At 53.5% G+C, this 57,671-nt stretch carries 44 protein-coding genes and 1 tRNA gene (2 of these 45 only partly in view); 23 read left to right on the forward strand and 22 right to left on the reverse strand.

Translation table 11 applies throughout. The annotated features are described in order from the left end of the window. The 6 genes from ACFFJP_RS12045 to ACFFJP_RS12070 form a co-directional block, all read left to right on the forward strand. A protein-coding gene (locus ACFFJP_RS12045; protein WP_377244107.1) for a helix-turn-helix domain-containing protein crosses the window boundary here: on the forward strand, positions 1-252 show its 3' portion. Its footprint begins 210 nt before the window's first position; only the last 252 of its 462 coding nucleotides appear in the window; its start codon lies beyond the left edge, outside the window; it ends in the stop codon at positions 250-252. Between the two features lie 589 nt (positions 253-841). Next, positions 842-3,250, forward strand: a complete 2,409-nt coding sequence (locus tag ACFFJP_RS12050) for a zinc-dependent metalloprotease (RefSeq protein ID WP_377244110.1) — start codon at positions 842-844, stop codon at positions 3,248-3,250. Between the two features lie 174 nt (positions 3,251-3,424). Beyond that, a complete protein-coding gene (locus tag ACFFJP_RS12055; RefSeq protein ID WP_377244113.1) occupies positions 3,425-4,129 on the forward strand; it encodes an alpha/beta fold hydrolase in 705 nt (234 codons plus the stop codon). Positions 4,130-4,269: 140 nt separating this feature from the next. Next, positions 4,270-5,790 carry an acetaldehyde dehydrogenase ExaC gene (exaC, locus tag ACFFJP_RS12060; protein WP_377245710.1) on the forward strand — a complete coding sequence of 507 codons (1,521 nt, stop codon included), beginning with the start codon at positions 4,270-4,272 and terminating at the stop codon, positions 5,788-5,790. Positions 5,791-5,914: 124 nt separating this feature from the next. Beyond that, positions 5,915-7,063 (forward strand): nitric oxide-sensing protein NosP, encoded by a 1,149-nt coding sequence (nosP, locus tag ACFFJP_RS12065; protein ID WP_377244116.1) that lies wholly within the window; start codon positions 5,915-5,917, stop codon positions 7,061-7,063. 2 nt (positions 7,064-7,065) lie between these two features. Then, positions 7,066-8,895 (forward strand): ATP-binding response regulator, encoded by a 1,830-nt coding sequence (locus ACFFJP_RS12070; protein WP_377244119.1) that lies wholly within the window; start codon positions 7,066-7,068, stop codon positions 8,893-8,895. Here ACFFJP_RS12070 and ACFFJP_RS12075 read toward each other — a convergent pair. Together ACFFJP_RS12075 and ACFFJP_RS12080 are read right to left on the reverse strand one after the other, a co-directional pair. Beyond that, a complete protein-coding gene (locus ACFFJP_RS12075) occupies positions 8,892-9,545 on the reverse strand; it encodes a response regulator (protein ID WP_377244122.1) in 654 nt (217 codons plus the stop codon). The two genes, ACFFJP_RS12070 and ACFFJP_RS12075, sit on opposite strands and share 4 nt — an antisense overlap. 138 nt (positions 9,546-9,683) lie before the next feature. Then, complete coding sequence (locus ACFFJP_RS12080; RefSeq protein ID WP_377244125.1) at positions 9,684-10,136, reverse strand: DUF4826 family protein; 453 nt, start codon at positions 10,134-10,136, stop codon at positions 9,684-9,686. 248 nt (positions 10,137-10,384) lie between these two features. Between ACFFJP_RS12080 and ACFFJP_RS12085 the strand changes: the two genes are divergently transcribed. From ACFFJP_RS12085 to ACFFJP_RS12105, 5 genes are all read left to right on the forward strand, one after another. Next, the gene (locus ACFFJP_RS12085; protein ID WP_377244128.1) at positions 10,385-11,461 is read left to right on the forward strand and encodes an HlyD family secretion protein; all 1,077 of its coding nucleotides are present in this window, start codon (positions 10,385-10,387) and stop codon (positions 11,459-11,461) included. A 3-nt stretch (positions 11,462-11,464) separates the two neighbouring features. Then, positions 11,465-14,221 carry a ribosome-associated ATPase/putative transporter RbbA gene (gene rbbA / locus ACFFJP_RS12090; RefSeq protein WP_377244131.1) on the forward strand — a complete coding sequence of 919 codons (2,757 nt, stop codon included), beginning with the start codon at positions 11,465-11,467 and terminating at the stop codon, positions 14,219-14,221. Further along, entirely contained in the window at positions 14,218-15,345 is a 1,128-nt protein-coding gene (locus ACFFJP_RS12095) for an ABC transporter permease (protein WP_377244134.1), read from the forward strand. Before rbbA ends, ACFFJP_RS12095 begins: the two co-directional genes overlap by 4 nt. Positions 15,346-15,426: 81 nt before the next feature. After that, a complete protein-coding gene (locus ACFFJP_RS12100) occupies positions 15,427-18,276 on the forward strand; it encodes a ligand-binding sensor domain-containing diguanylate cyclase (protein ID WP_377244137.1) in 2,850 nt (949 codons plus the stop codon). A gap of 47 nt (positions 18,277-18,323) precedes the next feature. Continuing rightward, complete coding sequence (locus ACFFJP_RS12105) at positions 18,324-18,536, forward strand: Rossmann-fold NAD(P)-binding domain-containing protein (protein ID WP_377244140.1); 213 nt, start codon at positions 18,324-18,326, stop codon at positions 18,534-18,536. Between the two features lie 36 nt (positions 18,537-18,572). Here ACFFJP_RS12105 and ACFFJP_RS12110 read toward each other — a convergent pair whose 3' ends face one another. The 4 genes from ACFFJP_RS12110 to ACFFJP_RS12125 all read right to left on the reverse strand — a co-directional run bounded on the left by ACFFJP_RS12110 (position 18,573) and on the right by ACFFJP_RS12125 (position 23,921). Continuing rightward, positions 18,573-19,271, reverse strand: coding sequence for a hypothetical protein (locus ACFFJP_RS12110; protein WP_377244143.1), 699 nt, complete (start codon positions 19,269-19,271; stop codon positions 18,573-18,575). A gap of 194 nt (positions 19,272-19,465) precedes the next feature. Further along, positions 19,466-20,344, reverse strand: a complete 879-nt coding sequence (locus ACFFJP_RS12115; RefSeq protein ID WP_377244146.1) for a PhnD/SsuA/transferrin family substrate-binding protein — start codon at positions 20,342-20,344, stop codon at positions 19,466-19,468. Positions 20,345-20,501: 157 nt separating this feature from the next. Next, the gene (modF, locus tag ACFFJP_RS12120; RefSeq protein WP_377244149.1) at positions 20,502-21,962 is read right to left on the reverse strand and encodes a molybdate ABC transporter ATP-binding protein ModF; all 1,461 of its coding nucleotides are present in this window, start codon (positions 21,960-21,962) and stop codon (positions 20,502-20,504) included. Between the two features lie 114 nt (positions 21,963-22,076). Beyond that, entirely contained in the window at positions 22,077-23,921 is a 1,845-nt protein-coding gene (locus tag ACFFJP_RS12125; protein ID WP_377244152.1) for a PhoX family protein, read from the reverse strand. Between the two features lie 249 nt (positions 23,922-24,170). Here ACFFJP_RS12125 and ACFFJP_RS12130 point away from each other — a divergent pair, with 249 nt between their 5' ends. Then, positions 24,171-24,800, forward strand: a complete 630-nt coding sequence (locus tag ACFFJP_RS12130) for an SOUL family heme-binding protein (RefSeq protein ID WP_377244155.1) — start codon at positions 24,171-24,173, stop codon at positions 24,798-24,800. A 57-nt stretch (positions 24,801-24,857) separates the two neighbouring features. Here ACFFJP_RS12130 and ACFFJP_RS12135 read toward each other — a convergent pair whose 3' ends face one another. The 6 genes from ACFFJP_RS12135 to hutH form a co-directional block, all read right to left on the reverse strand. Then, positions 24,858-28,211, reverse strand: coding sequence for a 7TM diverse intracellular signaling domain-containing protein (locus ACFFJP_RS12135; RefSeq protein ID WP_377244158.1), 3,354 nt, complete (start codon positions 28,209-28,211; stop codon positions 24,858-24,860). Continuing rightward, complete coding sequence (locus ACFFJP_RS12140) at positions 28,208-28,711, reverse strand: chemotaxis protein CheX (protein WP_377244161.1); 504 nt, start codon at positions 28,709-28,711, stop codon at positions 28,208-28,210. Before ACFFJP_RS12140 ends, ACFFJP_RS12135 begins: the two co-directional genes overlap by 4 nt. Before the next feature lies 1 nt (position 28,712). Continuing rightward, complete coding sequence (locus tag ACFFJP_RS12145) at positions 28,713-29,087, reverse strand: response regulator (protein ID WP_377244164.1); 375 nt, start codon at positions 29,085-29,087, stop codon at positions 28,713-28,715. Positions 29,088-29,426: 339 nt separating this feature from the next. Further along, the gene (hemH, locus tag ACFFJP_RS12150) at positions 29,427-30,512 is read right to left on the reverse strand and encodes a ferrochelatase (protein WP_377244167.1); all 1,086 of its coding nucleotides are present in this window, start codon (positions 30,510-30,512) and stop codon (positions 29,427-29,429) included. 244 nt (positions 30,513-30,756) lie between these two features. Further along, entirely contained in the window at positions 30,757-32,757 is a 2,001-nt protein-coding gene (gene hutU, locus ACFFJP_RS12155; protein ID WP_377244170.1) for a urocanate hydratase, read from the reverse strand. Positions 32,758-32,772: 15 nt separating this feature from the next. Beyond that, on the reverse strand, positions 32,773-34,293 hold the full coding sequence (hutH, locus tag ACFFJP_RS12160; RefSeq protein ID WP_377244173.1) for a histidine ammonia-lyase: 1,521 nt from the start codon (positions 34,291-34,293) through the stop codon (positions 32,773-32,775). 173 nt (positions 34,294-34,466) lie between these two features. Between hutH and ACFFJP_RS12165 the strand changes: the two genes are divergently transcribed. The 5 genes from ACFFJP_RS12165 to ACFFJP_RS12185 all read left to right on the forward strand — a co-directional run bounded on the left by ACFFJP_RS12165 (position 34,467) and on the right by ACFFJP_RS12185 (position 40,682). Further along, positions 34,467-35,363: a LysR family transcriptional regulator gene (locus ACFFJP_RS12165; RefSeq protein ID WP_377244175.1), complete on the forward strand. Its 897-nt coding sequence runs from the start codon at positions 34,467-34,469 to the stop codon at positions 35,361-35,363. Between the two features lie 128 nt (positions 35,364-35,491). Then, positions 35,492-36,574 carry a M35 family metalloendopeptidase gene (locus ACFFJP_RS12170; protein ID WP_377244178.1) on the forward strand — a complete coding sequence of 361 codons (1,083 nt, stop codon included), beginning with the start codon at positions 35,492-35,494 and terminating at the stop codon, positions 36,572-36,574. A 138-nt stretch (positions 36,575-36,712) separates the two neighbouring features. Beyond that, positions 36,713-37,162: a hypothetical protein gene (locus ACFFJP_RS12175; RefSeq protein WP_377244181.1), complete on the forward strand. Its 450-nt coding sequence runs from the start codon at positions 36,713-36,715 to the stop codon at positions 37,160-37,162. A gap of 231 nt (positions 37,163-37,393) precedes the next feature. After that, the gene (locus ACFFJP_RS12180; protein ID WP_377244184.1) at positions 37,394-38,884 is read left to right on the forward strand and encodes a DUF1996 domain-containing protein; all 1,491 of its coding nucleotides are present in this window, start codon (positions 37,394-37,396) and stop codon (positions 38,882-38,884) included. 658 nt (positions 38,885-39,542) lie between these two features. Further along, positions 39,543-40,682, forward strand: coding sequence for a GGDEF domain-containing protein (locus tag ACFFJP_RS12185; RefSeq protein ID WP_377244187.1), 1,140 nt, complete (start codon positions 39,543-39,545; stop codon positions 40,680-40,682). A 209-nt stretch (positions 40,683-40,891) separates the two neighbouring features. Here the strand turns inward: ACFFJP_RS12185 and ACFFJP_RS12190 are convergent. Beyond that, a tRNA-Leu gene (locus tag ACFFJP_RS12190) sits at positions 40,892-40,976 on the reverse strand. Positions 40,977-41,133: 157 nt separating this feature from the next. After that, positions 41,134-41,595 (reverse strand): DUF4488 domain-containing protein, encoded by a 462-nt coding sequence (locus ACFFJP_RS12195; protein WP_377244190.1) that lies wholly within the window; start codon positions 41,593-41,595, stop codon positions 41,134-41,136. Positions 41,596-41,731: 136 nt separating this feature from the next. On the opposite strand from ACFFJP_RS12195, the gene ACFFJP_RS12200 reads away from it, so the two are divergent. Then, positions 41,732-42,229, forward strand: coding sequence for an RDD family protein (locus ACFFJP_RS12200; RefSeq protein WP_377244193.1), 498 nt, complete (start codon positions 41,732-41,734; stop codon positions 42,227-42,229). Positions 42,230-42,533: 304 nt separating this feature from the next. On the opposite strand, the gene lptG is transcribed toward ACFFJP_RS12200, so the two are convergent. Next, positions 42,534-43,601 (reverse strand): LPS export ABC transporter permease LptG, encoded by a 1,068-nt coding sequence (gene lptG, locus ACFFJP_RS12205; RefSeq protein WP_377244196.1) that lies wholly within the window; start codon positions 43,599-43,601, stop codon positions 42,534-42,536. Further along, complete coding sequence (lptF, locus tag ACFFJP_RS12210) at positions 43,594-44,709, reverse strand: LPS export ABC transporter permease LptF (protein ID WP_377244199.1); 1,116 nt, start codon at positions 44,707-44,709, stop codon at positions 43,594-43,596. Before lptF ends, lptG begins: the two co-directional genes overlap by 8 nt. Positions 44,710-44,902: 193 nt before the next feature. Here lptF and pepA point away from each other — a divergent pair, with 193 nt between their 5' ends. The 5 genes from pepA to ACFFJP_RS12235 all read left to right on the forward strand — a co-directional run bounded on the left by pepA (position 44,903) and on the right by ACFFJP_RS12235 (position 51,243). Beyond that, on the forward strand, positions 44,903-46,411 hold the full coding sequence (gene pepA / locus ACFFJP_RS12215; RefSeq protein ID WP_377244202.1) for a leucyl aminopeptidase: 1,509 nt from the start codon (positions 44,903-44,905) through the stop codon (positions 46,409-46,411). A gap of 73 nt (positions 46,412-46,484) precedes the next feature. Beyond that, complete coding sequence (locus tag ACFFJP_RS12220; protein ID WP_208931885.1) at positions 46,485-46,916, forward strand: DNA polymerase III subunit chi; 432 nt, start codon at positions 46,485-46,487, stop codon at positions 46,914-46,916. A gap of 55 nt (positions 46,917-46,971) precedes the next feature. Further along, entirely contained in the window at positions 46,972-49,836 is a 2,865-nt protein-coding gene (locus ACFFJP_RS12225; RefSeq protein WP_377244204.1) for a valine--tRNA ligase, read from the forward strand. Positions 49,837-49,954: 118 nt separating this feature from the next. Continuing rightward, positions 49,955-50,164, forward strand: a complete 210-nt coding sequence (locus ACFFJP_RS12230) for a hypothetical protein (RefSeq protein ID WP_377244207.1) — start codon at positions 49,955-49,957, stop codon at positions 50,162-50,164. A gap of 269 nt (positions 50,165-50,433) precedes the next feature. Beyond that, on the forward strand, positions 50,434-51,243 hold the full coding sequence (locus ACFFJP_RS12235; protein ID WP_377244210.1) for a THxN family PEP-CTERM protein: 810 nt from the start codon (positions 50,434-50,436) through the stop codon (positions 51,241-51,243). A gap of 168 nt (positions 51,244-51,411) precedes the next feature. On the opposite strand, the gene ACFFJP_RS12240 is transcribed toward ACFFJP_RS12235, so the two are convergent. From ACFFJP_RS12240 to parE, 6 genes are all read right to left on the reverse strand, one after another. Then, positions 51,412-52,206 carry a THxN family PEP-CTERM protein gene (locus tag ACFFJP_RS12240; protein ID WP_377244213.1) on the reverse strand — a complete coding sequence of 265 codons (795 nt, stop codon included), beginning with the start codon at positions 52,204-52,206 and terminating at the stop codon, positions 51,412-51,414. A 244-nt stretch (positions 52,207-52,450) separates the two neighbouring features. Beyond that, positions 52,451-52,819, reverse strand: a complete 369-nt coding sequence (rraB, locus tag ACFFJP_RS12245; RefSeq protein WP_377244216.1) for a ribonuclease E inhibitor RraB — start codon at positions 52,817-52,819, stop codon at positions 52,451-52,453. Between the two features lie 5 nt (positions 52,820-52,824). Next, positions 52,825-53,571, reverse strand: coding sequence for a 1-acylglycerol-3-phosphate O-acyltransferase (locus tag ACFFJP_RS12250; RefSeq protein ID WP_377244219.1), 747 nt, complete (start codon positions 53,569-53,571; stop codon positions 52,825-52,827). A gap of 230 nt (positions 53,572-53,801) precedes the next feature. Continuing rightward, positions 53,802-56,069: a DNA topoisomerase IV subunit A gene (parC, locus tag ACFFJP_RS12255; protein WP_377244222.1), complete on the reverse strand. Its 2,268-nt coding sequence runs from the start codon at positions 56,067-56,069 to the stop codon at positions 53,802-53,804. A 27-nt stretch (positions 56,070-56,096) separates the two neighbouring features. Next, positions 56,097-57,491 (reverse strand): tetratricopeptide repeat protein, encoded by a 1,395-nt coding sequence (locus tag ACFFJP_RS12260; RefSeq protein ID WP_377244225.1) that lies wholly within the window; start codon positions 57,489-57,491, stop codon positions 56,097-56,099. Between the two features lie 135 nt (positions 57,492-57,626). Continuing rightward, positions 57,627-57,671, reverse strand: partial view of a DNA topoisomerase IV subunit B gene (gene parE, locus ACFFJP_RS12265; protein WP_377244228.1) — the 3' end only. The gene runs 1,848 nt beyond the window's last position; only the last 45 of its 1,893 coding nucleotides appear in the window; its start codon lies beyond the right edge, outside the window; its stop codon occupies positions 57,627-57,629.

A 57,671-nucleotide genomic window follows, 5' to 3' on the forward strand; every position in this document is an offset into this window, starting at 1 on the left:
CAGCAGTTACCGACCGGCCTGAAATGGCTGTTTGCGCTGAATTTCTTCAGCTTCAGACCCAGTCGCAGCGCAGCCTGCCGGGTCGAAATCATCTCGCACGGTTTTGGCTTTGTGTTTTGTTTACTCGGGATTTGGAGTGAACCGGCATTGGCCGGTGGACTGCTATTGCTGGCGAACGCTTATCTGTTTCGCCTGCATTTATGGCTCGGCGATAAATACGGCGTCTGGTACGACGCGGATGGCCTAGGCTGAGTTTTGTCGATGAACTGGTTGGTGGCAGTTGCAGACTTTGGCGGCACCCGTTGTGCGACACCCGTTGTGCGACAACCGGTGTGCGACACCCGGTAGGTTTCGCTTCGCTCTACCCACCCTACGAGCCAGCGGCCCGATCGTAGGGTGCAATGAGCAAAGCGAATTGCACCTTGTAGATCGCGCGACGAATACCTTTATTTGCGAAGTTGCCGATTGCGGCTGAATCGTCTCTTTGTGCCAGTTGCAGACGCTTGAAAAATATATGCTGATTTCCTGTACGGCGGCGCTCACGCTTGCACGTACCTACTCACAGAATGAGATATTAGGTATCGGCAAGAGAACTCCGCTGGACGTCACACACCGTACGATGATTGTCGCGGTCAGTAGACTGTCCCACTTTCGCCACTCGCCCAAAGCCACGCCCCCCAAACGCCGATAAAGCCAGCCCCACTGACCGCCACTGAACCACCATTCACCGAAGCCATTCATTTAGCGGTTGTTTTTTCTGCAACTGAGCTTGTATGTTAACTGCACTCTCAGGCGACGTGATTTGCGGCGCCGCCCTGCCATACAACTACAAGGACGCCCGATGAAGCCGTTGAAACTCACCCACTTACTGTGGCTGATGCCTGCCTTTTGCCCTGTTGTGACGCTGGCCAATACCGCGGTAAGCCAGCCCGCAGCAGTGACGCAAGCCGCCAGCAAAAAATCTGCGATTGCCGCTTTTACCAAAGGCATGGTGCAGCAACAGGGTTATTTTGATTTCTATTACGATGCCAAAACCGACAAAGTCTATTTGCAGGTCGATAAATTAGAGCAGCCGTTTATCTTCCAAAGCTCGTTACCTCGTGGCGTCGGTTCTAATGATATTGGCCTGGACCGCGGCCAGCTGGGGGAAACCCGGCTGGTGCAGTTTGAACAATTCGGCAATAAAGTGATGCTAAAACAGCTGAACACCTATTACCGCGCCAATTCCGCCAATCCGGCCGAACGCCAGAGTATCAACGAGGCTTTTGCCAGTTCGGTGCTGGCCGGCTTGCCGGTGGTGGCTAGCGACGGCAACAAGCTACTGGTCGATTACACCGCATTTTTGCACAGCGATATGCATCAAATCAGCGCGAAGTTAGAGGCGCAGCAACAAGGCAATTTCAGCCCGGATGCCAGCCGCAGCGGGGTCTATCTCAAACGCAGCAAGGCGTTCCCGCGCAATACCGAACTGGAAGCCATGGTGACTTACATCGGCACTAAAGCCGGTGAATTTGTCAAACAAGTCACGCCGGCACCGGAGGCGATCACAGTGCATCTGCACCATTCGCTGGTGGCGTTGCCGGAAGATGGTTATCAAGTTCGCGCCTTTCATCCCTATTCCGGTTTCTGGAAAGTGGAATACATGGATTACGCCACCGCCTTTGATGCGCCGATCGTTCAGCGTTTATTACCCCGCCACCGCTTACAGAAAAAAGACCCGGCCGCCGCGATTAGCGAAGCGGTTGAACCAATTGTCTATTACCTCGACCCTGGCGTACCGGAGCCGGTGCGTACTGCACTGAAACAAGGCGCCGGTTGGTGGGATCAGGCCTACCAAAAACTTGGGTATAAAGATGCATTTCAGGTCAAAGACTTACCTGCAGATGCCGACCCGATGGATGTGCGCTACAACGTGATCCAGTGGGTGCACCGGGCGACGCGTGGCTGGTCCTATGGCTATGGCGTGACCGACCCGCGCAGCGGCGAAATTATCAAAGGCCATGTCACTTTAGGCTCACTGCGGGTGCGGCAGGATTTCCTGATCGCAACCGGCCTGACCGCGCCATATCAGCCAAACGGCAGCACTGAAGCGGCGAAAACCATGGCATTGGCGCGTATTCGTCAGCTTGCTGCGCATGAAGTGGGCCATACGCTGGGGCTTATTCATAACTTTGCCGGCAGCGCCAATGGCCGCTCGACGGTGATGGATTATCCGCATCCACAAGTAGACCTGCGCAATGGCAAATTAGCGCTGGACCAGGCCTATCGTGAAGGTCTTGGTGAATGGGACTTGTATGCAATTGCCTATGGTTATGGCGACCACAGTGACAGCGCGCGCGCAGCGCTGGTGCAACAAGCCAGACAACAAGGCCTGCAATTTATCGCCGATGAAGATGCGCGGCCGGAAGGTGGTGTCAGTGCCATTGGCCATTTGTGGGACAGCGGTGCCGATCCGGTGGCGGAGCTGAACCGGCTGAGCCAAGTCCGCGCCGCTGCACTCAAACAGTTTGGCCTCGATAACATCGCAACAAACCGGCCTTTGTCGGCGCTGCATGAAGCCTTAGTACCGATTTATGCGCTGCATCGTTATCAGGTCGAAGCGGTCAGTAAACTGGTGGGCGGCGCCCATTATGAATATGAATTAAAAGGCGATTACGACCAACCGAAAGGCTTTCAGTGGGTAGAAGCAAAACAACAACAGGCAGCGTTGGCGGCGTTACTCGATACGCTGACACCCCAATTTCTGGCGCTGCCGAATGAGCTGCTGGCGCTGATCCCGCCCAAAGCCTATGGCGATGCTGACGGCCGCGAGAGTTTTCAGGGCCGCGTTGGTTTAGCCTTTGATCCGCTGTCGGCGGCCGAAGCCTCGGCCAACCATACGCTGAGCCTGTTATTGCATCCACAGCGGCTGAACCGCTTAAGCAGTCAGCAGCAACTGGATGCGTTGCTACGCACTGTGCTTGACCAGACGATTTTGGCCGACAGCAGTAACGATGCCACAGGTCTGCTGCAGCAACGCGTCAGTCACGTGGTCTTCTACCAGCTGATGCAAAATCTGCTCAATGCCGAGTTAGCACCGGAAGCGCGCGCCACGCTACGTGAGCGCATGACCGACCTTGGCAAACAACTGCAAAAACGCGACGACGGCACCGCACAATTGCTTTCCTGCCAATGGCAACAGTATCTGCAACACGGCACCTGGCAACCGGTGTTTGTGCCTAAACAACTGCCGCCGGGCGCACCGATTTAACCGGCATCCGAGCACAGCATCAGAGAACAGGGCGGCTAAAACCGCCCTGTTGCTTTCGCAGCGCCGCACAAAATCCTATCCCGCCCTCGATACAGCACCAAAGTGTTATGTCGATTTTTTGCACAGACTCCTATGGTAGATGTCTCCCCCCCTGCAACTGAGTGAGCACCTGCTATGCCTTTATACCAACGTTTAATGTCCCGTGTTTTTACCGTCGTACTCCTGCTTGGCACTGCGACAGCCCAGGCCGCCTGTCTGGATAATGTCGTGTTGGTGCATGGCAATACCGCCACGCCTGCCAGCTGGAACAACACCTACAATCTGTTGCTGAGCAAAGGCTACAGCGCCGCGCAGATTTTCCGCCCGGCCTGGGGCAGCACCAGCTGCGCCGCTTGTAACGACCATAACGGCAGCGAAGAAACACCGGTTCGCAGCGCGATCCAAAATGCGCTGGCCAGCTCCTGTACCGGAAAAATCGATGTGATTGGTCATTCGATGGGCGCGACGCTGGCCGCGCAGCAAATCAACAAACTGGCGGTGGCGAGCCAGATCGATGCCTTTGTTGGCGTCGCCGGAGCCTTTCGCGGCTTGCTCAGTTGCGGCGTCTATCCGTTTAACGTCGTGACCTCAACCTGCGGCAGCGCTGGTCTGTCCGTCGGCAACCCGTTTCTCGACAGCCTGTACGGCGTGCGGTTTGGCGCCCGGGTCTATTCGATTAAAAGCAATATAGATCAGGTGGTGTGCAGCACTGGCTCTTGTCTGATTTATGGTGTGCACAGCAGCAGTATCTGGAGTCAGGACGCCACTTATACCTATGCGCTGGGCCATTTTGGCCTGCAGACTGATACCGCCGCCAAGCAGTATGAGCTGATCCGCTGACAGGCAAAATTACGACTTTAGTACTGGTTTTTCTGTCCGTCCGGCGAATGTTCAGTACCGGACGGCAGGCATAACATCAGAGTGGACAAGGCAGATGGCAACGACCAGCTGACCATAACAACAAATCCACGGGGTAGATGATGATTTATGCAAATCCTGGGCAAGACGGCGCCCTTGTTACCGTCAAAGCACAATATGGCAATTACATTGGCGGCGAGTGGCTGGCGCCGGTTAAAGGCCAGTACTTCGATAATATTTCGCCGGTAACAGGACTGCCGTTTTGTCAGATCCCACGTTCAACTGCAGAAGATATTGAACTGGCGCTGGACGCCGCCCATGCCGCTAAAGCGAGCTGGGGCAGCACATCTGTGACCTTCCGTTCGAACCTATTACTGAAAATTGCCGACCGTCTGGAGCAACATCTGGAACAAATCGCCGTGGCCGAGACCTGGGACAATGGCAAGGCCGTGCGGGAAACCCTGAACGCCGACGTACCGCTGGCCGTTGACCATTTCCGCTATTTCGCTGCGGCGATCCGAGCGCAGGAAGGCAGTATTGGTGAAATCGACCAGCACACTATCGCTTATCATTTTCACGAGCCACTGGGTGTGGTGGGTCAGATCATCCCATGGAATTTCCCGCTGTTAATGGCGGCGTGGAAGCTGGCACCGGCGCTGGCCGCCGGCAACTGTGTGGTGTTAAAACCCGCCGAACAAACGCCGTGGTCCATACTGAAATTTATTGAGATTATTGAAGATTTGCTGCCTGCCGGTGTGCTCAACGTCGTCAATGGCTATGGCCGTGAAGCGGGCGAAGCGCTGGCCACCAGTAAACGCATCGCTAAAATTGCCTTTACCGGCTCCACGCCAACCGGTTCACACATCCTCAAATGCGCCGCTGAAAACATCATTCCATCGACGGTCGAACTGGGTGGAAAATCGCCGAACATCTTCTTTGCCGATGTGATGAATTTTGAAGACAGCTACTTAAGCAAATGTATTGAAGGCGTGGTGCTGGCGTTTTTTAATCAGGGCGAAGTCTGTACCTGTCCGTCCCGCTTGTTAGTGGAAGAGAGCATCTACGATGCCTTTATTGCCAAAGTCATCGAACGGACCAAAGCGATCAAACGCGGCAATCCGCTGGATACCGACGTGATGGTTGGCGCGCAGGCCTCCGCGCAGCAATTCGACAAAATCATGAGCTACTTAACCATTGGCCGTGAAGAAGGTGCGCAGGTTTTAATTGGCGGCGATAAAGAAGCGCTGACCAACGATTTAGCCGGCGGCTTTTATATTCAGCCGACGCTGCTCAAAGGCCATAACAAAATGCGTATCTTCCAGGAGGAGATTTTTGGCCCGGTTGTCGCCGTCACGACCTTTAAAACCGAAGCGGAAGCCTTGGCGATAGCGAACGACTCCGAATTTGGCTTAGGCGCCGGCTTGTGGACTCGTGACATGAATCGCGCCTATCGGATGGGCCGCGGCATTGAGGCGGGCCGTGTCTGGACCAACTGCTATCACCATTATCCGGCCCATGCCGCTTTTGGTGGTTACAAAAAATCTGGTGTTGGCCGCGAGAATCACAAAATGATGCTCAATCACTATCAGCAAACCAAAAATATGCTGGTCAGTTACGACGTCAACCCGCTGGGCTTTTTCTAAGCCCAGCTTTGAATGGACCTTCTGCCTGTCACGGCGCCGGACTTGTGTCCGGCTTGCCTGTGACAGGAAAATCCTCCTACAATCCGGTCCATCTCTGCCGCCCAACCTGCACCGAGGCGAAGCAATGTCCTGCCGTTCCGATCTGATTGTCGCTGCCATGTCCGCAGCCGCTGATGCCCGCGTGGCCGTTGCCGAACTTGCCGCGCAGTTATTGCCGGCCAAACCCGGTTTTGTGCTGTTTTTTTGTTCGGCCGAATATGACCGTTCTGCGCTCGAACACGCCTTTGCTCACTTTTTTGCCGGTGTGACGCTGGCCGGCTGTACCACGGCCGGTGAAATCACCCCACGCGGTTACGATCAGGGCACTATCTGTGCACTGGGCTTTAGTGCCAGTCATTTTCAGGTCGCAAAGGCTTGCATTCAGGACTTGGCTGCCTTTGATTTGTTGCAGGCACAACAGCTGGTCGATGGCCTGTTACAACACAACCAGCCGCAAGCCCTGCCCCCAACAGCCCGGCCTTTTGTGCTGACCTTACTCGATGGATTATCCGCGCAGGAAGAAATGGTCTTGCTGGCATTGGAAGCCGCGCTTGGCAACATCGCCCATTTTGGCGGTTCGGCCGGTGATGACAACCTGCTGAGCGCCACGCATATCTTTGTCGACGGCCGGTTTTATCAGGGGGCGGCCGCGGTCATTATGCTACACACCACGTTGCCTTTTGAGGTGTTCAGCACCCATCATGTCAGTGCATTGAGCGATAAACTGGTCGTCACCGCTGCGTCTGCGGATATGCGTACAGTGCATGAACTCAATGCCGAGCCGGCGGCGCTGGCCTATGCCGCCGCCATCGGTTGTCAGGTGACCGACCTCAATGCCACCGTATTCGCCCTGCACCCGCTGGCGGTCAGAATTGGCAAAGATTATTATGTCCGCTCCATTCAGCGGGTTCATGCCGATAACAGCCTGACTTTTTATTGTGCCGTGGGTCAGGGCGCGGTCCTCACGACGATGCAGCCCCAGCCTATTCTGCCTGACTTGCAGCAGCGCTTTGCCGAGATTGAACAGCGGATTGGCGAGCCGCTGATCACCATTGGCTGTGATTGTGTGCTGCGCCGGCTGGAAAGCACCGAGCGTCAGACATTGCAGCAAGCATCAGAGTTTTTCCGCGCGCACCGCGTCTTTGGCTTTAACACTTATGGCGAGCATTTTCAGGGCGTACATCTGAACCAAACGTTCACCGGCGTCGTCATCGCGCAACCGGCGGAGGGCTGACGTTGAGCCATCACGACTCGCCGGCAGATGAAAGTTTGCCGCAACAGCTGCTGGCGCTACAGGCCGAAAACCTGAAGCTGCGCAAAATCAATCAGGCCCTGATTGAACGGGTGGAAGCAGGTCATGTGGCACTTCATACCGGCCCCGCGGCGCCTTATGCCGCCTTTCAACATGCGGCCGTGCTGGCAGAACAGGTGCGCGAACGCACCGCCGAGTTATCCCGCGCCTATGACGAGCTGCGACGCTCTGTGCGTTACTCGGAAACCCTGGCTGAAAGCGAACGCTGGATCCGCACTATTACCGACCATGTCCCGGCGATGATTGCATACCTGTCGGCTGCGGGGATCTATCTGTTTACCAACCGGGGTTATGACGAATTTTATGGCGTGCCGGCCGGCAGTTTACTGAACCAGACGCTGGACGCTGCGCATGGCCCGCAGGGTGCAGCGCGGCTGGCGCCTTATGTGCAGCAGGCACTGTCCGGCGACAGTGCCATTTTTGAAATCGACGAACAAAATGCTGCCGGTGAATGGCGGCATTTGCTCAAAACCTATGTACCGCATCGCGACGAGCTACAGCAAATCAGCGGTTTTTTTGTGTTAACCCGTGACATCACCGAACGAAAACGCACCTCAGAAGCGCTGCGGCAGGCGAATTTGCATCTGGAACAGCGGGTCGCTGAACGTACCGCGGCCCTGACGGCACTGAACCAGCAATTGCGGGACGCCACGGCAGCGGCAGAACAGGCCAATCAATCGAAAAGCCAGTTCCTGGCGGCAGTGAGCCATGATGTGTTGCAGCCGCTCAATGCTGCCCGGCTGTTTAACGGGGCTTTGCTGGAACAACCGCTGGATCAGAACCAGCAACAGCTGGCGCAATCCGCCGGACGAGCGCTCGATGACGTCGGTGATTTGCTGCGCACCCTGGTCGATTTATCCAAACTGGACGCCGGCCAGCTACAACCGGATTGCAGCAGTATCGCACTCGGGCCTTTGCTGGCGGCGCTCGCGAGTGAATTTAACGCGATGGCAAGCAGCAAGGGGCTACGTTTTCGCGCAGTAGCAACCACCGTCACGGTGCGGACAGATCCGGCCTGGCTGGCGCGGATCCTGCGAAATCTGCTGACGAACGCGCTGCGTTATACCCCGCCCGGTGGCGCCGTATTGCTGGGTTGCCGGCGGCGCGCAGCCGGTCTGGAGATCCAGGTGCTCGATAGCGGTGTGGGCATCGCAGCCGAGCATCTCAGCCTGATTTTTCAGGAGTTTCAGCGTTTACCACAAAGCCGGGCGACTGACGCCGGGCTCGGCTTAGGTCTGGCGATTGTCGAACGCTTAAGCCGGTTATTGGCGCATCCGCTGCGGGTGCAGTCAGCGCCTGGCCGTGGCTCCGTTTTTGCGCTGCAACTGCCGATCACCACACCGCTACAACAGACGCCACCAGCGTTTCTATCGGTAGCGGAATCGACGGGCGGCACCATCTGGGTGATCGATAATGACCATACGATTTGTCAGGCGATGACCACTTTGCTGGCAAGCTGGGGTTATCAGGTGTACAGCGGCGCCGATGCCACAGCCTTTACCGGTCAGGAAAAACCCGATCTGTTGATTGTCGATTATCATCTGGCTGATGGCCTGACAGGCACAGTGCTAGCGCAACAATTCACAGCGCAACCTGGCTGGTCACAGCTGCCGGTGTTGATGATCACCGCCAACAGCCAGCAGCAACTGGCTGTTGAATTAAAACAACAGGGGTATCAGGTGTTATACAAACCGGTACGGCCGCTGCAGTTAAAAACGCTGCTGCGGCATCTGCTGGAACGAAAAGTGATTTAGAGATACAAACTGAAATCGAGGTCACGCGCTAACAAAATGGCCTGCACCCGGCTCGGTACGCCCAGTTTGGCCAGTACGGCGGAGACATGCGCCTTCACTGTGGTCTCGGCGATACACAGGGCTTCGGCGATTTGTTTGTTCGACTCGCCACTGACCATGCGCTGCAATACTTTGATCTGCTTTTTGGTCAGCCCGCGCAGCAACGCTTGCTCGGCTTTGTGTTCAAAGGCGTTGTTGCTCAGTACAGGACTCTGACGGAAGGTATCAGCCGGCAAATAAATATCACCGTTGAGTAATTGCCGCAGTGCACTGACAAGTTGCTGTCGTCCGGCCGCTTTGGAAATAAAACCTGCTGCACCAAACGCCATCGCTTGCAACACGGTCTGCTTGTCGTCTTCAGCGGACAACATCGCCACCGCAATCTGCGGGAATTGTTGCCGTAACTGCACCAGACCATTTAATCCGGCCATGCCCGGCATATTCAGGTCCAGCAAAATAAAGTCCAGAGCGCTGTAGCGCGTGGCCATTGCCTGCACTTCAGCCAAAGAGCCGGCTTCAAGCACGGTCAGGTCGCTGAAGTGCTGGGTCAGCACGTCTTTGAGCGCATCCCGGTATAACGGATGGTCATCGGCTACGCAGATATATTGCATCGGATCCAGCTTTGAACGGGTGTTGCAGCAGAGTAAAGACTGGCGCCATTTTGTGCAAGCGCTCGCACAGCAGCCGGTGCCGACAGGCCTTTTTGCTGTCAGGCAAACGCACTGGGCCCGTGAAACCCGCTGAAAAAACTAGTCCTCTGCCCACAGATCTTCGTCCTGCGCCCACATCGCCAGTAATTGCGCTTGCCGAGCCAGTTGTTTCGCCTGAGCCGCCACATCGCCAGCCAGAACTGGGCTGCCTTGCCAGGCCTCGCCTTTGCTGGCTTTTGCTGCTAATGCCGCCCAGCGTTTGGCAAATGCAGCCATGGCGTCACGGGGTTCAGTCAGGTCTTCGGCCGGCAAATGATCAAAAGGCACTGGCTGTGGCTGCGCACCTGTGCTGTCGCCTGCCAAAATCCAGTGGCCGGCATACCCCGGATCTTGCGGATCTTCGACCACCCATAAGCCAACATAAGGTGCGGTATACCACTCAGGCCAGTCACAGATCAGGCCATGCGGAATTTGTTGCGCCGCCACATAACTTTGGATCGCCGTAAACTGCTGCTCACACCAGTCAAAATCAGCACTGTCATCCCACTCCATTGCATCCGCCCTGTTTTTTCATGTTGCGCAAAGAACGCTATTGTCGGAACTCGTACCGGTGATAGCAAGCAGCATTTGCACTCTGTACGCAGCTCTCCAACGGATAGCAACCCCGGTGCGCCCCGGCACAATTTTATTTTCCTTTGCGCTACATCAAACGACGGTGAATTAACACAACTTACCGGCGAAAACAGGCGTAAAGTACCGATTATCGCAGCAACTCGCCGGGACTCAGACAGGACTTTTACATGCTCAACACTCTGACAGGGAAGCAAAGGCTGCAAGCGGCCGTGATCGCCGTGGTGGTATTGGCCGGCGCCGGGCTATTCTATCAAAACTACCTGCAGCGACCGGCTTTGGACGGTTTGTTGCAAAGTAATGGCCGGATTGAAGCCACAGAAATAGCCATCGCCGCCAAAACTGCTGGCCGGATCAAAAATATTCTGGTGAACGAAGGCGACTTCGTCAGTGCCGGCCAGTTGCTGGCCGAAATTGAATCCGACGCTTTGACCGCACAGTTGACGCAGGCACAGGCGCAGTTGCGTCAGGCACAAAGCGCTGCTGTGACAGCACAAAGCCAGTTACAACAAAGGATCAGCGAAAAAGCCGCGCAATCCGCCCTGTTGGTCCAGCGCCAGGCTGAACTGGCCGCAGCCAAAAACCGGGCTAAACGCACCGGCACTCTGGCCAAGACCGGCTCAGTATCGAAACAACTGGCCGACGATAACGATACGCTGGTGGCAAGCGCCAATGCCGCTGTCAGTGCCGCCCGGGCACAAATCAACGCTGCAGATGCAGCCATCGCCTCCGGCGAGGCACAAATTTTGGCGGCACAATCTGCCGTCGATGCGGTCGCCGCGACAGTGGCCAGAGTTCAGGTGGAGCTGGCTGACAATCAATTGACTGCGCCACGGGCTGGCCGGATCCAGTATCGGATCGCCCAAAGCGGTGAGATTGTCGCTGCCGGTGGCAAAGTACTGAGCCTGATCGACCTGACCGATGTGTATATGACATTTTTCCTGCCTTCCGGCCAGGCCGGGCAGGTCGCGCTGGGTACTGAAGTCCGGCTGGTGCTGGATGCGCTGCCACAATATGCCATTCCGGCCCAGCTGTCTTATGTCGCCGATGTCGCGCAGTTCACGCCTAAAACCGTCGAAACGGCCAGTGAACGGGAAAAACTGATGTTCCGGGTTAAAGCACGCATCGATAGCGCGTTACTGGAAAAACACATTACAAAAGTGAAAACAGGTTTACCCGGCATGGCGTATCTGCGGCTTGACCCAACGACACCCTGGCCGGCCAGCCTGCCTCCGCTGGTGCAATAAGTCATGGCAGTGACCCCGCAGGCCGCTCCTGTTGCCCGAGTGCGGCAGCTGTCGCAGCACTATGGCGACACTCTGGCGCTCGACCAGCTGGATTTGGATATTCCGGCCGGTCAGATGGTCGGATTGCTCGGCCCGGACGGCGTCGGCAAATCCAGCCTGCTGGCGATCCTGGCCGGGGCGCGGCAGATCCAGCAAGCCGCCAACGGTAAGACCGAAGTAACAGTGCTTGGGGCCAATCTGGCAAAGGCAGGCGAGCGTAACCGCGTCTGTCCGCAAATTGCCTATATGCCGCAGGGTTTGGGCAAAAACCTCTACCTGAGCTTGTCGGTGGAGGAAAACCTGCAGTTTTTCGCCCGGTTGTTTGGGCATGACGCGTCAGAGCGGCGCCGCCGCATCGATGAACTAACCGCTGCTACCGGCCTGTCGGCCTTTCTGGCGCGTCCGGCGGGTCAATTGTCCGGCGGCATGAAACAAAAACTCGGCTTGTGCTGCGCGCTCATTCACGACCCACAATTGCTGATCCTGGACGAACCGACCACAGGCGTCGACCCACTGGCGCGCAGTCAGTTCTGGCAGCTGATCCAGCGGATCCGCGCACAAAAGCCCGACCTCAGCGTGATTGTCGCCACCGCTTATATGGATGAAGCCGGGCGTTTTGATCACCTGCTGATCATGCATGGCGGCCGGGTGCTGGCCAGCGGCTCGCCGGCGCAGCTGCACCAGCAAACCGGCACCACCGACCTCGAAGCAGCTTTTATTGCTTTGTTGCCAGCGAAGTTACGCAAGCAGCACCATCAGGTCCTTGTGCCGCCACTGCTGACCGATGCGAACACGGCTGTAGCCATTGCTGCGGAACAGCTCAGTATGCAGTTTGGCGATTTTACTGCGGTGGACCGGGTCAGTTTCCAAATCCGTCAGGGCGAGATCTTTGGCTTTTTAGGCTCCAACGGTTGTGGCAAATCCACCACGATGAAAATGCTGACCGGTTTGTTGCCGGCCAGCCATGGTCAGGCCTGGTTGTTTGGTCAGCCACTGCGGCCAGACGATATTTCGACCCGAACCAGGGTCGGTTATATGTCACAGGCCTTTTCGTTGTATAGCGAGCTGACCGTGCGGCAAAACCTGGTGCTGCATGCCCGGCTGTTCCATGTGCCGGCAGCCAGCATCGATGCCAGGGTCGCGCTGATGCTGCAACGCTTTGGCCTGACGGCACAACAGGATGCACTGCCGGAGCAATTACCACTGGGAATGCGGCAGCGTTTGTCACTGGCTGTCGCGATGGTGCATCAGCCGGAATTACTGATTTTGGATGAACCCACTTCAGGTGTTGACCCGGTCGCCCGGGATCAGTTCTGGCAACTGCTGGTTGATTTGGCGCGGCAGGACAAAGTCACCATTTTTATCTCGACCCATTTTATGAACGAAGCGCTGCGCTGTGACCGGATCTCGCTGATGCATGCCGGCAAAGTGCTGGTCAGCGACACCCCGGCCGCCATTATTGCCAGTCAGCAGGCCACCGACTTAGAACAAGCCTTTATCCGTTATCTGCAACAAGCCGGCGCCGGCGAACAAACCCAAAACGCAGCTGTCAGCACGGCAGCACCCGCAGTGACAGCCGCGCCGGCATCGCGTCACTTTAGCTGGCGCCGGCTGTGGAGCTATGCCAGTCGCGAAGCACTCGAACTTAGGCGCGACCCGATCCGCGGCGCTCTGGCGCTATTGGGCAGTCTGGTGCTGATGCTGTTTATCGGCTATGGCATCACGATGGATGTGGCCAATCTGAACTTCGCCGTACTGGACCGCGACCAGTCACTGCTGAGCCGCCATTATGTGCAAAACCTGGCCGGCTCACGTTATTTTATCGAACGGCCGGCGTTGCAGAGCGGTGCAGAAATCGACCAAAGGATGCGCAGCGGCGAACTGGCACTGGCGCTGGAGATCCCGCCCAATTTTGGCCGCGACATCAGCCGCGGCGACTCGGTACAAATCGGCGCCTGGATCGACGGCGCTATGCCCAATCGCGCCGAGACGATTAAAGGGTATGTGCAGGGCATGCATCTGCACTGGTTGACGCAACAAGCTCGCGAAGCGCTGGGAACCAACGTCAGTTTCAGCGCCGGCGTAGAAACACGGTTTCGCTATAACCCGGATGTGAAAAGTCTGGTAGCTATGGTGCCGGCCATGATCCCGCTGTTACTGCTGATGATCCCGGCCCTGCTGACCGCCCTGTCCGTTGTACGGGAAAAAGAACTGGGTTCTATCATCAACCTGTATGTCACGCCGGTGACCAAGCTGGAATTCCTGCTTGGCAAACAACTGCCCTACATCCTGCTCGCGCTGCTGAACTACCTGCTGATGTTAGTGGCGGCGGTCACTATATTTGCTGTGCCGCTGACTGGTAGTTTTGTCGCCCTGACGCTGAGTGCGCTGGTCTATGTGGTGTTCGCCACCGGTTTTGGCCTGCTGGCATCCACCTTCACTAAATCGCAGATCGCCGCCATCCTGGTGTCTGTGCTGGGTACCATTATTCCGGCAGTGCAGTTTGCCGGCATGATCACTCCGGTGTCGGCCCTAGAAGGCAGTGGCCGCTTGATCGGCATACTGCATCCGGCCAGTTATTTCCTGTCGATCAGCCGCGGTCTCTTTAATAAAGCGCTGAATCTGCAGGATATTTATCCGGCGCTGCTGGCGATGAGCCTGGCGGTACCTGCGGTATTGCTGCTGGCGCTGTGGTTATTACCAAAACAGGAGCGCGGATGACCTCTCATCGCAGCAATATCTGGCGGCTCGGCCAAAAAGAACTGTGGAGCCTGTGGCGCGATCCAGTGATGCTATTGCTGATCTTCTACTCGTTTTCGCTGAATATTTACGTGGCGGCGACGTCGATGCCGGAAACATTGCACAAAGCGCCGATTGCCATTGTTGATGAAGACCAGTCGCCGTTGTCGGGCCGGATCCGTAGTGCCTTTTACCTGCCGTATTTTTTACCACCGGTGCAGATCAGCCTTAATGACGTTGACCCGGCTCTGGACGCCGGCACATACAGCTTTGTGCTGAACATACCGCCTGATTATCAGCGCGACGTATTGGCAGGCCGGACACCGCAAATTCAGCTGAGTGTCGACGCCACGCGGATCAGTCAAGCCTTCAGCGGTGCCGGTTATATCAGCCAGATCGTCGCCAGTGAATTAAATGAATTTAAGCAACACCACCGCATCAATACGGTGCTGCCGGTCGATTTAGTGCTGCGTGCGCGCTTTAATCCGAATCTGACTTCGAGCTGGTTTGGCTCTGTGATGGAGGTCATCAACAGTGTCACGATGATTTCGATTGTGCTGACCGGTGCAGCGCTGATCCGCGAGCGTGAACACGGCACTATCGAACATTTGCTGGTGATGCCGGTGACACCCAGCGAAATTATGCTGTCTAAAGTGCTGGCGATGGGGTTGGTGGTGCTGGTAGCCACCGGACTATCGCTGACGCTGGTGATCCGCGGCGCTTTGCACATCCCGGTGGAAGGTTCAGTTCTGCTGTTTCTGACCTGTGCTGCGCTACAGCTGTTTGCCACCACGTCGATGGGGATCTTTATGGCGACCGTTGCGCGTTCCATGCCGCAATTTGGCCTGATGCTGATCCTGGTCCTGTTGCCTCTGCAGTTGTTATCCGGCGGCATCACCCCGCGCGAGAGCATGCCAGAACTGGTACAACAACTGATGCTGGTGGCGCCGAATACCCATTTTGTCATGGCGTCTCAGGCCATTTTGTACCGTGGGGCCGGGCTGGATGTCGTCTGGCCGCAACTGCTGGCGCTGGTCACTATTGGCACTGTGCTCTATATCCTGTCGCTGCGCCGCTTCCGTGCAACTTTAAGTCAGCTGGCTTGAAACCGTCACTGTACCTCTGACTGGTAAACCGGTGGCAATTTCGATACATTAAGCCGGATGTTGAGATCACGGAGTTGCATTTTGCCCAGGATTTGGTTGCTGTGTTGTTATGCCTGCGTCTTGCTGCTTCAGTCCGCTCCGGCGCTGGAACTACACGCCACGCCGGTGGAAAAACTGCAAAATGTTCCCGGTATCGTTTATGACGTGGCGCAGGACCAGCAAGACTTTCTGTGGCTGGCGGCAGAATATGACGGCTTATTACGCTTTGACGGCACCGAGTACCTGCGTTTTAGTCCAGCCAATGCAGGCCCGCCGTTCAGTTACAGTCAGGTCGTCAACGACAGTCAGAATAATCTTTGGGTGGCCACCTGGGGCCATGGCCTGTGGCAACTCGACCCGCAGCGCAGACACTGGCACCAGGTCAGCGCGCCTGTACCGGCCGATGCCCGCATTCAGTTTATGCAGCACGACAAAGCGCAAAACCTGTGGATTGGCACGACCACAGGCTTGTATCTGTTGCGCGCCAATGCCACCACCGCTGAAATTGTGCAGCCACTGCTCGGCCAGCGCATCTGGCAACTGACCGAACAATCCGATGGCACCCTCTGGGTCGCAACGAGTCAAGGCCTCTATCAATTTAACCCCGTAAGCAAGGCATCGGGCAGTTGGCTGCAAATCGGTGATTTAGCAGGTACAGAGATCCGCGCGGTCACAGTCCATGGCGACTATCTGCTCATTGGCCGGCGCGCCGGGATTGAACTGCTTGATTTACGCGATGGCGTGATCCGCCACCGCTCCGATTTAGGCAATACCAACGTATTTATGAGCGAAAGCGCCGACCAATGGCTGGTCGGTTCTATTGATGGTTTGTACCGCCAGCGTCTGACGCCAACGGGTTTGGAATCTGAACTGCTGTTGCCAGCGGTTGATGCAAGGAGTCTGTACCGCGACCGGCAGAACAATATCTGGCTCAGCACCCGCTACAGCGGCTTGATGCGTGTGCCGGAACCACCACTGAAAAGCCGGCAGCCGTCCGTCAGCGCCTTTATCAGTCCGACGCAGAAACACCGGCTGGGCCCGCACAGTGTCACCACCAGTGCCCGCTGGCAACCGCTGGAGAAATCATTACTGCAGCTAAAAGATGGCCGTTGGCAGGAACTGATTTTTGCACCGGAGTATCAGGTAGCCTATGTGCGTGACGTCGTTGAGTTTGCCGGTCAGACGCTGGTTGGCACCGATCAGGGCCTGTACCGCTACCAGCCGGACTCAGGACTGACGCCAGTCCATTTACAGACCAACACCCCCCGTCTGAATATTGAACGGATGGCACGGGCCGCCGATGGCGCTTTGTGGCTGGGTCTGTGGGAACATGGTGTCTACCGCATCGCTGCGCCTTCGGATACCGCTGCTGCATTGCCACCGCCGGTGCAGCTGCAAACGAAACTGCAGGCACAGGAAGGCGTCATCGACATCCAGCAAGATGCGCAGCAGCAGCTGTGGCTGTTAAGCCGCCAGGGCAAACTATATCAGGGCCTGCCGACCGAACTGAAACTGCGCTGGCAGCCGCCGCAAGATCTGGCAACCGGTTATTTTAATTGCCTGCTGGCAGAAGCTGACCAATTCTGGCTCTGCACTGATCGCGGTTTACTGCGGGTTAGCAAAGACTTCAGTCAGGTTGATATGCTCAGTCTGGCGCAAGGTTTGCCGGATATCCGGGTCATTGGCATCACCCGTACTGAACAGTTTATCTGGGTACTGACCCGCAACGGCGTGATGTTAATGCGGCCGGATGGCACTGATATCCGCCTGCTGACGCCACGTCAAGAATTAAATCTGGCAGCGGCACAGTTACACGGTATTGTGCCGCTGCCATCCGACCAGGTCCAGTTGGCAACCAGCGATGGCTTATGGCAGATCGCGCACACTGATTTGACGCCGGTGCCGACCAATATGCAGCTGCATCTGACCGAGTTCAGGCTGAACCAGCAACTGTTCAGCCTGAACGAATCCAACACTGTCTTACAGTTGCCGGCGCGGGTGCAGGAACTGCAGCTGAAGTTCCGCTTGCTCAGTTTTCAGCGCCATTTACAGGTCAATTATTTTTTCCGCTGGAACGCGCAGCAGCACTGGACGGCTTTTGGTCCAGAAGCAGTCTTAACACTGAGCCAGCTTGCACCGGGGCGGCATCAGCTTGAAGTGATGGCACAGGCCGGTGGTCAGTTTATTCATACCCACCCATTGCAGCTGGATGTACCGGTGCCCTGGTGGCAACAACCAGCCGGGATTGGCCTGCTGACGCTGGCCGGCAGTCTGTTGTTGTACCTGAGCTACCGGTATCGGGTAAACCGGCTGCAACAACGGGCGGAGAAGCTCGATGCATTGGTCGCCGAACGCACGCAAGCACTGGAGGCCGCCAACCAGCAACTGCAACACTTGTCCAATACCGACAGCCTGACCGGTCTAATGAACCGGCGTGCCCTGCAATATGCCGCCGGACTGCTGCAGGCGCAGCGTAGCCGTCACGCCGCCCCGCTGACTTTAGCCCTGCTGGACATTGATCACTTTAAACAAATCAACGATATGCACGGTCACGATGCCGGCGATGACGTGTTGCGTCAGGTCGCGGCTTATCTGCGTCAGCGCCTGCGCAGTCAGGACTTGCTGGCTCGCTGGGGTGGCGAAGAATTTTTGTTGTTGATGCCAAATACCACGCTGCCGCAGGCGCAACAACTGGTCGATGCGTTACGGCTGGGGATCCGTACGCTCGACACCAGCCCGCTTGATATCGCACTGAGTGCTACCTTCGGCATCAGCCCGGTTGAAACTTCGGCCCTCGCGCTGGAGCAGGCAATTAAAGCCGCCGACATGGCGTTATATCAGGGCAAAACGCAGGGCCGCGATCAAGTGGTGTTGGCCGCAACTGCCAGCTGATTTTTATCCTGCCTCCGGTTTCTTTTCACCTTGCTGGAAAGACACAAGTGCTTGGTCTGCATGTCGGTTTTATCGATACCGATTTAACCAAAGATCTGGACGTGCCGAAAGTAACACCGGCTGCTGTGGACGAAACCACTTGCGCCAACCTGGAACAAGATGCGCATCAGGTGCTGGCCGATGATGTGACCCGGCAGGTGGATTTACTGGTGCAGGAACTGCCGAAGATGCTGCAGATCCGAGCGAGCTGGGCCGAATAATCCGGCCCAGTGGCCTGAACGTCCGGAAAACATCTTTCAGGAAACCGGCTCATCCCACTGCAGATTGTCAAAATCGGTTGCTAACAACACCAAACTGACCGCCGCCAGCAGGTCTTGTTCCGCCACAGGACTTTGCTGCCAGACCAGCACCCGGCCAGCATTGATTTTCTCAATGGACCACCACAGTTGCTGTTGTTTTTTCAGGTGAAAGCCGACAGGCACAGCGCTGCTGAATAAGCCACCTTCCAGCTGATGCTCCGATGTGATGTCGTACACAGCATTGGCAGTGACCAACTGGCCCGACAGACGATTCAGCTTATCCTGGCGCAGCGACAATTCGCCCTGATGCTGGCCGGAAAACACACAGGACAACAGCGGCATATTGCCAAAGCTTGGATCCAGCGACAGGCTGCCTTTACTGACACGCAACAACCAGCCATCACAAGTGGCGGTAGTACCGGTATTTGTTGTCAGGCTTTTTGCATGATAAGTGCCGCTAAACCCCAGCTTGCCGACTTTAACACCGGTATCCAGCCGGCCTTTATCACTGAGTTGACCGGTAGACCAGGTCCCGAATTGCAGTGGTTTATCCCAGGCAAAGGGATTTGCCCCCTGCACCTGATGCTGCGCAACAGCGCCAGCGGACGCGGGCAGCGCCATCCGGGCCGTCGAGACACAAGCACTCAGCAACACTGCTGAAGTTAAACTCAGACAAAAAGCTACCGCATTTTTCATTGCAGATCCTCACAGGCTTTGGTGGTCACCCGCTCGCGCCACGCTTCGCCATTGTAAAAATACTCAGGGGGCCGTCTGTAATTCTTTGTCAGGACAACTGCTACCGGCGACCCGACACTATGTACAAAATGTATACCGCTGATGATTATTGTTACCACCCGGCGGCTTTCCCCGGCCTTAACCACGCCGCAACCTTATTTTTGCTCAGCCAGCAGTGCACGCATCGCCTGATACTGCGTGGCATCGACCGGCGCCAGGGCGCGGCTGTGCTTAAATTCAACCCAACCTTGCTGCAACCCCTGCAATACAGCCGCAGCCGCTGCTGGCTCTGCCAGCAGTGTTGACCTCAGAGTTTCGCAGGGCAGCGTCTGGCTGTTACATAATAAAGGTCCAAACGGCAGTTCGGCGGATCGCCAAATCTCCGTGATCCCGGCAGGTAAGTTGGCAGGCAAAGCCGCAGTCGCCATTATGGCCAGACCTTCTGATGCTGCGCTCAACGCCGGTAATACAGCCTGATGGCTGCCAACGTAATCAAAGCGCAGCTGACTAAACCGGTCAGCCAGCCGAGTTTTCAGCTCGGCACGGCCAATCAGGCCCCCGGAGGCCGAATCCGGCCAGACCGCATAGACAGTCAATGGTTGCTCTTGCTGTAATCTCGCCGGCAGCTGCGCCAGGTCTGGCAGTTGTTTTGCCAGCAGACTGGAGCTGTACACTGCTTGGCAGACCGGTTGGGACGAGCTCATCGGCACGACAAAATCCAGCATCTGTTGCTGTTGTTGCAAAATTTGCAGATAAGCCACCAGGTTAGGCACCACCAAATCAACACTGCCCTGCCGGGCCCACTGCACCAGCTCATTCGGATTACTGGCGACCTGGACTGTGACAGCACTTTGTTGGGTAGCCGCCAGCCAGGTGGCAAGCGGCGTGACGGCAGCCTTACGGTCTATATCCGGGTAGGCATAAGTGGCTACGACCAGCGGCCGCGCCACACTTTGTGTGCAGCAGCACAGCAGGAACAACAGGTAAGGCCCACGCAACAGACCAAACCACTGACGCAGATTAAATTCTGACATGAACACTCCCTCAATCAGTGCGGCAGCCACGGCACAGCCGCCTTGCTAAAGCTGGCAGCTTAACGGCCTTATCGCCGGCAGGTCCATTTCACTTTGTAACTAATTTGCAGGCATGTCACAAAACCGGGGGCCGCATGGGCAGAGCAACCCGGTCAGTTCAGATCGCGTCGCTCTGGTAGGTGGGCGCCTGATAATCCGTCATCCGCAGCACCTGATGAATACCGTCGATTTTGTCTTCTGCATGATGATTGACATACAACAGTGTTGACTCACCGCTGCGGGCCAATACACTCAGAAGCGCCAGCACTTTGAGCCGGTTCAGCTCGTCCAGGCCGTTGCAGGGTTCGTCTAAAATCAGCAGCGTCGGGTGTTTCACCATGGCGCGGACAATCAGCACCAGCCGCTGGTCGCCAAAAGACAACGACTGGAACGAGTCTTTTCCTTTCGCCTCCAGCCCAATCAGCGCCAACCACTCCAGCGCCAGCTTGATTTGTAACGCCGATGGCTGGTCATACAGACCAATGCTGTCATAAAAACCCGACAACACCACATGCAGCACCGGGCAGCCGACGCGATATTGCAGCTGCAGGCTGTTCGACACTAGCCCCAGATGTTGCTTGATATCCCAGATACTTTCACCGCTGCCACGCTGATAACCAAACACCTGTAAATCGTTGGTGTAACAATGCGGATTGTCGCCGCTCAGCATCTGCAGCAAACAGGTTTTGCCTGAGCCGTTCGGCCCGGTAATTTGCCAGTGCTCACCCCGATTGATTTGCCAGTCGAGCCCGTAAAAAATCACCCGCTCGCCATACTGCACTTTGCCCTGACGCAGCTTCACTAACGTCTGCTCTGCCAGCGCTGGCGTGAAGCGGTCCCGATCTTTCGCCGGTAAAGGGCCGGGCTCTTGTTGCAGTTGATTCAGCTGTGCCAGTTCCGCCAGCTCCACCGCGCTGATGCCGCTGTCGGCCGATTGCCACTGGATCTCGCCGTGCGCCAGATACAGAATTTTTTGCATAAACGCCGGCAGTTCACTGAGCCGGTTTAGCACCAGCACCAACGTCATGCGCTGCTGCAATTCCGCCAGCAGCAAGTGCAGCGCCGCGCAAGCGTCTACATCGAGGCCATTAAAGGGCTCGTCCAGCACCAACAGTTCTGGGTTTTGTAAGATAGCTTTGATTAACAATAACTTGCGGGTCTCGCCAGTCGACAGCGCCAAAAAGGCCGTGTCGAGCCGCTGCTGCAACCGCAAAACGCCGGCCAGCTGCTGTAACTGCTGTTCCTGTGCGGCTGACCACTCGACGTGGTCGCGGCAAATGATGTCGCGGGCGCTGCTGGGGTCAACCTCCACATCGAGAATATCGGCGTCGCCTTTGCGCCTCTCGGCTTCAATCAAGGCCTGCTGCTGGGCCGTACTGACCCAGCCGATGCGGGCCGGTAGCACTGCTGTGCCTTCCAGCAGCTCGGCCTGATCGGCAATCACAGCAGCAAGTGCCGACTTCCCGCTGCCATTAGCGCCAAAAATCGCACAGTGCTGACCGGCAGCGATCTGCAGCTGTGTTATCCGCACCTGATGTGTCAGGCCCAATAAAAACCGGCATTGCTCAAAGGTCACCATCGAAACTGCTTACCTGCGCCATGAAAATCAGAAAGCACCAGCTTACTGTGAAATGGCAGCAGACAACACTGCGAATTCATCCTGCCCTGCAGCAAAGCCGCCCATAGAGATAAGTTAAGTACCCACTGATTGCCCATCAGTCCGGCTGATCACAATAACAGCAGGCCTCGGCGGCAGTTTCGCATCAAAATCCGGCCAGCGGGTTGACGGCTGTTCAAAGCTACTGCCGTCTGCCGGATGCTGTACCGAGCAAAACAAATACTGATCGTCGGGCGTGAAAAATGGCCCGCAAATCTCCGAACCCAACGGCGCACGTAAAAAGCGCTTCATCAGCGCGCGTGATGCGCCACTGACATCGGCAGCCCAAATGCCTTCGGCGATGCCAAAATCTTCTGCGCCGTCCGACGTGATCCAAATGCGGCCCTTGCGATCAAAAGCACAGTTATCCGGACAGGCCAGCCAGCTATTTTTGCCGGTTGCCGGGTGGTAGCTGGTACTCGGATCATCGCGCCGCCCAGCCAGTAAAAACATATCCCAGGCAAACACCGGCGCGCTGTGGTCGCCTTTGGGCGCTGTCATCTCGACAATCTGCCCGGCTTTATTCTGCGCACGCGGATTGGCAGGCGAACGCTGCGCCGCAGTCCGATCCGCGTTTTTCGTCAACATCACATAGACAGCGCCATTGACCGGATTCACTTCCACATCTTCCGGTCTGTCCATCGGGGTTGCCCCCAGTAAATCCGCCGCTTTACGCACATCAATGACCACATCGGCCTGACTGCGAAAGCCGTTGGCCACTGTTAAAGGCCCGCAGCCGAACACCAGCGGCAACCAGGCCACAGTGCCATCTGCAGCAAAACGCGCGCAATACAAAGTGCCTTCGTCCAGCAATTGCAAATTGGCAGCGCGGTTATCCGCTTGATAGGTTTTGGCGGAGACAAATTTGTATAAGTATTCAAACTTCTGGTCATCGCCCATGTAGGCCACAACCCGGCCATCGCTATTGATATACACATTGGCGCCTTCGTGTTTGAAGCGGCCTAAAGCGGTGCGCTTTTTTGGCACTGAGCGCGGGTCGTACGGGTCAATCTCGACAATCCAGCCCATGTGGAAACTTTCATTTGGCTGGGCGCTCATATCCCAGCGCGGATAATGCGCCGACCAGCTTTTTTGCGGGGTTGCCGACATGCCAAACCGTTTCAGGCTGGCAGCCTCAGGGCTTTGACTAAAATCGCCGCCGAACATCATGTCGATGTTTTCTTCACCGGTCAGCACTGTGCCCCAGGGCGTCACCCCACCGGCACAGTTGCCATAGGTGCCGAGCGTATGCACGCCATCCTGCGAGATGGCGGTTTTCAGCCGGGAACTGCCGGCGGCAGGCCCACTGATCTGCATTGGCGTCAGTGGCGTGATCCGACGGGTATAAGCGGAATCTTTGCGCTGATGCCATTGGCCATCACGCCATTCAATCTCCACCACAGACAAACCATGGGCCACGATATCGGTATCGGTTTGCGCTTTGTTCAGACTGACATCATCGGGCGAGCCCGGCCACATCAGTTGTGGCACTGTGTATTCATGGTTGACCACCAGCAAGCCGTGCTTGGCGTTAGAAGAGCCTAAAGGCAGCGGTAAAAAACCAATAAAATCATTGTTATAGCCAAATTGCTGCTGTTGCTTTTCGGCGGATTGCTGAAGCGGGTCAAACGCCGGCCCAGCCGCTGCAAGCGGCTCGCCCCACTTCAATAAGACCTGCGCTTTGTAACCGGCCGGAACTTCCAGCGTCGGCGTCATCTCATGGCCGGTTTCGCGAAATGTCAGGCTGGATTGCACGCTGCCAGGTTTGGTTTCAACGGCAAACACCGGTAAACCTGCAGCGACAGCGAGCAGACTGCTGCTTTGCAGAAATCTTCTTCTGGATAAACGTTTATCTAATACTTGCCGGAAGTTTTCACTCATGCTGTTGTCCTGTGCTGACCTGCAATAAAGTCTTGTCTCAACCCGATGGAATCTTCACCTTTGGCGCGACGCTATCGCGTCGCGATTTCCAGCAGAAACAATGTGACAATATCACACTTTCATGACAATTCTACGGCGACGTTTCCACTGATGGACTAGGCTGCCCCGCCCACAAGCCTGATAAAAATTTGCTCTATTTGCTGTGATCTAACGTAAGGCCTATTACAGAAATTAATCATGAGATGACCAATGAAAGTGCTGCTGTTGCTGGCTGGGTGCGTCGCTCTGACGGGGTGTTCAGTGTTTGGCCAAAATAATGTCGAAAGTGCCCCTTATACGCTGGTAAAAGCGGACCAAGCCTTAAAGATTGAGGTGCGCAACTATGCATCGATGGTGCTGGTCTCGGCCGAGATGCCGGAAGGAAGCCGCAATACTGCGTTCAGAAAATTGTTTCGTTATATCAGTGGCGAAAACTATGGCGCAACGGAGATCTCGATGACGGCCCCGGTGCTGATGGCCGGCAACGCCGAAGTAAAGCCCGGTACTGAAATTTCGATGACGGCTCCGGTGTTCATGGGTATGCAGGGGGGTAAATCGCAGATGTCATTTGTGATGCCAAAAGAATTCACGCTGCAAAACACGCCGAAACCGAAAGATCCGACGCTGCAAATCAGCGAACTGCGCAATTATCAGGTGGCCGCGATCCAATTCAGCGGGACGCTGAGCGCAGGCAACGTCGCAGAGCATACGCAAATCTTGCAGGATTGGTTAAAAACACAAGGTTATGTTGCGATCGGGGCGCCGCTGGAAGCCGGTTATAACGGCCCGATGACACTACCGATGTTGCGCCGCAATGAGATCCTGATTGAAATTCAATAACACCAGATGCAGTACTGCCCGTCGCAGCGCGTTCAGCCGCACGGGCTTGTCGCTTGTTTAGCCGGCTGCCGCAACGAAATGCATGACCTCGGGGCGAATGGGCAACCAGATCCGAAAGGTACAGCCCTCACCTGCTACAGAATCGACTTCAATCCGGGCGCCAAACTGCAACAGTTGCTGCCTCACTGCTGACAGACCAATACCACGTCCGGATAACGCACTGACATCGTCTTTGGTCGATAAGGCGTCGGCAAAGATAAACTGTGCAAGCTCGGCCGGTGATAACTGCTGACTTTCAGTCTGACCGACCAGTTGCAGCGCAACAGCTTTTTGCCGTACTTTTTCCAGCTGCAAGCCGCGGCCATTATCGCGAATTGATAGCTGCAACCCTTGGTCGACTTGCTGTAACTGACATTGAAGATCAGCAACCGCGGGTTTGCCTTGAGCGATCCGCAATGCCGGTGGCTCGATGCCGTGATCAACCGCATTACGAAACAAATGCACCAGCACCTGGAACAACGGCTGGTAAAACTCCGTATCGACCCTGGGGTCCTCGCCGGTCAACCTGATCGCCGACAATAACTTACCCTGTGACTGCGCCAGTATTTGTGCCATCTCAAAATGAGGCCGCAGCAAACTACTAAAAGACTGAAATTGAACGGCTTTGAGCTGCTGGGCCAGCACGGAATGATGATGCTCGAGAAATTGCACTACATCCTGGTGTAATTGGCGCGGCAACGGTAAATGCGGATCCGTGTCGAATAAGTGTGCCGGGAGTTGGCGTTCTAACAGCTGTAAAGCTGCCTGTAACTGACTGTCGAGTAATTCGAACGGCACTGACTCCTGAGCAGAATATTGCGCAGATGTACTTTCCAATAGGTTCTGCAATCCATCTTCAATCTGATGTAACGCCGCCGGCAATGCAGGACAGCGGATCTGCGCCAGCAAGCTTTTAAAGGTATGAATATGGCGATATAACCCGGTCAGGTCATCAGGCGTCATCAGTAACTGTGAACGGCTGCCCGCTGTTTGCAAAAAATGCTGGAAACTCAGCAGCACCTGCCGAACCTCATCCGGATGATTTAACGCATACACGATAAACGCGGCTTGTTCTTGTTGTTGCTGCAAGGCCGCGGCCAATCTGGTTTTTTCGGTGATATCACTGAGGATCACCATCAGACTATCGGCGGTCAGCCGTTTGTATTCGAGCTGATACAACCTCTCATGCAAGGATAATTGTGCTGGTAACAAACTTAAAAAGGTGGTCACCATGGCCGGTGATTGGTCCGGTTGCAAAACTTCAGTCAGTACCTCGGTCAATAATGCATGCAAAGACGGCTGATCTTTGGCAAGCAGATCAACCACTGAACCTGTCAGCGTGGTGCTTTGAAAAATATTCAGACATTCTTTGCTAAAACTGGGCTGGATCTCCAGCCGCTGGTTGCACGTTAAGAAGCCTTGACCCGTGTTATCCAGCAGCGTCTGCACCTGATGCAAATGGGTTTGATTTTCCTGATGGATCAGGCTCAGTTGTTGATGCATCTGTTTGAGCGAGGCCAAACTGTCACTGAGCGCCTGAGTGCGCTCCTGCACCTGTAACTCCAGCAGACTGCGATACTGCTTTCTTTGCACCGCGCTGGAAATATGTTGCGACACAAAGTCCAGCAGCTTGCGTTCTTGCAGGGTATAACCTGGCTGGTCATGGTAAATCTGCACGACCAGTACTCCCATCACGCCTTGCTCGTCGCGCAGTGGGATACCCAGCCAGCATTTAGCAATACTGCCAAACGTCGCCGCCAGCCCGGTTTTTTGTTCGATCTGCTGACAGTCGCCAAACAAACTTTCGCCGTGCTCTATCACCCACATGGTCCAACTACCGGCCAGCCGCTGCGCCGGGATCTGTTCGTCAGGATGTGGCAGATCTTTATCCATCTCGTCAGCAAAATAGGCGAACTGCACACTCTGTTGCGAAGGATGATACAGCGCGACGTAAAAATTGCGGGCAAACATCAGGTTGCCGACGATTTGATGCACATGAAACAAAAAGGTATGCATGTCGTCATTGCCGGCGGCGAGCTCGTTAATGCTGAATAACGCCTTTTGAATGGCCTCGCTTTGAGTTTTTTCGTGTACTTCTTTTGCCAAAACCTGATTGAGATTGGTCAGTTCCTGCAATGAGGTCTGCTGGATGTTTAACAGCTCGGCCCGGGTCTGCGCTTGTTCCTGCTCCAGCGTTCTGGTTCTGAGTGCCAGGCCGCCAGATAACACGATCGCTTCTAAGATGACGCCTAAAAACAAAATATATTCTGTTAAGCCGGTTGCCGGGATTAACGCCACAGTTTTGGCAAACTGAATAAAACCACCGGCTAGTAAAAATACTTTGCCAAGGAAAAACAATGGAGCGCCGGTAACTTTGTGCGCAAAGGCCACACCAGCCAGCACAAATAGCAGCAATACCATCAATAGTGCGTTCAGCATGGCCAGCATCATAGCGACCTGATAATCCAGCCATACCGTCAGCAACAGCGCCGCCGACAACCAGCTGCCGATCTGCAAAATCTGCTGAAAAGCAGCCGGCAATAACGAGTGCTGAAAGTATTGTTTGGCAAACAGGTAACTGCTGATACTCACCAGATGCAAAGTGCAGGGCAATAGCCACAACAGCTCGCCGCCGAGTTTTGCACTGATATACGTGCTGGCGATGCCGCTGACGGAGACAAAAACAAACAATAGCGCCGTCAGAAATAGCAAATAGATGGCATTTGCCGCTTCTCGTATCGAGCAGGCGACAAACAAATTATAAAAAATCAGCAACGTCAACGTACCGATAATAAAACCATACCAGAGATGGCTATTACGCTGTTCGGCGATAAATTCGTTTTCAGTGACCAGACTGATTGGGACGGACAGGCTGGTTTGGCTTTCTATCCTGATCAGGTACCCACTGATTTTTACGCTGTCAGGCGGCAACGCGAAGTAGTGACTGGTACTGTATACCGAGCGGCTGGATGCTGGCAGTTTACTACCGGTCTGCCCGAGCAATTGGACCTGGGACGCGGCTGTTACATCAGCAAATGTCACGCCGTAAAACAGTGCGCTTTGTAATAGCGGATAATCCAGATTCAGATAAAACTGGCCAGCGCCGGCCGGTGGCGCAGTCTTTGGCTGCCACCATAACCAAAACACCGACTGGCTATAGCCGGCACTGAAATGCTGGCCGGGTAAGTGTTGAAATTGCCCCGCTTGAAAGGCCTGCACCACATCGTCCGGCGCCATTTTTTTGCTTGGGTCTTCCAACACCAGAACACGAAAATCTGTCGCAGGCCCGGCGTGCAGCGGCAACGGGGTAAACGACAACAGTAGCCAGCATAGCCCCCACACTAAGGCATAGGCCGGCATCAGGGCTTTCATGAGGCAACCAGACTGCCGAGCACAGCAGGTGAGATACAGTAAAAATCAAACACCCCTGCTTCGACCTGCAGGCTGGCTTTTTGGATCAGCACGTCGGAAATACCTGGCTTTAACTTCACCGCACGCATAATCAGTGGCAGAGACAAATGAATTTCTTTATCGGCGATCGCCAGCGCCGCAGTCGCATTGCCACCAACGACATTGGCCATCTCGCCAAGCACGGCTTCCATCACATCGTCTGTCTCCGCCATCCCCAGCCCGGCAATTTCCCGCTGCATGAAATGCCACGCCAACTTGTGGTCAAAGACAAATAACAACATCACGCTGACCGGGCCAGTCAGACTGATCATGGCACACACATCACGGGTTGGCTCAATGTTCGCCACACGGCCAAATGGCGTGAATGGCGGATCTGCAACCAGTGCACTTTGGAGTGCTGTACGTAACAGCGGAAGAAAAATCGCGTTGGGGTCAAAGGACAACTCAGCTGACGTCTGCATATCACCCCCTTGCCGTTAAAGCCCGAACCAAATGTTCATTCAGGGTTTCAGATTGCACGGGCTTCATCACATAGCCTTTCGCTCCGGCTTTCAGTGCTTTCACCACCATCTGCTCCTGGCCGTGCGAAGTCACCACGATAATTCTGGCTTCTGGATGCTGGTTTAAAATTTGTCGGGTGGTTTCAATACCGTCCATACCGACCATAGTGATATCCATCGTCATCACATCTGGCTTGACCTCATCGTATCTTCGGATCGCATCATTGCCGGAAAGCACAGTGGCACAAACGTCATAACCGAGAGACTCAATCACGTGCTGGAGTTTTGCCAGCATGATCGGCGAATCATCAACACACATCACACGTTTCGCGGGCATAGGCACCTCACAGGCTATCAGGCAAATTTGTCTCATTTGTCCTTTAAGGCTAGTGGGATTCTTTAAATCTACAAGGCTGAACTGAAGTTTTTTCGTTGGTGTAGCACGACAGATCAGGGATCGGACAAGACTGAAGCAAAGTATTCTGGTCACAGCTTTCGCAAGCTGAGGCGGGCAGATTGCAGGCTCAAAGGCGGATCAATTGAATAAAGTCAGACACTTGGCAGCGCGTGCGCAGGTGTCTGCTCAAGAGGAAACCGGCTCGTCAGGCGTATGATGGCGACAGACGAGCTTGGTAAATGGCGCAGAACATCAGCTTCGACACAATAACGATGCAAACTACTGCGGATATTTCTCTGCACGCAGGCACTGTGCCCGTGGCGCTCGCTCAGCATCGTGGCTCACTTGCCAGCCCTGCAGATTGTCTTCAATCAATTGGCAAAGCGCCTCGATATGCCGCGGCTCCGCGTTCAACGCGGTAATGTACTCATAACGCTCGCCGCCGGCATGCAAGAAATACTCTTTGTTTTCTTCGCCGATCTCTTCGATGGTCTCCAAACAATCAGCGGCAAAACCCGGGCAAAAGACCTGCACACTCTTCACGCCTTGCGCCGGCAGCTCTTTTAATGTCTCGTCGGTATAAGGTTTTAACCATTCTTCGCGGCCAAAGCGCGACTGGAAAGTGGTCAGATACTGATCTTTACTCAGGCCCAGTGCTTCAGCGATCAGCCGCGATGTTTTATAGCATTCACAGTGGTAAGGATCGCCATTCATCAGATAGCGTTTGGGGACGCCGTGATAGGACAAAATCAATTTGTCGGCCTGACCATGTTGCTGCCAGTGTTGGCGGATTTTTTCCGCAGCGGCCTGAATAAATGGCGGATAATCCGGATAATGCGAAATAAAACGTAAGTCCGGTAACCAGCGCCGGCGGGTAAAGTGAGCCGCCAGTTCATCAAACGTAGAGGCTGAAGTTGAGCCAGAATATTGCGGATACAGCGGCAGCACTAACAACTTGCGCACGCCTTGGGCAAACATCTTTTCCAGTACCGACTCAAAACTCGGGTTGCCGTAGCGCATGGCAAAATCCACCACCACATTCTGCATGCCCCGCTGCTGCAACTCTTTGGCGATAGCATCGGTTTGCGCCTGCGTATTAAACAGCAGCGGCGAGCCCTGGTCAGTAAACACTGTGGCATAGGCTTTGGCCGAGCGACGTGGCCGGATACGTAAAATCACCCCGTTTAAAATCAACCACCACAACAAACGCGGCACTTCGACCACACGCGGATCAGACAGAAACTGTTTCAGATATCGGTGTAAGGCTTTTGGCGTGGGCGCGTCCGGTGTGCCCAGATTGGTCAATAAAATGCCAATTTTGTCCGTTTGCTGATGGTCGTACTGAGGGGAATTGATATAGCGCATAACAGAATTCTTGCTCTACTGGCTGATGAACGTGGCTGTACGCTAATTTCTCACGAATGGTTCAGACACACAAAGACTTCAGGCTTTTTTGCCGGTTCTTTTGCCGGTTTTTGTGCCAGTGCACTGCGCGGGCAGAGATCAAGGCAGGACAACCAGCAAACACTGGGCCGTTTTGCCAAGAAGGCCCCGCAAGGATCAAGACAATCCTCCGGGGCCTGTTGTGACTCTGGCTCAGCACTGTCGATCAGAACGGCAACTGCGCCAAAATCTCATCGTCAACACGATTGGCCAGTGTGACCTGCAACTTCGGTGTGCGCGCCATTTCGCGTTTGATGGCAAAATCGGCCTCGCTGTTACGCGCCCAGCTGCGTCGTGCGATGCCGTTGTTGACGTCAAAAAACAGCATCGATTTCAGGCGGCGATCTGCTTCAGCCGAGCCGTCCAGCAACATACCAAAACCGCCGTTCATCACTTCGCCCCAACCGACGCCGCCACCGTTGTGAATAGACACCCAGGTCGCGCCACGGAAGCTGTCGCCAATCACGTTGTGAATGGCCATGTCGGCGGTAAAACGGCTGCCGTCATAGATGTTGGAGGTTTCGCGAAACGGTGAGTCGGTGCCGCTGACGTCGTGATGGTCACGACCTAATACCACAGGGCCAATCTCACCACGCGCAATGGCGGCGTTAAAGGCTGCCGCAATTTCAGCGCGGCCTTCGGCGTCGGCATATAAAATCCGTGCTTGTGAACCGACCACCAGCTTGTTTTGCTTGGCGTCTAAAATCCAGGTGATATTGTCCTGCATCTGCTGCTGAATTTCTTCCGGCGCGTCGAGCATCAAACGTTTGAGCACTTCTGCCGCAATCGCATCGGTTTTATCCAAATCTTCGGCTTTGCCTGAAGCACAGACCCAGCGGAACGGGCCAAAACCATAGTCAAAACACATCGGGCCTAAAATATCCTGCACATAAGACGGATATTTAAAATCGATGCCGTTTTGCGCCATCACGTCGCCACCAGCGCGTGAGGCTTCCAGCAAAAACGCATTGCCGTAGTCAAAGAAATAAGTGCCTTTGGCGGTGTGTTTATTGACGATGGCAGCGTGGCGTTTCAGCGTGTCCTGCACCTTGGCGTGGAATAATTCCGGCTCCTCGCGAATTAAACGGTTCGCTTCGTCATACGAAATACCAACCGGGTAATAACCACCCGACCATGGGTTATGCAAGGACGTCTGATCTGAACCTAAATGCACGAAAATATCTTCAGCATCAAATGCTTCCCACACATCAACCACGTTACCGATATAGGCAATCGACACCACTTCTTGTTGCGCTTGTGCTTGTTTCACGCGGGCGATCAAAGCCGGCATGTTGTCGATCAGTTCATCAACCCAGCCCTGCTGATGGCGTTTTGTTGCCGCTTTTGGGTTCACTTCAGCGCAAACCGTAATGCAGTTGGCGATATTGCCTGCTTTGGGCTGCGCACCGCTCATGCCGCCAAGACCTGCCGTTAAGAAAATTTTGCCTTTTGGACTCTCGCCCTTGGGCAGTACTTTGCGAAACGCATTCATCACCGTGATGGTGGTGCCATGTACAATGCCCTGTGGGCCGATGTACATAAAAGAGCCGGCGGTCATCTGGCCGTATTGCGTCACGCCCAGCGCATTAAAACGTTCCCAGTCATCCGGTTTGGAATAATTCGGGATCATCATGCCGTTGGTCACCACTACGCGCGGTGCTTCGACCGACGACGGGAACAAGCCCATCGGGTGGCCGGAATACATATGCAGCGTCTGGTCATCCAACATTTCACTTAAGTATTTCATTGTTAAGCGATATTGCGCCCAGTTCTGAAACACCGCGCCATTGCCGCCGTAGGTGATCAGCTCTTCCGGATGCTGCGCTACCGCCGGATCTAAGTTGTTGTCGATCATCAGCATAATGGCGGCCGCTTGTTGGCAGTTCGCCGGGTAATCGCTGATCGGCCGCGCTTTAATCGCATAGTCTGGCTTAAAGCGGTACATATAAATCCGGCCGAAATCATTGAGCTCGCGGGCAAATTCTAGCGCCAGCTCAGCGTGCCAGGCTTTGGGGAAATAGCGCAGCGCATTACGTACCGCCAGCTGTTTTTCCGCTTTGGTTAAGATGTCTTTGCGCTTCGGCGCCCGGTTGGCATCCGCCGGGTACGGCTTCACTGCCGGCAGCGTTGCCGGAATACCTTGTTTAATCTGATCCTGAAAATTCATGCGGGTTTCCCTTATTCAATTCAGCGCAAAGTTGACTTTTAAGGCCTGGGTTTTCACCAGCTTGATCATCGCGTCGATATCCGGTTTTAACAGGCGGTCTTCTTCCAGCTTGGCGACTTTAGCGCGGATAATCGCATGATTCTGTTCAATTAAATCTGAACAAGTGTTAGGCCGGCGGAACTCAATGGCCTGGGCGGCATACATCAGTTCGATCGCTAGGATCTTCTCCAGATTGCCGAGAATTTGATTCAGCTTCCGACCAGAGATACTACCCATCGACACGTGATCTTCCTGCCCCATCGAGGTCGGCACGCTGTCGGCCGATGGCGGGAAACACAAAGATTTGTTTTCGGTGACCAACGCCGCCGTGGTGTATTGCGGGATCATCATCCCGGAATTGAGGCCACCGGCTTTGGTCAGCAAACGCGGCAAACCGTGCAGGCCTTCGAGCAACAAATAACAACGGCGGTCAGAGATATTGCCAAGCTCTGCCGCGGCAATCGAGGTGTAATCCAATACCATCGCCAGCGGCTGGCCATGGAAACCACCACCGGACAGCGCTTCTTCTGCGCTGATGATAATTGGGTTATCAGTGACTGAGTTCATCTCAATCTCAACCAGCTCTTTTAAGTGGTTAAAAGCGTTGCGCGACGCGCCATGCACCTGCGGGATACAACGCAGCGAATACGGGTCTTGCACGCGGGCGCAGCCAGTGTGTGAGTCCATATTCTGTGAATCTTTGAATAAACGCCGCATCCGCGCAGCTACTTCGATATTGCCGGCAAAAGGGCGAATTTCGTGCAATTCGGGCCGAAACGGTGAACCACTGCCCTGCATGCCTTCGATGCTCATCGCACCGGCAACGTCGGCCAGGTCGAGCAAATACTGCATTTTGGTCAGCGCGGTAATACCGTGCGACAGAATAAACTGAGTGCCGTTAATCAGCGCCAGGCCTTCTTTTGCCTGCAGTTCCAGCGGTGCTAAGCCATGCTGACGCAGTGCTTCAATCGCCGGCACCGATTCTTTGGTTGATGCTGCGCCGGCGGGCCAGAATTCGCCTTCACCAATCAGCGGCAGGAACAGATGCGACAACGGCGCTAAGTCGCCGGAAGCGCCCACCGAGCCTTGCTCCGGCACCACCGGGATCAAATCCAGTTCAACAAACTTCAGCATGCGTTCGATCACTTCGAGCCGGATGCCAGAGAAGCCCTGACACAGCGCATGCACTTTGGTGATCAGCATTAACTTGGAAATCGGCTTGGCGATCGGCTCGCCAACACCCACCGCATGGGTGATCAGCAGGTTTTTTTGCAGCAGCGCGGTTTCAGCCGGAGAGATTTGCGTGTCACACAGCGGGCCAAAACCGGTATTGATGCCATAAATCGCTTTATCGGAGGCCGCCATCACTTCGACATTGCTGCGGCTTTGCTGGACGCGGGCAATCGCTTCAGCACACAGCTCCGCTTTAATAGTGCCATCGGCAATGCCATTAACCGTCGCTAAATCCAACCGATCTATCCCGTATTTAAACGCCATCTGTGACTCCTTATTCATGTCTGTCTGCTGTGTCAGGCGCTACTGAATCTAAAGGCCTGACATAGGATTGATGAACGCATGCTAGCTTGCCACTGATGTTTTATAAATACATAATAATCGTAACTCATTCCGGTTTTATCGAACTAAAGCCAAACCCAAAAGGCCACTGTCTGATGCAGGTACAGGACGTCGATTTACGCTTATTGCGTATATTTGTCACTATCGTTGAATCCGGCGGATTGTCTGCCGCCGAGTCGCGGTTAAATATCGGCCGCTCGACTATCAGTACGCATTTGTCGGACTTAGAGATCCGGCTGGGCTTAAAGCTGTGTAAACGCGGCCGCAGTGGTTTTGAACTGACCGACGCCGGCCGTATCACCTATCAGGCGTCGTTGGAACTGCTGCAGCAATGCGAGACTTTTGCCAGCACCGTCGCCGGCTCCAAACATCAGCTGGCTGGCCGCGTCACCATCGCCATTATTGATACCTTGGTCAGCGACCCGCGCTGTGGTGTGGCGCAGGCGATCGCCCTGCTCAAAGCCAAAAGCGATAATCTGCAGTTTGATATTTATGTTTGTGAAGCGCGTGAAGTGGAAACCTCAGTGGCAAACGGTCGGTCGCTGGTTGGCATCGGTGTTAGCCGCCATCACATTCGCGGCCTCGATTATGTACCGCTGCACAATGAAACCAACTTCCTGTATTGCGGCAAAGGCCATCCGTTATTTGACTGCGATACGAGAGAAATCAGCAAGTTATTAGCGCAGGCCGAAGTGGTCACCAGTAACTACCTGCGCGACAAAGAAAGCCGCAACGACGGCCTGAACTACCAGAACAGCGCCAGCGCCTACCACGACGAAGGCATCGCCCATCTGATTTTGTCCGGCCAGTTTATCGGTTATTTACCCGAACACTACGCCAGCCATTGGGTCGACAAAGGCCTGTTCCGCGCCATTCTGCCAGAGCGCTACTTTTACCAAATCCCGGTGATGCTGATCACGTCAAAAAGCCACAGCGCATCGCCGCTGGCACAGGCGACGATTGAGGTGATCAAAAAGTGCCATGCTGGATAACTATTAGAACCTTTACAAAAAATTACAAATGTTAGTTTTGGTATTGAAGATTCCACTTTATTAGCCTTTAATGAATAAGCATTAAAAATGCAACATTACAATAAGATAGTTAATAAAAAGGGAACACAATGAAACACACCAACTACTTGCTTGGCACTATGCTGCTGGCCACACTGTTTAGTACTCAAGCGTTGGCCGATGGCATTCGAGCTAGTCTGGCACTGGCCAAAACTAACTATACCTCCGCCGAAGACATTAAGGTGATGGTCACCCTGACCAACGAAGAAGCTGTACCGGTTCGGATCTTAAAATGGTACACCCCAGCTGAAGGGGTTGAAGAAGCCTTATTCAAAGTCTCGGTAAACGGCGTAGCCATCGATTATCTTGGCGCTCATTACAAAAGACCGGCAGCCCAAGCAAAAGACTATATTCAGCTGAAAAGTGGTCAGAGTGTTAGTTATGAAGTGGAATTGTCGTCACTCTACGACTTAAGTAAAACAGGTCAGTATGAAATTAGCTATCATACTGAATCATATACACTATTCACTAATAACCCAGGGCAAGATAAAAAACTGGCGCGCCTTGGTATTGACGGTATCAGCTCAGCGCCGGCTAGTTTCTACTTAGAAGCAAAGCAAGGTGGCATAGTGACCGCCGCCAAGCCTGGTGATGGTGGTGGTACGACCGTCAATGGTGTGACTTTTACCGGCCGATGCAGTAATACTCAACAAACATCGACACTGGCTGGTTTAGTTGCCGCTAAATCGATGTCGGCAGATGCCAAAAGTTACCTGACAACCTATTCAAGCCCAAGCACTTCTATTCGTTACAAAACCTGGTTTGGTAACTATGACGCCGGTCGCTGGAGCACTGTAAAGAGTAACTTTACCAATATCGACAGTGCGTTAAACACCCAGCCACTGACGTTCGATTGCAGCTGCAAAAAGTCATATTTTGCTTACGTATATCCAACTCAACCGTACAAAGTGTATTTGTGTAATGCATTCTGGACAGCGCCAACCAGCGGTACCGATTCCAAAGGCGGCACCATTGTGCATGAGTTGAGTCACTTTAACGTCGTAGCTGGCACTGACGATGTGGCTTATGGCCACAGCGCAGCCAAGTCACTGGCAATCAGCGACCCAACTCAGGCTATTCAGAACGCAGACAGCCACGAATATTTTGCAGAAAATACCCCGGCTCAAAACTAAGCAAAATTGCCAATAGCAACAGCCTTTGACTGGCTTGTGCAAAAGCAAACAACGGGTATGGTAGTAGCAACTGCCACTACCCGTTTTTTTCAAATGCAAAAACTACTAATCCTTTTTCTGCTGCTGAACGGAGTATTTATGTCAGCATCCGGCTATGCCGTGCCTACGCAGTTGCTGCGATGTAACGTCAGCCCCACTGAAACGCCCTGGCAGCTTAAAGTGGAACTCATTAATCAGAGCAAGCAGCCTGTCGTGATCCTGCGCTGGTATAGTCCGCTCGATGCCTGGTTCAGCGAATTTTTGCATATCACGCAACAAGACCAAAAGTTACTGTATCAAGGTGCTAAAGCCAAAAGGGGCAATCCGAGCGCAGAAGATTTACTGGTGTTATTGCCGGATGAGCGACACACTGAACTGCTTGATTTAACAAAGGCATATCAGCTTAGACCTGCAGCGGCAATGATTGATTTTTTGCCTTTTGCCGTGCTGTTACATCAGCCGGACCAGCCATTACAGTGGCAACCGGCCCAACAACAGTGGTTGCAATGCCCACAGCTTTATATGCCGGCATCAGGCACTGCTATTTAAACCCAAAAGGCGAAACGACCAGGTTGAACGATCAAAGGGCTGGTTTGGAGTTCGATATAAAATCAATCCTTTGGTTATGGCTGCACTTTATATTTTTCCAGCCGCAAATCACTGCAATCAGCTGCTCCCCCAGCTTTACCTAACGTTTACTCCGCCTTTACCCTCTTCTGGACAAAAGAAATCCATACTTAATTCATCACTTTGTTGAGATCCAAAAGTTGGAGTTTCGTGATGAAAAAACAGAATATTAATCTCGCCATAGCCTTATCAGCCATCGCAATGCCAATCCTGTTGACAGGATGCGGTGGCAGTGATGAATCAACCGACAGCGTTAGCGTATCAACCACGGGCAGCGGGACAACCGCGCCGACTACACCTGCAATACCAGCAGCACCAGTGGTCAGTAAACAGCCGGAAAGCGTCACGCAATCCCCATATGCGAAAGTCGAATTTTCTGCCACTGATGCCAAAAGCTATCGCTGCCAACTCAATACCGAGGCCGTATCCGAATGTGTTAGTCCGGTTATATTTTACCCGTTAGCTGCCCAGCAACATCAACTCCAAATTTGGCATGTAGCAGCAGATGGCCGCCAGAGTCAGCCTGCGGTCGTACGTTGGCAGGTCAATAGTATTTTTCCGGCAAACAGCACTGAACGGCCACATGCTGATTTAGCCACAACGACTGTCCAGCCAGCACTCAGTAACGACAACAGCTGGCGCGGAATTTTCCGGATCAACTGCGACCTGTCGCACAGCGGCTATGTCGACCCTATTGTGTATCCCGGTAAAACTGATGCGGCTCACTTACACAATTTTTATGGCAATGTCCTGCTTGATCAGCACAGCACTATCGAGACGCTTTTTACCACCGGTGATGCCAGTTGTCAGGGGAACACTCTAAACCGTTCAGCCTATTGGGTGCCGGCATTATTAGCGCCTTCCTATGACGCCGATACCGGACAGCGTCTTTTGGATAAAAATGGCGACCCGGCCTGGAAAGTTGTCCCTGCAGTCGTTGGTGGCGACGATCAGGCCCATGAAGTTTTTTATTACTCAGCCGGTGTCGACGACGTCAGCAGTATTCAGTCCATACCACTGGGGCTGAAAATGATCGCCGGCAACCCAGCAGGCAAGCCAGGGCAAGAGCAAGATAGCGCGATTGTGCGTTGGCATTGCCAATCCTGGGAATCCAGTGATGGCAAAAACCCACGCTGGAGCGCAGGTATTCCGCAGTGTCTCGCGCCCGATCGCGTGCGGATGGATATCTTTTTCCCCAGTTGCTGGAACGGCTTAGATTTAGATTCTGCTGACCATAAAAGTCATCTGGCATATCCAGTGAAATCAACGACTAGTGCCGGCATGGTTTGTCCGGGCACTCATCCGGTGCCAATTGTCCGCGTCAGTTTTCACTATGCGTTTGGTGTGAAACCAGATGTTTACGACCCCAAAACCAAATCCAGTCAGGGCTGGCGATTAGCTTCAGATTCCTATGACAGCACAGCAACCACACTCGGCGGTATGTCTTTACATGGCGATTGGTTTAACGCATGGCATCCGGAGGCACTGCAGAAAATTCTCGATGTTTGCATCAAAAAACGTCTGGATTGCCACGACGGCAATCTGGGGAATGGCTTTCGCCTAAACGGCACCAGACCCGGCGCGCAAAACACGCCAGAGATCATTAATAAAGGTCTGGGGCATGGCGCACATGGCGGGCATTAATGGAAACTTAGTTGCTAAACAGCTTAGATTGTCAGTTTTATCAGCTTTTTGCAGATAATGCCGCGGCTAAACGACAAGAACATCGGGCAGTAACAGACTTTGGTATGCTCTGGATAGACCTGTCGAATCGGCCCACTTTGTTTTATAGCTGCGGTGAACTACCCACACGACAAAATGGAAGGTCTGTGGCGTATCGACGGGCAACGCCTTGGCGTGATTAACGACGACGATTTTTCCACCTGGGTCAATAACAACAAACTGGAGTAAAAGTACCGGGACCCGGCGAACAGTAAAATCGACGGTAATACTTTGTATATCATGGAAAAACTGGATTTAAATCCACAACTGACACTACGACTCCGGCAGCATCAGCCCCGCTGTGGCGCTGATGCTGCTTCTGACTATTTGCGGCAAGGTCATACATGCCGGTAACTACCTGTTCTGTTTAGAACCTAGATTCAACATACAAGGTACGTGCAAGCGTCAGCCCGCTGGGCGTCGCACGCCGTACATAATGCCACCAATCGTTTTTCTGATGTTCGCTATTGCCACTCTGCCAGCATCGCTGGTGCCGGGTATGCAAGCTTGCAACAACACAACTACTTTGCAACACTGGTTACTTCACCGCATGGAGCGGACGAGACGTAAAGGAATACGCATGCAGGACAGCAATCTGTTATTGATGTTAAACGCTATCGGTACCGCTTGTACTGTGCTGTTGGCCCATAGCGCCTTCCAACTTCCTGCACCGGCCACCATGCAGCAAAAACGGGCATTGCGTTATTTTCGTCTGGCATTGGTGGGCTGGGCGCTGGCTTTTGCGATTGGTTCGCTGCAGTTGTTCAGTGCCAATTGGCCGGCACTACGACCGGTGTCAATTTTGTTCGCGAACCTGACCTACTGCAGCAGTTACTTTTGCATTTTGGTGGCTGTCGCGACCCGCTATCAGTACAGTGCTATTGGCATCCGTACCTGGCATTACGCCGCGTTACTGGCTTTGTGCAGCATGCTGGTTATCGCGCTGCTCGATAACTTTTTATTGCGTAATCTGCTGATCCCTACCCTTTGCACGCTGTTGCTCGGGCTGGCGCTGCGACTGAGTTATCTGCCCGCCAAAGCGACAGTCCAACCCCGGCACCGCGGCGACCAATATCTGCGGCTTAGTCTGTTGCTGCTGTTACTGAATCTGCTACTGACTAACCTGCTGATGGTGCCTCTGACCGCGTCGGGGATCCCAACCTCGACCCGTCTGCTGATGTTTATCTTACTCAACGGCATTCTATTGACCAGCGCGATAAATTCAATTTTTCACTACGACCTGACCGAAAAGATCCGCCACGAAGGCCAGACGGATGCATTAACCGGGGTGTATAACCGGAAAATTCTGCCGCAACTGCAGCCACAGGCTGCCGACTGCGTCCTGATGGCAGATCTCGACCACTTTAAACGCATCAACGACACCTATGGCCACGACGCCGGTGATTATGTGATCCAACAATTTGCAGTATTGCTGCAGCATGCAATACGCCCTGCTGATACCGTGATCCGGATGGGGGGCGAAGAGTTTTTGATCCTGCTGCGTCAGACTGACATCAGCGCCGCCCAACAGATCACAGAACGGCTGTGCCGTCAGGTAGCCGCCACCGCGCTGAATTTTAAAGGGACTCCACTGCAAATCACCGCGAGTTTTGGCCTGTGCCCGGTCGGCCAACACGATCTGACACAAGCCGTTCAACAGGCAGACCAACTGCTGTACCTGGCTAAACAACAAGGTCGTAATAGGTTGGTAAGGAGTTGAGATGGCAAAGGCAATTGCTAGCGACTTTTTAGCACTGAAACCAAACGAAGTTGTTAAAAAGCGTTTGGAGAACGTAGTTTCGCGAATATACGGCAGGTACAACTGAGATAAAAACAACAAAGTGACGGAAACGTCATTTTGGAATGCTGTTAATGAGACAGCAAAGTATCTTTTTAATATGTTTTGAAAATTGCTACGAACGTGAGTATTGGTGCCTAGGGTCGGACTCGAACCGACACGGGTTTCCCCGGCGGATTTTGAATCCGCTGCGTCTACCGATTTCGCCACCCAGGCATTTGAGAGGAATTTGGAGCAGTAAACACCCGCATTATACAAAGCCTTCTAGCCCCTGCAAGCAAAATCTCAGTCCTGACAATCAATTGCGCAATTTTGCAGCAATCTTTCATGCAGTAGACGCAGCGGATTCAAAATCCGCTGCGTCTTGTTTGTTTCAGTTATGCATTCCGCTGACGCGCAACCAGTGCTCTTCAATCTGAATACCATCCTCCAGCCCCTGGTGCAGCCAGTTATTGCCGCTGATTTTGCACTGGAAATGATAGGTTTTGCCCTGCAGCCGTGGCAGCGAGGTTGCGTCGACCTGTTCGTGGTAGCCGTTGGCGTCGGCGCTGAAACTGCCGGAGGCGGCGACCTGAAACTTGCCGTCGGGCGCCCAGGTGATAAAGCTGAAATGACGGCCGGCGATCAGTTTGCGGCTCTTAGTCTGCTGATCTTTGATTTCAGCCACTACCTTGCCGCTTTGGTCGCGATAAATCGCGGATTGCAGCTCCCAGCTGCCCTGTAGCTCTTTGCTGCTACAGGCGTTTTCGGCGCTGGCGCTGCTGATAATCAACAAGGCACACAGCGTGCTACAGAGGCGGATTTGAGATTTGGTTCGGCTTAACTGAAGTGACATTGATGCGTTCCTGCGCAATTGACAACGTTGTCAATCTGCCTGAATTTCGCACAGTGGGCAAGTCAAAGCAGTCGCCGCGGCTGACGCCCTGCCAACCGTCATGTTAGACTGCTGCCAGTTCTGAACTGGAGTTTGTATGTACACTGAAGCCCCCCGCGCCAGCCTGCTGCGCCGTTTGTCTGCCATCATGTACGACCTGCTGGTCATTTGTGCGATCTGGATGTTTGCCATGGCGTTGGCACTTGCTGCCGTGGCGCTGCTGGCCAAAGCCGGCGTGATTTCACTGCAGGGTTATCAGGACGAAGCGGAGTATATTCAAAAACATGCGATCTGGTTTCAGCTGTACAGCACGGCGTGTATCTTGTGGTTTTATCTGTATTTTTGGGTCAAAGCCGGTCAGACACTCGGCATGCGCGCCTGGCGGATGTTGTTATTGAGCGCCGATGGTAAACCGGTGACTATGCGTCAGGCCTTCATCCGCTTACTGACAGCATTGGGCGGCATTGGTAATTTTTGGTTGTGGGTGCGCTGGGGCAAAGGTCTGGCACTGCAGGACCAGTTAGCCGGCACCATCGTAGTAGTGCTGACCAAAGAACAAAGCAGTGCATTGAATTTACATAGGGACGCGCGGTAGCCGCCGTTATGCGACACCCGTTATGCGACACCCGGCGTGTTTCGCTCCGCTCTACACGCCCTACTGTCAACTTTGGTAGGGTGCAATAAGCACAGCGAATTGCTCCGGGATGCACGGTAACCGTTATGCGATAACCGGCGTGTTTCGCTCCGCTCTACACGCCCTACGGCCAACTTGGGTAGGGTGCAATAAGCACAGCGAATTGCACCGGAATGTACGGTAACCTTTATGCGACACCCGTTATGCGATAACCAGCGTACAACACCCGGCGTGTTTCGCTTCGCTCTACACACCCTACCCCCACCTACCCGCGTTTTTGCATCAGATACACAGCGATACCGATAAACAACACACTCGGCGTAATGGCGCCTAACAATGGCGGTAGCTGATACACCAGCGCGACCGGGCCAAACACCTCGTTGGCCATATAAAAGCCAAAACCGGTCAGAATGCCCATCAGCACGCGCGCTGCCATCGTCACGCTACGCAGCGGGCCGAAAATAAACGATAACGCCAATAGCAACATCGCGACAATCGTCAGCGGCTGCGTGGCTTTGCGCCAGTACGCCAGCTGATAGCGGCTACTCTCCTGCTGATTGACCTGACGGTATTCGATATATTCGGCCAGGCCTTTTAAGCTCAGCAATTCCGGTTTAATTGACATCACACCGAGTTTGTCTGGCGTTAACGTTGAGCGCCAGCGCTGTTCCGGCCAATGATGTTTCTCAATTTTTTCATCGCGAAACGCCAAGCGGCTGACGTCCTGCAACTGCCAGACGCCGTTAAAAAAACTGGCGGCACGGGCGTGAACAATCGCCTGCAGCGCTAAGTCGGGCGTAAATTCAAAAATGGTGATGTCTTTCAGCGCACCATCGTCCGACACCTGGCGGATATTAACAAAATCATCGCCGTCTTTGGCCCAGACCCCTTGTTGCGCGGCCAGTAAGTCCCCGCCGGAAATGGCTTTGGCTTTTAATTCACGGGCGAATTTCTCCGCCGTCGGCGCGCCCCACTCGGCCACCGCCATCACCAGCACCATCATCAGCAAGGCAGTTTTCATCACCGAACTGATGATATTGAGCCGCGACAAACCGGCCGCTTGCATCACGACCAGCTCGCTGTTACTGGCCAGCATGCCAAGGCCAATCAGGCCACCGATCAGCGCTGCCATCGGGAAAAATGTCACCAGATCACCAGGGATGGTGAACAAGCTGAACATCGCCGCCACCAACACTGTGTAGTCACCACGGTCAGTCAGCCGTAATTGGTCAATAAAACGGAACATGCCGGATAACACCAGTAGCACGGTCAGGCTCAGCAGCGTGGTGGATAAAATGATCCGGCCAATATACAAATCGATAATTTTAAGCATGTTGCCTCCGGCCCCGGCCATGCAAACGGGCGGCAAAACGCTGATAACCGGCGCGACTTTGCAGCAATAAAAATACGCCAAGCAACAATGCCATCGCATGGATCCACCACATGCCGAGCCAGGCCGGAATTTTCTCATTTTCAATCAGGTTGCGGCAGACAATCAGCAAAATGTAATAACCAAGGAATAACGCCAGCGCTGGCAATAACTTACCAAATTTACCCTGGCGCGGATTGACCCGGCTCAGCGGCACAGCCAGCAACATCAAAATGGGAATGGACAACGGGATGGCCAGCCGCCAATGCCACTCAGCTTTAGCTTCTGCGGTGTCGATAGCTAGCAACTGGTCCGTCGGTAATGAACTGAGTTTACGCCGCCGTTGCTCGACCTGTTGTTCACGGATTTGAATGTCATACCGACCAAATTCCAACACATCAAATTGTGGTGAATCGACAGACCCGGCATAACGCCGGCCGTTACTCAGGACCAAGCGTTGTGCGCCATTATTGTCTTCGGCAACAGCGCCGGTTTCGGCATACACCACGGAGCCGGTTAAGTTATCTGCGCTGGCCGACTGAGCCAGAAACACGCGGGACAATTGAGTTCCGTCGCGGTTCATGTCCTGCACAAACACTACGGCTTTTTCATTGGAGGTTTGCTGGAAACGGCCGGGTAACAAGGTCGACAGCCCGGAATCGGCATCGGCCTTGGCCATAATTTCGTATTCACGTTCCGCCGCCCACGGGCTCAAATACATCATCAGGCCGCCGGCGGCCAATGCCATCCCCAGGCTCAAAATCAATGTCAGCCGGGTGACATACCATTCGCTGATGCCGGTGGCATGTAAAACCGTCATTTCGCTTTCGGCATAGATGCGGCTGTAGGCCACCAAAACGCCTAAAAAAGCGGCTAAAGGCAGGATCAACACCGCCAACTGCGGTAATTTCAAAGAAATCAAAGTCAGCACTAACTGACCCGGTAATTCACCTTCTGAGGCGTCCGCCAGTATTTTCACGAAGCGCTGGCTTAAGATGATGGTGATCAGGATCAGAAATACAGCGAGCTGAGATTTAAAGACTTCACCAATCAAGTAGCGAAAAACAATCAAAAAAGCCCCCTAAAAACCTGTCTTTTTGCTGGCACGCTGGTAATTTTTAAGTAAACTGGATATTTATAGCAATTATTATCAACGAAACTGCAGCGGATTCCGAGCTTTTTATTAGCGCAGAACAGCTCTTCACCAAGCATAGCGCCCAGTCCGGCCCCCTGCTGCAATTTGTCTCTTTGAATCAGGAGTCCCCATGGAGTTCAGCGTTAAAAGCGGAAGTCCGGAAAAACAACGCAGTGCCTGCATTGTCGTTGGTGTTTATGAGCCACGCCGGCTGTCCGCCGTGGCCGAACAGCTGGACAAAATCAGCGAAGGTTACATCAGCAATCTATTACGTCGGGGCGACCTTGAAGGCAAACCGGGTCAGATGTTATTGCTGCACCATGTGCCGAATGTACTGAGTGAACGCGTGCTGTTGGTTGGCTGTGGCAAAGAACGTGAATTAGACGAGCGCCAGTATCGCCAGATCATTGCCAAAACTATCAGTACACTGAACGAAACCGGCTCGATGGAAGCCGTGTGTTTCCTGTCGGAATTGCATGTTAAAGGCCGCGACACCTACTGGAAAGTGCGTCATGCCGTCGAAACGACGCAGGACTGCCTCTATGTATTCGACAAGCTGAAAAGTAAAAAAGACGAAACCCGCCGCCCGCTGCGCAAAATCGTCTTTAACGTGCCGACCCGCCGTGACCTGACCATCGGTGAAAAGGCCGTCGAGCATGGTTTGGCCGTGGCTGCTGGTATCAAAAAATGTAAAGACGTCGGCAATATGCCGCCGAATATCTGTACGCCGGTGTGGCTGGCAGATCAAGCGAAGAAGCTGGCCGAACTGTCAGACAAGGTCACTGTTGAAGTCCTTGGCACTGCTGAAATGGCGGCGCTGGGCATGAATTCATACCTCGCGGTGGCGCGTGGCTCGGAAAATCCGGCCGCGATGGCCGTGATCCATTATCAGGGCGCCGCCGACAATAGCGCACCGGTCGTTTTGGTAGGCAAAGGCCTGACGTTTGACACCGGCGGCATCAGCATCAAGCCGTCGGATGCCATGGATGAAATGAAGTACGACATGTGTGGCGCCGCCTCAGTGCTTGGCACTATGCAGGCCGCCGCCTCGCTCGGCTTACCGCTGAATATCATCGGCGTCTTAGCCGCAGCGGAAAACATGCCAGATGGCAATGCCTATCGCCCGGGCGATATTCTGACGACGATGTCTGGTCAGACAGTCGAAGTGCTCAATACCGACGCCGAAGGCCGCTTAGTGCTCTGTGACGCGCTGACTTATGTCGAGCGCTTTGACCCGGATGTGGTCATCGACGTGGCAACCTTAACCGGCGCCTGTGTTATTGCGCTCGGTAAACATGCGTCTGGCTTACTCAGTAATCACAATCCGCTGGCGCATGAAATTCTCAATGCGTCCGAGCAAAGTGGCGACCGCGCCTGGCGTTTACCGCTGTGGGACGATTATCAGGACCAGCTAGAAAGCCCGTTTGCGGACTTCAGCAACCTGGGTGGCCGCGCCGCCGGTACTATCACGGCCGCCTGCTTCCTGTCGCGCTTTACCCGCAAATACAACTGGGCGCACCTGGATATAGCCGGCACCGCCTGGCGCAGTGGTGGCAAAGACAAAGGCTCAACCGGCAGACCGGTCGCGATGCTGACGCAGTTTTTAATTAACCGCGCTGGCCATCATCCACAGGATTAACCTAAGCAGCCGCCCGGTGAGGCTCGCCAGACCGGGCAGCTGTGTATGAGTGCGTGTTAATGAGAGCCAACTAATGCAAGTACAATTTTATTTGCTGCAACAAGATGAGCTGGCAGGCATGCCGGCTCATTTTGCTTTGACCTGCCAGCTGTGTGCCGATTTGTTTCGCGCCAACCAGCGCGTCTTCGTCTACTGCCCAAATCAGCAAGACGCCGAGGCGGTCGATGAGGTATTATGGCAGTTTGACGCTGAACGCTTTGTGCCACACAACCTGGCAGGTGAAGGCCCGGCCCGTGGGGCTCCGGTCGAGATCAGCTGGCAAGGTCCAAGGACCAGCCGCCAGGTGCTGATTAACCTCACCGACACTGTGCCCGCTTTTGCCAACCGCTTCAGTCAGATCATCGAATTTGTGCCGGCGGCCGAACAAGGCAAAGCCGCGGCGCGACAGAAATTTAAACATTACCGTCAGCTTGGGGTGGAACCGCAAACGCGTACCCCCGAATAGACCCGAATCTTCAATGATGAAGGGTTTTAAACGCTGAGCAGATCAGGCAGATACCATGGAAAAAACATTTAATCCGAGTCAAATCGAACAGGCGATGTACAACGCCTGGGAAAGCAAAGGCTATTTCAAACCGTCAGGTGACAATAGCAACGGCGCGTACTGCATCATGATCCCGCCGCCAAACGTCACCGGCAGCCTGCATATGGGACACGCTTTCCAGCAAACCATCATGGACGCGCTGACCCGCTACAAACGCATGTTGGGTAAAAACACCTTGTGGCAGGTCGGTACCGACCACGCCGGTATCGCCACGCAAATGGTGGTAGAGCGCAAACTGGCTGCCGCCGGCTTACCGGATCGTCACGCCATGGGCCGTGATACCTTCATCGAAAAAGTCTGGGAATGGAAAGCAGAATCCGGTGGCACTATCACTTCGCAAATGCGCCGTCTTGGCAACTCAGTTGACTGGGATAAAGAACGTTTCACGATGGATGATGGCCTGTCGAACGCAGTACAGGAAGTGTTTGTCCGCTTGTATGAAGACGACCTGATTTACCGCGGCAAACGCCTGGTGAACTGGGACCCGAAACTGCATACCGCCATTTCTGACCTGGAAGTTGAAAACAAAGAACAACGCGGCCACTTCTGGCACCTGCGTTATCCGCTGGCCGATGGCGTCAAAACGCTGGATGGCAAAGATTATATCGTGGTCGCCACCACCCGGCCTGAAACCATGCTCGGTGACACCGCCGTTGCCGTGAACCCGGACGACGAGCGTTATCAGTCGCTGATTGGCAAAGACATTCTGCTGCCACTGGTGAATCGCCGCATCACGATTATCGCTGACGAGCATGCCGACAAAGACAAAGGCTCGGGCTGTGTAAAAATCACGCCGGCGCACGATTTTAACGACTATGAAGTCGGTAAACGCCATGGCCTGACCATGATCAACGTGATGACGCCGGATGCAACGATCCGCGCCACCGGCGAATGTTTCTTCACCAACGGCGAAGAAAACACCGCACTTGAAGCGCCAATCCCTGCTGAATTTGCCGGCTTAGAGCGCTTCGCCGCGCGTAAAGCCATTGTTGCCGCTTTAGATGCGTTGGGTTTGCTGGATAAAGTCGAAGAGCTGACCAACACCCTGCCATACGGCGACCGTTCAGGCGTGGTGATCGAACCGATGCTGACTGACCAGTGGTATGTCCGCGTGGCACCGATGGCGAAAACTGCTATTGAAGCGGTGGAAAACGGCGACATTCAGTTCGTGCCAAAACAATACGAAAACATGTACTACAGCTGGATGCGTGACATTCAGGACTGGTGTATTTCCCGTCAACTGTGGTGGGGCCACCGTATTCCAGCCTGGTACGCTGCCGATGGCAAAGTTTATGTTGGCCGCAATGAAGCCGAAGTACGCGCCAAACATGGTTTAGATAACAGCGTATCGCTGCGTCAGGACAACGACGTGTTAGATACCTGGTTCTCGTCTGCACTGTGGACTTTCTCTACGCTGGGCTGGCCAGACAACACTGAAGATTTAAAAACCTTCCATCCGACCGACGTGCTGGTAACGGGTTTTGACATCATTTTCTTCTGGGTGGCCCGGATGATTATGATGACGATGCATTTCATCAAAGACGAAAACGGTAAGCCGCAGGTGCCGTTTAAGACTGTGTATGTGACCGGTCTTATCCGCGACGAAAACGGCGACAAAATGTCGAAATCTAAGGGCAACGTCATCGATCCGCTGGATATGATTGACGGCATCAGCCTCGAAGACCTGCTGGAAAAACGCACCAGCAACATGATGCAGCCACAGCTGGCAGAAAAAATCGGCAATCAGACCAAAAAACAATTCCCGGAAGGTATTGAAGCCACCGGCACTGACGCCTTGCGCTTCACCTTAGCCGCGCTGGCGTCAACCGGCCGCGACATCAACTGGGATATGAAGCGCCTTGAAGGTTACCGCAACTTCGTCAACAAGCTGTGGAACGCCAGCCGTTACGTGACGATGATGACGGAAGACAAAGACACCGGCCTCTGCGGCGGCGACATCGAACTGTCGCTGGCTGATCATTGGATCCTGAGTCAGTACCAGGAAACAGTGACGCAGTTCCGCCAGTACCTCGACAGCTACCGTTTTGATATGGCGGCCAATACGCTGTACGAATTTACCTGGAACCAGTTCTGTGACTGGTATCTGGAGCTGACGAAACCTGTGCTGTTCAAGGGCACTGAAGCGCAGCAACGTGGCACCCGCCAGACACTGGTGACAGTGCTGGAATCACTACTGCGTCTGATGCACCCGATCATGCCATTTATCACCGAAGAGATTTGGCAGCGCGTAGCGCCGCTGGCGAAAAAAGATTTCAGCGCCGGCATCAGCATTATGAACCAAGCCTATCCAGAAGCGGACAGCGCGTTGATTAACACTGCTGCACAAGCCGATATCGAGTGGGTCAAAGGCTTTATTCTGGCCATTCGTAACATTCGCGGTGAAATGGATATTGCACCAACCAAGCCACTGCCAGTGTTGCTACGCAATCTGTCGGCAGAAGACAGCCGTCGTTTGGAGCAAAACCGCGCCCTGCTGCTGAACTTAGCCAAACTAGACAGCATCACGGTATTAACTGATGCAGATACAGCGCCTGCGAGCGCTACGCAGCTGTTAGGTGCGATGGACCTGTTGATCCCGATGGCAGGTCTTATCGACAAAGACGCAGAGCTGTCGCGTATTGCCAAGCAACTGGAGAAAATGCAGCAGGAAGTCAGCCGTGTAGCCGGCAAACTGGCCAACGAAGGTTTTGTTGCCAAAGCACCGGAAGCGGTACTGGCGAAAGAACGTGAGAAACTGGCCGACGCCGAAGCCGCAGTGGCCAAACTACTGGTGCAGCAGGCACAAATCGCTGCGCTGTAACTGGGTATCTGCTAAATGACTAAGGCGACCTGCGGGTCGCCTTTTTTATCAGGTGACTGTCATAAATCTGCCATCAACTACAACTAGGCTGAGAAACTCAAATTGAGTGGAGTTGGCCATGTTACCTTATAAAAAATTGCTATTGCGTCGAAACGCATTTTTCCGGCAGCAACTGTCAATGCAGCATCAAAGTGCATCAGCGGTAACGGAAAACATAGAGCCACAGCTTCAGGCCGCAATTGAAAGCCATTCAACAACGCTCCACTCACCCATTGACGAGGCCTCATCCTATCTCGCTACAAACGCGTTGCAGCAATTGTCGCGCTGAGTTAAGCGCAGGTTGACTACCGCACCAGAACAACACGACATTGCTAAGAATTTATTCCATCCAGCTTCACTTGCACCCACGTTATTTTCATTCCCTCATGTTGAATTACAACACTTAACAAATGTCCATATTTTATACACACCATATATCAACAACTCTGAATTATTCATATTTATCAATTAGATAAATTTTGGCTCGCTTTTTGCCAATGTAAGCGCGGACATGTAGTTTCGTCTGAAGGTCACAATACAAATCACATGGAGAGTCTTATGCGTAATTTAATCGCTGCCTCAGTACTGGCAGTCGCTGCAGTGCCAATGACGGCATCTGCAAGCCTGGTCACCCAATGGCAATATCTGGCAACTTCTAACTGGTCACAACCTGTTGTGTTCTCTGCTTCTGGTAATGGCACAACTTCAGTCACAAACGACGTGATCAGTTGGGGTGCTACTGGTGGATCTTACAAAGGTGCTGGCGCGAAAAACCGCAGTGCGCTCGAGATCGCTGGTATGGCTGCCCCGGCAACCGTAAATACCAACGCAGTCAATGCGTCGTTAACCAATTCAATTACTCACTACAACAACGTCCTGAATGGCTACTCAACGTTAACCAGCGCGGTGTTAACCACCTCACTGCAGTTACAGCCATGGGCGCCGGTGATTGGGCCTGTGTTCCCGCCTAAAGTGCTGAACTTTGATATCCGTTTTAAAGAAACTAGCAATACAAACTCGGCCGCGAACTGTGGTTTTGCCAGCACTGGTGCCTGTGATGATATTTTTGTCATCGACAACCCGGCCAGCCTGGTTACTAAGTTCGTTTACGACGGTTACAAATACACAGTAAAACTGGTGGAAACCACACAAACTCTGGGCGGTTTGTCAGCAGCAGCTTGTGCTATTGCCAATTCAGCGCCTAATTGTGTTGGCTTCCAGACTGTTGAAGGTCAAAACACCACGGCTCAGTTTGGCTTCACCATTGAAAGCGAGAAAATCTCAGTACCAGCACCTGCGACACTGGGTTTATTGGCGTTTTCAGTATTGGGTTTGAGCTTGTCTTCGCGTCTGCGTAAAAAAGCCTGATAAGCATCTGGCGAAACAAAGGCTCTGCGGAGCCTTTTTTTTGGCGCGTTGATTTTATGAAGTTCTAATTTCAGCCAGTATCCGGCAAGCGGAATAAATTTCCAGCCGATGCAAGGTTCCAAAAAACAAAAAAGCCTGCAAATGCAGGCTTTTATACGACGTGTTCAGTTATTTCGCTGAGCGACGACGACCGTACATGAACAGAGATAACAAGCCCAGACCCAATACACCAGTTCCGGCTGGTGCTGACACTTCCACGCCGTTGATCAACAGACCAAACATTGCAGCAGTCGCAGCTTGTTCAATAGTTTTGAAGCCAAGGCAACCCGCACCAGCACCTGCTTGCGCACAAGCAGCTGGGCTCAAACCTGTCAGACTTGAAGTAGTTTCAACCACCGCTGTGGTGTATTTAGCGCCGTTGTAGTTGAAGCTAGTGACCAAATCACCGACTTCGATCACAAAGATGTCGTCACAGTTTGACGCGCTGTCAAAACCGCAGCTGCCATCGTTTGGTGTTTCAATGAACCGGATGGTGAAATTCAATGTTTTAGTAGGCAACGCTGAATCTGGCGTTGGCAGGAAAGGTTTCAGTTTTAACGTGGTTTTTAACAGCGCAGTTTCAAGGCTTTTGGTACCACCGGCCAGAATGTTATTGAAGTGCGTAATGACGTTAGTCAGTACCGGCATCATACTATTCGTAACTAAATCAGTACCACTCTGTGGGCTGTTACTAATCACCAGCGCACTGCGGTTTTTCGGGCTGCTGCTATAACTGCCGCCGGTGGCACCCCAGCTCAGTACTGAGCTGCTGGTTGCTGTGGTACCGTCTCCAGATGCCTGGAAGGTTGCGCCTGTCCATTCAGATGCGACTTCATATTCCCACTGAGTGACCAATGCTGCTTGAGCGAGCTGCGGTAATAAGAAGGCACAAGCCAGTGCTGTAGTTTTGATTAATCTTTTCATGATCTTCTCCTTGAGAACGAATTCGATACTGTAGACATCTGGGTACGGCTTCGGTGTCCTGGTGAAGATGTAAGCATTAACTGGACCAACATTAAAGTTCTTTCTAATTCAGTAATTTATAATGTACCTAAATTGACTTCCGTAAATTTTTCTGACAGTCATACCACTTTCCCTGACATTTGTGGCGGCAATAAAAAAGGAGCTGGTCATAGCTCCTTTTTGCAGTCAGTTCAGAACGAAGTAGTTATTCTTCGTCATCCTCATCAAATTCTTCATCACCTTCATAGTAGGTACCCCAGCCGTCATATTCGATACCGAATTTTTGTGCCAGTTGTTCCAGCTTGATCGCGTCTGCGGTGATATCTGTCGCGTTCAGTGATTGTTCGCGGATCGCGTCAAATACCCAAGCGCTGCCGCCGTCTTCAAACTCCACTTCTTCTGCGTCTGTGACTTCAAACCCAAGCTTAAACACTTCCACTGCCAGCTTTTCCAGCTGAGCAAAATCGGCATGATAAAAATGGTGTTCGACTGTGTACTCGGCATCCGGATCACTGCCGTCTTCTAAAAGGGCATTGACGGTTTCTTCGGTAAATTCTTGCCAGTTTTCAGACATCTGGATCATCCTGTGACAGTTGTAGTCTGCGCAGTGTAATCGCTGCTTAACTCGCTATCAAGCTGAGCAATTTTTGCGGCCATCATCTCGCGCACCTGAGTGGCGATTTCCCTGACCGGCGCATGCAGTTCGGCCGGACTTAATGGCGGCAGCAACTCAATAATGATACGGCCATTATTCCACCGATTTAACCGGATCTTGTTGCTGGTGCTGCTCATACAAATCGGCACTATGCCGACTTGCGCCTGCTGAGCGATATGAAAAGCGCCGGTTTTAAACGGTAACAAGCCGCGACCCCGACTGCGCGTCCCTTCTGGGAATACCCAAACTGACAGCTGATCGCGGGTGATGCGCTCCACCGCGCCTTGCATAGTGCCAACAGCTTTACTTTTGTTATTACGATCAATCAGGATATTGCCAAGGAACCAATATAGCTGGCCAAAAAACGGGATCCATTTCAGGCTTTTTTTGCCAATGGTGACAGTGCCGGGCACCAAAGCACCACTGATGGTAAACAAATCATAATTATTCTGGTGATTGGCCAGAAATACACAGGGCATCGCTGCCGTGACAGCCGGATCACGGCGGATCTCCACAGTCACGCCTAAAATCTTACTGGCTTTGCCATACCAGCTCGACACTACCCCAACGTTCTCGCGATGAAAAGGCCGGACCAGACATAACACCAAACCCGCCACCGTTGTGACGACAATAAATACAGCCAGTAAAAAAATTCGAATGACAGCTAACACGGCATAACCTCACTTCAATCAGGCCGGCAGTATAAACTGTTTACAACTGTACGCTGGTTTGATCTGTACAGAATTGCCGGTATTCCGTCAGATTTGTTGCAAGTTAGCCCCATCTTCAGCAATTCCGGAGCACAGATGTGTACTGAGTGGTCACTGTAACAACTGTCATCGCGGGCATTTTGTTCTGCTGCAAAAAGCAGAAACCACCCGCAGGTGGTTTCTGTTGTGTCTTACAGTGCGGAATCACCGACTTCGCCGACCAGCAGCTCATCGATGCGCTGGAGCCCACGGGGTAACTTATTCCCGCGCCGGCCCCGTTCACCAACATAATGTGCCAGATCAGAGGCTTTGATCGTCATCTTACGTTTACCGGCGACTAGAGTGACACCACTGTCGGCCGGCACAACGGCCAGGATTTTCAAATACTCTTCGCGACTGGCGGCACGTGCCGAGGCGATACTGAGGATCTTATTGCCTTTGCCTTTGGCCAGTTTCGGCAGCTCAGACACTGGGAACACCAACATCCGGCCTTCATTGGAGATCGCGACCACCTGATCAGTGGCCGGATCTTTAATCGGTTGCGGTGTCATCACTTTGGCGCCAGCCGGCAGACTCAGCAGCGCCTTGCCTGCTTTATTACGACTGATCAAATCTTCGAAGCTAGCGACAAAACCATAACCCGCATCGCTGGCGATCAAAAGCTGCAGTTGGTTCTCGGCCATCAACACATGCTCGAAATTCTCACCAGCCACTAAAGCAAACCGCGTGGTCAGCGGCTCACCCTGACCGCGGGCCGATGGCAGATCATGTGCTTCGGCGGCAAAACTGCGGCCGCTGGAATCGATAAACGCCGCATATTGATTGCTGCGACCGCTCGCGGCCGATTTAAAGCCATCGCCCGCTTTATATTGCAGACTATTGCCGTCCACGTCGGTGCCTTTGGCACAGCGCACCCAGCCTTTTTCCGACAGGATCACGGTGACCGCTTCACTCGGTAGCAACTCTTTTTCACTGAGCGCTTTGGCTTCTTCACGCTGGACGATCGGACTACGACGGTCATCACCATATTTTTTCGCATCGGCGAGCAATTCGGTGCGGATGAGTTTGGTCAGTTTGTTTTCACTGCCCAAAATGCCCTGTAGATATTCACGCTCTTTGTTCAGTTCGTCCTGTTCCGCGCGAATTTTAAACTCTTCGAGTTTCGCCAGATGACGCAATTTCAGTTCCAGAATGGCTTCGGCCTGACGATCAGTCAGTAAAAACCGCTCGATCAGCACCGGTTTGGGCTCATCGTTTTCGCGAATAATACGGATCACTTCGTCAATATTCAGAAACGCGATTAACAAGGCTTCCAGTACATGCAGCCGATCCAGCACTTTATCGAGGCGATATTGCAAGCGGCGACGCACCGTATCGCGACGGAAAACCAGCCATTCGCTGAGAATTTCCAACAGGTTTTTTACCCGAGGCCGTTGATCGAGACCCAGAATATTCAAATTCACCCGATAGGATTTTTCTAAATCCGTCGTGGCGAATAAATGCTGCATCAGCTGTTCAACATCGATGCGGTTGGAACGTGGCACTATAACGATTCGGGTCGGGCTTTCGTGGTCTGACTCATCGCGCAAGTCTGACACCATCGGCAGCTTTTTCGCATTCATCTGCGCGGCGATCTGTTCCAGCACTTTGGCGCCGGAAGTCTGATGTGGCAACGCAGTAATGACAATATCACCATCTTCAACGGTATAAATCGCCCGCATCCGCACACTGCCACGACCGGTTTCATAAATAGTCTGTAATTCATGCTGCGGCGTGATAATTTCGGCATCGGTCGGATAATCCGGCCCTTTGACATACTGCAGCAAATCCGGCACTGACGCTGCAGGGTTGTCCAATAAATGACAAGCTGCTTCAGTAATTTCACGCACATTGTGTGGCGGAATGTCGGTCGCCATCCCCACTGCGATACCGGTCACGCCATTCAACAAAATATGCGGCAACCGGGCTGGCAATACTTTGGGTTCATCCAGTGTGCCGTCGAAATTCGGGATCCAATCGACCGTCCCCTGCCCCAACTCACTTAACAGCAACTCGCTGAAACGCGACAGTTTGGCCTCGGTGTAACGCATGGCGGCGAAAGATTTCGGATCATCCGGCGCACCCCAGTTACCCTGACCGTCGACCAGCGGATAGCGGTAAGAAAACGGCTGCGCCATCAGCACCATGGCTTCATAACAGGCACTGTCGCCATGCGGGTGGAATTTACCCAGCACATCACCAACGGTACGCGCTGATTTTTTATACTTCGCGACATGCGATAAACCGAGCTCAGACATGGCATAGACGATACGGCGCTGCACCGGCTTCAGCCCGTCGCCGATATGCGGTAACGCCCGGTCCATAATCACGTACATCGAATAATTGAGGTAGGCTTCTTCAGTAAAATGCCGCATCGGGCGTTGTTCAATCCCGTCGGCGCTGATGATGATATCAGTCATGCATTACCCTTTTCGGCAAAATTAGCCTTATTCTGTGGCTGAAAGACTCTGACGACGACGCCGCCATTGCCACAGCAATAACGTCAGCAGGATCAGACTGGTGCTGGCAAACAGCCCAATCCACAGCCATTGGATCTGACGCTTACGTTCCACTTCCTGTAATCGCAGAGCCTGCAGCTCATTGTCCTTTTGCAGCAACTCGTTTTTCGCTTGTTGACGCTCCGCATCAAAGCTCAAACGCAGCTTCTGCACCTGTAAATCGCGTTTATCGTCTTGCAGGCTGACATAATTTTTGAAGAATTGATCGAGCAGGCTGTAGGCTTTTTCAAAGTCGCCGTTGTCTGCATACAAATGCGACTTTAACCGGTCAAAATGCAGTGCAAAAAATTTGTCTGACACATTGCGTTGATTACCAAGCGTCTCTGCCGCCAAATCCACTTCCTGAAACGCCAGGCTGGTTTGGCCCAATGCCCGGTAAATCAGCGCTTTTTCAAAATGATGCTCGCTAAGCTGATACGTCGATTGCAGATAAGGTAGATACGCATCAGCCTGCTCCATGTAAGACACGGCGGCATCGTACTTTTTCATACCACGATGAGTCGTCGCAAGGCCAAGATAGGCATAATACGATTGCACCGGATCTTCGGCATGCAGGCTCGCTTTTAACATCTTGTCGAATATTTCCAGCGCCAGTTCCGGTTTACTCTGGTAGCGATAGGTCATTGCCAGATTGTACCAGACCGAAACTTTGCTTTTCTCCCAGCCCAGCTCATCGAATAAGCGATAAGATTCTTCCAGCAGCTTGCGCGCTTCTTCATCACTCATCAGCATGGTGTACATTAAGCCCAATTCGGCATTCACACTGGCCAGCACTTCTTTATCGCCAAGCTTCACGGCGCGGTCGTAGGCTTGTTTTAATGTTTCCAGCGCTTCCTGATCCTGACTTTCTTCCGCCAGCATCGCCGCCAGATTAAGCTGTCCCAGGATCATCAGTTTTTCATCTTTTAACTCGGTCGCTAACGCCATGCCTTTTTTATAGTATTCATTGGCCTGAGCATATTCCCGATGCATTTCCAGCGCGTATCCCATACTAAACAGCAGTTCAACATGGGTTTTACTGAGTAAATCCGGCACCAGCGCCAAGCCGCGTTCTGCGGCAGCTAATTGATCGCGATGCCGGCCGAGCGCCTCGTATATCAGCGACAATTCGTTTAGCCAACTGGCTTGCTGCGTGACATTCCAGTTACCAAAATCAGCTTCATGGCTCAACGCCTGCTGCAACATGGCTTCCGGCTGAATATTTTTCTGTTGCTGAATTTGCAGTAACCAATCCGGTAACGCTGCAGTATTGGCATTGTTGGCCAGCGCAGATGCCGACCAACACCAAAGGCAACTCAGTATTATTGCTGCACAGACTTTCATAGTAATAATAATTCATCCAAAGTGCATAAATTGGCGGTTCAGAGTAGCGTGACCGATCAGCGCTGACAATCCCAGATCACTATCCTGTTCAAAAAACAAGCGATAGAGCAGTCGCAAAAATTCGCCTTCGGTGCGTTAAGCCAGAATGGCACGATCGCCTTTGTGCTCCAGCCAGTCCTT

It is taken from the genome of Rheinheimera tilapiae, from assembly GCF_042432165.1.
GTDB lineage: Bacteria > Pseudomonadota > Gammaproteobacteria > Enterobacterales > Alteromonadaceae > Pararheinheimera > Pararheinheimera tilapiae.

What these genes read in the sequence shown, in the direction of transcription:
- ACFFJP_RS12110 (WP_377244143.1), bottom strand. Translation starts at nt 19,271, where the DNA reads ATGAAAAATGCGGTAGCTTTTTGTCTGAGTTTAACTTCAGCAGTGTTG.
- ACFFJP_RS12085 (WP_377244128.1), top strand. Translation starts at nt 10,385, where the DNA reads ATGCTCAACACTCTGACAGGGAAGCAAAGGCTGCAAGCGGCCGTGATC.
- ACFFJP_RS12170 (WP_377244178.1), top strand. Translation starts at nt 35,492, where the DNA reads ATGAAACACACCAACTACTTGCTTGGCACTATGCTGCTGGCCACACTG.
- ACFFJP_RS12200 (WP_377244193.1), top strand. Translation starts at nt 41,732, where the DNA reads ATGTACACTGAAGCCCCCCGCGCCAGCCTGCTGCGCCGTTTGTCTGCC.
- pepA (WP_377244202.1), top strand. Translation starts at nt 44,903, where the DNA reads ATGGAGTTCAGCGTTAAAAGCGGAAGTCCGGAAAAACAACGCAGTGCC.
- ACFFJP_RS12195 (WP_377244190.1), bottom strand. Translation starts at nt 41,595, where the DNA reads ATGTCACTTCAGTTAAGCCGAACCAAATCTCAAATCCGCCTCTGTAGC.
- ACFFJP_RS12140 (WP_377244161.1), bottom strand. Translation starts at nt 28,711, where the DNA reads ATGCAGACGTCAGCTGAGTTGTCCTTTGACCCCAACGCGATTTTTCTT.
- ACFFJP_RS12185 (WP_377244187.1), top strand. Translation starts at nt 39,543, where the DNA reads ATGCAGGACAGCAATCTGTTATTGATGTTAAACGCTATCGGTACCGCT.
- parC (WP_377244222.1), bottom strand. Translation starts at nt 56,069, where the DNA reads ATGACTGATATCATCATCAGCGCCGACGGGATTGAACAACGCCCGATG.
- ACFFJP_RS12165 (WP_377244175.1), top strand. Translation starts at nt 34,467, where the DNA reads ATGCAGGTACAGGACGTCGATTTACGCTTATTGCGTATATTTGTCACT.
- ACFFJP_RS12225 (WP_377244204.1), top strand. Translation starts at nt 46,972, where the DNA reads ATGGAAAAAACATTTAATCCGAGTCAAATCGAACAGGCGATGTACAAC.
- ACFFJP_RS12135 (WP_377244158.1), bottom strand. Translation starts at nt 28,211, where the DNA reads ATGAAAGCCCTGATGCCGGCCTATGCCTTAGTGTGGGGGCTATGCTGG.
- ACFFJP_RS12235 (WP_377244210.1), top strand. Translation starts at nt 50,434, where the DNA reads ATGCGTAATTTAATCGCTGCCTCAGTACTGGCAGTCGCTGCAGTGCCA.
- rraB (WP_377244216.1), bottom strand. Translation starts at nt 52,819, where the DNA reads ATGTCTGAAAACTGGCAAGAATTTACCGAAGAAACCGTCAATGCCCTT.
- nosP (WP_377244116.1), top strand. Translation starts at nt 5,915, where the DNA reads ATGTCCTGCCGTTCCGATCTGATTGTCGCTGCCATGTCCGCAGCCGCT.
- ACFFJP_RS12175 (WP_377244181.1), top strand. Translation starts at nt 36,713, where the DNA reads ATGTCAGCATCCGGCTATGCCGTGCCTACGCAGTTGCTGCGATGTAAC.
- rbbA (WP_377244131.1), top strand. Translation starts at nt 11,465, where the DNA reads ATGGCAGTGACCCCGCAGGCCGCTCCTGTTGCCCGAGTGCGGCAGCTG.
- ACFFJP_RS12115 (WP_377244146.1), bottom strand. Translation starts at nt 20,344, where the DNA reads ATGTCAGAATTTAATCTGCGTCAGTGGTTTGGTCTGTTGCGTGGGCCT.
- exaC (WP_377245710.1), top strand. Translation starts at nt 4,270, where the DNA reads ATGATTTATGCAAATCCTGGGCAAGACGGCGCCCTTGTTACCGTCAAA.
- ACFFJP_RS12075 (WP_377244122.1), bottom strand. Translation starts at nt 9,545, where the DNA reads ATGCAATATATCTGCGTAGCCGATGACCATCCGTTATACCGGGATGCG.
- hutU (WP_377244170.1), bottom strand. Translation starts at nt 32,757, where the DNA reads ATGAATTTTCAGGATCAGATTAAACAAGGTATTCCGGCAACGCTGCCG.
- lptG (WP_377244196.1), bottom strand. Translation starts at nt 43,601, where the DNA reads ATGCTTAAAATTATCGATTTGTATATTGGCCGGATCATTTTATCCACC.
- ACFFJP_RS12095 (WP_377244134.1), top strand. Translation starts at nt 14,218, where the DNA reads ATGACCTCTCATCGCAGCAATATCTGGCGGCTCGGCCAAAAAGAACTG.
- ACFFJP_RS12125 (WP_377244152.1), bottom strand. Translation starts at nt 23,921, where the DNA reads ATGAGTGAAAACTTCCGGCAAGTATTAGATAAACGTTTATCCAGAAGA.
- ACFFJP_RS12055 (WP_377244113.1), top strand. Translation starts at nt 3,425, where the DNA reads ATGCCTTTATACCAACGTTTAATGTCCCGTGTTTTTACCGTCGTACTC.
- ACFFJP_RS12145 (WP_377244164.1), bottom strand. Translation starts at nt 29,087, where the DNA reads ATGCCCGCGAAACGTGTGATGTGTGTTGATGATTCGCCGATCATGCTG.
- ACFFJP_RS12130 (WP_377244155.1), top strand. Translation starts at nt 24,171, where the DNA reads ATGAAAGTGCTGCTGTTGCTGGCTGGGTGCGTCGCTCTGACGGGGTGT.
- modF (WP_377244149.1), bottom strand. Translation starts at nt 21,962, where the DNA reads ATGGTGACCTTTGAGCAATGCCGGTTTTTATTGGGCCTGACACATCAG.
- ACFFJP_RS12050 (WP_377244110.1), top strand. Translation starts at nt 842, where the DNA reads ATGAAGCCGTTGAAACTCACCCACTTACTGTGGCTGATGCCTGCCTTT.
- ACFFJP_RS12220 (WP_208931885.1), top strand. Translation starts at nt 46,485, where the DNA reads ATGCAAGTACAATTTTATTTGCTGCAACAAGATGAGCTGGCAGGCATG.
- ACFFJP_RS12260 (WP_377244225.1), bottom strand. Translation starts at nt 57,491, where the DNA reads ATGAAAGTCTGTGCAGCAATAATACTGAGTTGCCTTTGGTGTTGGTCG.
- hutH (WP_377244173.1), bottom strand. Translation starts at nt 34,293, where the DNA reads ATGGCGTTTAAATACGGGATAGATCGGTTGGATTTAGCGACGGTTAAT.
- ACFFJP_RS12230 (WP_377244207.1), top strand. Translation starts at nt 49,955, where the DNA reads ATGTTACCTTATAAAAAATTGCTATTGCGTCGAAACGCATTTTTCCGG.
- hemH (WP_377244167.1), bottom strand. Translation starts at nt 30,512, where the DNA reads ATGCGCTATATCAATTCCCCTCAGTACGACCATCAGCAAACGGACAAA.
- ACFFJP_RS12180 (WP_377244184.1), top strand. Translation starts at nt 37,394, where the DNA reads ATGAAAAAACAGAATATTAATCTCGCCATAGCCTTATCAGCCATCGCA.
- ACFFJP_RS12240 (WP_377244213.1), bottom strand. Translation starts at nt 52,206, where the DNA reads ATGAAAAGATTAATCAAAACTACAGCACTGGCTTGTGCCTTCTTATTA.
- ACFFJP_RS12080 (WP_377244125.1), bottom strand. Translation starts at nt 10,136, where the DNA reads ATGGAGTGGGATGACAGTGCTGATTTTGACTGGTGTGAGCAGCAGTTT.